General features: G+C 54.3%; 43 protein-coding genes, 8 pseudogenes and 1 CRISPR repeat array (1 of these 52 running past the window's edge). Of the genes and pseudogenes, 15 read left to right on the top strand and 36 right to left on the bottom strand.

Going from position 1 to position 57,671, the window contains the following annotated elements:
- Both IEY12_RS15625 and tnpA (IEY12_RS15620) read right to left on the bottom strand, forming a co-directional pair.
- Positions 1–330: the beginning of a COG1361 S-layer family protein gene (locus IEY12_RS15625; protein ID WP_229871476.1), read on the bottom strand. It extends 1,053 nt beyond the left edge of the window; the window shows 330 of its 1,383 coding nt (coding positions 1–330); its start codon is at positions 328–330; its stop codon lies beyond the left edge, outside the window.
- A 419-nt stretch (positions 331–749) separates the two neighbouring features.
- Positions 750–1,021: pseudogene (tnpA, locus tag IEY12_RS15620) on the bottom strand (IS200/IS605 family transposase); the annotation flags it as partial.
- Here tnpA (IEY12_RS15620) and IEY12_RS16050 point away from each other — a divergent pair.
- Positions 1,011–1,301 (top strand): hypothetical protein, encoded by a 291-nt coding sequence (locus tag IEY12_RS16050; protein WP_425433175.1) that lies wholly within the window; start codon positions 1,011–1,013, stop codon positions 1,299–1,301. The pseudogene tnpA (IEY12_RS15620) and the gene IEY12_RS16050 sit on opposite strands and share 11 nt — an antisense overlap.
- Here IEY12_RS16050 and IEY12_RS15610 read toward each other — a convergent pair.
- Together IEY12_RS15610 and IEY12_RS16105 are read right to left on the bottom strand one after the other, a co-directional pair.
- Positions 1,219–1,482 (bottom strand): hypothetical protein, encoded by a 264-nt coding sequence (locus IEY12_RS15610; RefSeq protein ID WP_188884571.1) that lies wholly within the window; start codon positions 1,480–1,482, stop codon positions 1,219–1,221. The genes IEY12_RS16050 and IEY12_RS15610 overlap by 83 nt on opposite strands.
- An 800-nt stretch (positions 1,483–2,282) precedes the next feature.
- Positions 2,283–2,495 (bottom strand): DUF8139 family protein, encoded by a 213-nt coding sequence (locus IEY12_RS16105; protein ID WP_483867018.1) that lies wholly within the window; start codon positions 2,493–2,495, stop codon positions 2,283–2,285.
- 1,744 nt (positions 2,496–4,239) lie between these two features.
- Between IEY12_RS16105 and IEY12_RS15605 the strand changes: the two genes are divergently transcribed.
- From IEY12_RS15605 to IEY12_RS15585, 5 genes are all read left to right on the top strand, one after another.
- Entirely contained in the window at positions 4,240–4,614 is a 375-nt protein-coding gene (locus IEY12_RS15605) for a hypothetical protein (RefSeq protein ID WP_188884570.1), read from the top strand.
- Entirely contained in the window at positions 4,611–5,273 is a 663-nt protein-coding gene (locus IEY12_RS15600) for an ABC transporter ATP-binding protein (protein ID WP_188884569.1), read from the top strand. Before IEY12_RS15605 ends, IEY12_RS15600 begins: the two co-directional genes overlap by 4 nt.
- 29 nt (positions 5,274–5,302) lie before the next feature.
- The gene (locus IEY12_RS15595; protein WP_425433176.1) at positions 5,303–6,412 is read left to right on the top strand and encodes an ABC transporter permease; all 1,110 of its coding nucleotides are present in this window, start codon (positions 5,303–5,305) and stop codon (positions 6,410–6,412) included.
- Between the two features lie 125 nt (positions 6,413–6,537).
- Entirely contained in the window at positions 6,538–6,723 is a 186-nt protein-coding gene (locus tag IEY12_RS15590) for a hypothetical protein (RefSeq protein ID WP_188884568.1), read from the top strand.
- Between the two features lie 270 nt (positions 6,724–6,993).
- Positions 6,994–7,458, top strand: a complete 465-nt coding sequence (locus tag IEY12_RS15585; RefSeq protein WP_188884567.1) for a hypothetical protein — start codon at positions 6,994–6,996, stop codon at positions 7,456–7,458.
- Positions 7,459–8,465: 1,007 nt separating this feature from the next.
- Here IEY12_RS15585 and IEY12_RS15580 read toward each other — a convergent pair.
- A complete protein-coding gene (locus IEY12_RS15580) occupies positions 8,466–8,741 on the bottom strand; it encodes a helix-turn-helix transcriptional regulator (protein ID WP_188884566.1) in 276 nt (91 codons plus the stop codon).
- A 138-nt stretch (positions 8,742–8,879) separates the two neighbouring features.
- Positions 8,880–9,824: an ArdC-like ssDNA-binding domain-containing protein gene (locus IEY12_RS15575; protein ID WP_188884565.1), complete on the bottom strand. Its 945-nt coding sequence runs from the start codon at positions 9,822–9,824 to the stop codon at positions 8,880–8,882.
- 204 nt (positions 9,825–10,028) lie between these two features.
- On the opposite strand from IEY12_RS15575, the gene IEY12_RS15570 reads away from it, so the two are divergent.
- Positions 10,029–10,280 carry a hypothetical protein gene (locus tag IEY12_RS15570; protein ID WP_188884564.1) on the top strand — a complete coding sequence of 84 codons (252 nt, stop codon included), beginning with the start codon at positions 10,029–10,031 and terminating at the stop codon, positions 10,278–10,280.
- 67 nt (positions 10,281–10,347) lie between these two features.
- Here IEY12_RS15570 and IEY12_RS15565 read toward each other — a convergent pair whose 3' ends face one another.
- Entirely contained in the window at positions 10,348–10,650 is a 303-nt protein-coding gene (locus IEY12_RS15565; protein WP_188884563.1) for a hypothetical protein, read from the bottom strand.
- A 180-nt stretch (positions 10,651–10,830) separates the two neighbouring features.
- On the opposite strand from IEY12_RS15565, the gene IEY12_RS15560 reads away from it, so the two are divergent.
- The gene (locus IEY12_RS15560) at positions 10,831–11,334 is read left to right on the top strand and encodes a DUF7342 family protein (RefSeq protein WP_188884562.1); all 504 of its coding nucleotides are present in this window, start codon (positions 10,831–10,833) and stop codon (positions 11,332–11,334) included.
- 345 nt (positions 11,335–11,679) lie between these two features.
- On the opposite strand, the gene IEY12_RS15555 is transcribed toward IEY12_RS15560, so the two are convergent.
- From IEY12_RS15555 to IEY12_RS15535, 5 genes are all read right to left on the bottom strand, one after another.
- Positions 11,680–12,918: an RNA-guided endonuclease InsQ/TnpB family protein gene (locus IEY12_RS15555; RefSeq protein WP_188884561.1), complete on the bottom strand. Its 1,239-nt coding sequence runs from the start codon at positions 12,916–12,918 to the stop codon at positions 11,680–11,682.
- Positions 12,915–13,304 (bottom strand): IS200/IS605 family transposase, encoded by a 390-nt coding sequence (tnpA, locus tag IEY12_RS15550; RefSeq protein WP_188884560.1) that lies wholly within the window; start codon positions 13,302–13,304, stop codon positions 12,915–12,917. The genes IEY12_RS15555 and tnpA (IEY12_RS15550) overlap by 4 nt, the downstream gene beginning before the upstream one ends.
- A gap of 144 nt (positions 13,305–13,448) precedes the next feature.
- Entirely contained in the window at positions 13,449–13,661 is a 213-nt protein-coding gene (locus IEY12_RS15545) for a DUF8129 domain-containing protein (protein ID WP_188884559.1), read from the bottom strand.
- A 66-nt stretch (positions 13,662–13,727) separates the two neighbouring features.
- Positions 13,728–13,991, bottom strand: coding sequence for a DUF7389 domain-containing protein (locus IEY12_RS15540; RefSeq protein WP_188884558.1), 264 nt, complete (start codon positions 13,989–13,991; stop codon positions 13,728–13,730).
- A gap of 19 nt (positions 13,992–14,010) precedes the next feature.
- A complete protein-coding gene (locus IEY12_RS15535) occupies positions 14,011–14,394 on the bottom strand; it encodes a DUF6166 domain-containing protein (RefSeq protein ID WP_188884579.1) in 384 nt (127 codons plus the stop codon).
- Positions 14,395–14,975: 581 nt separating this feature from the next.
- Here IEY12_RS15535 and IEY12_RS15530 point away from each other — a divergent pair.
- Positions 14,976–16,574 carry a sensor histidine kinase gene (locus IEY12_RS15530; RefSeq protein WP_188884557.1) on the top strand — a complete coding sequence of 533 codons (1,599 nt, stop codon included), beginning with the start codon at positions 14,976–14,978 and terminating at the stop codon, positions 16,572–16,574.
- Positions 16,575–16,594: 20 nt separating this feature from the next.
- On the opposite strand, the gene IEY12_RS15525 is transcribed toward IEY12_RS15530, so the two are convergent.
- The 4 genes from IEY12_RS15525 to IEY12_RS15510 form a co-directional block, all read right to left on the bottom strand.
- The gene (locus IEY12_RS15525; RefSeq protein ID WP_188884556.1) at positions 16,595–18,088 is read right to left on the bottom strand and encodes a PAS domain-containing response regulator; all 1,494 of its coding nucleotides are present in this window, start codon (positions 18,086–18,088) and stop codon (positions 16,595–16,597) included.
- Positions 18,089–18,818: 730 nt separating this feature from the next.
- A complete protein-coding gene (locus tag IEY12_RS15520; RefSeq protein ID WP_188884555.1) occupies positions 18,819–19,310 on the bottom strand; it encodes a DUF7995 family protein in 492 nt (163 codons plus the stop codon).
- A 559-nt stretch (positions 19,311–19,869) separates the two neighbouring features.
- Positions 19,870–21,084, bottom strand: a complete 1,215-nt coding sequence (locus tag IEY12_RS15515; protein WP_188884554.1) for an RNA-guided endonuclease InsQ/TnpB family protein — start codon at positions 21,082–21,084, stop codon at positions 19,870–19,872.
- Positions 21,085–21,807: 723 nt separating this feature from the next.
- Positions 21,808–22,737: a mechanosensitive ion channel family protein gene (locus IEY12_RS15510; RefSeq protein ID WP_229871471.1), complete on the bottom strand. Its 930-nt coding sequence runs from the start codon at positions 22,735–22,737 to the stop codon at positions 21,808–21,810.
- Positions 22,738–22,929: 192 nt separating this feature from the next.
- Between IEY12_RS15510 and IEY12_RS15505 the strand changes: the two genes are divergently transcribed.
- Complete coding sequence (locus IEY12_RS15505; protein WP_188884553.1) at positions 22,930–23,352, top strand: hypothetical protein; 423 nt, start codon at positions 22,930–22,932, stop codon at positions 23,350–23,352.
- Between the two features lie 185 nt (positions 23,353–23,537).
- On the opposite strand, the pseudogene IEY12_RS15500 reads toward IEY12_RS15505, so the two are convergent.
- From IEY12_RS15500 to IEY12_RS15490, 3 genes and pseudogenes are all read right to left on the bottom strand, one after another.
- Positions 23,538–23,911 (bottom strand): annotated as a pseudogene (locus IEY12_RS15500) (DUF6610 family protein); the annotation flags it as partial.
- Positions 23,912–24,236: 325 nt separating this feature from the next.
- Positions 24,237–26,711, bottom strand: coding sequence for an efflux RND transporter permease subunit (locus tag IEY12_RS15495; RefSeq protein WP_188884552.1), 2,475 nt, complete (start codon positions 26,709–26,711; stop codon positions 24,237–24,239).
- A complete protein-coding gene (locus tag IEY12_RS15490; protein WP_188884578.1) occupies positions 26,711–28,099 on the bottom strand; it encodes a COG1361 S-layer family protein in 1,389 nt (462 codons plus the stop codon). Before IEY12_RS15490 ends, IEY12_RS15495 begins: the two co-directional genes overlap by 1 nt.
- Positions 28,100–28,649: 550 nt before the next feature.
- Here IEY12_RS15490 and IEY12_RS15485 point away from each other — a divergent pair.
- Complete coding sequence (locus IEY12_RS15485) at positions 28,650–29,261, top strand: TetR/AcrR family transcriptional regulator (protein WP_188884551.1); 612 nt, start codon at positions 28,650–28,652, stop codon at positions 29,259–29,261.
- A 568-nt stretch (positions 29,262–29,829) separates the two neighbouring features.
- Here IEY12_RS15485 and IEY12_RS15480 read toward each other — a convergent pair.
- The 3 genes from IEY12_RS15480 to IEY12_RS15470 form a co-directional block, all read right to left on the bottom strand.
- Positions 29,830–30,150, bottom strand: coding sequence for a DUF7995 family protein (locus IEY12_RS15480; protein ID WP_188884550.1), 321 nt, complete (start codon positions 30,148–30,150; stop codon positions 29,830–29,832).
- 355 nt (positions 30,151–30,505) lie between these two features.
- Positions 30,506–30,787: a DUF3006 domain-containing protein gene (locus tag IEY12_RS15475; protein WP_188884549.1), complete on the bottom strand. Its 282-nt coding sequence runs from the start codon at positions 30,785–30,787 to the stop codon at positions 30,506–30,508.
- Positions 30,784–31,527, bottom strand: coding sequence for a lamin tail domain-containing protein (locus IEY12_RS15470; protein WP_188884581.1), 744 nt, complete (start codon positions 31,525–31,527; stop codon positions 30,784–30,786). The genes IEY12_RS15475 and IEY12_RS15470 overlap by 4 nt, the downstream gene beginning before the upstream one ends.
- A gap of 54 nt (positions 31,528–31,581) precedes the next feature.
- Here IEY12_RS15470 and IEY12_RS15465 point away from each other — a divergent pair.
- A pseudogene (locus tag IEY12_RS15465) lies at positions 31,582–31,689 on the top strand (IS1595 family transposase); the annotation flags it as partial.
- A gap of 72 nt (positions 31,690–31,761) precedes the next feature.
- On the opposite strand, the gene IEY12_RS15460 reads toward IEY12_RS15465, so the two are convergent.
- Entirely contained in the window at positions 31,762–32,085 is a 324-nt protein-coding gene (locus tag IEY12_RS15460) for a hypothetical protein (RefSeq protein WP_188884548.1), read from the bottom strand.
- 219 nt (positions 32,086–32,304) lie between these two features.
- On the opposite strand from IEY12_RS15460, the pseudogene IEY12_RS15455 reads away from it, so the two are divergent.
- Positions 32,305–32,892 (top strand): annotated as a pseudogene (locus IEY12_RS15455) (IS6 family transposase).
- Between the two features lie 78 nt (positions 32,893–32,970).
- Here IEY12_RS15455 and IEY12_RS15450 read toward each other — a convergent pair.
- The 9 genes and pseudogenes from IEY12_RS15450 to IEY12_RS15415 all read right to left on the bottom strand — a co-directional run bounded on the left by IEY12_RS15450 (position 32,971) and on the right by IEY12_RS15415 (position 47,517).
- Positions 32,971–33,855 carry a DUF8054 domain-containing protein gene (locus IEY12_RS15450; RefSeq protein ID WP_188884547.1) on the bottom strand — a complete coding sequence of 295 codons (885 nt, stop codon included), beginning with the start codon at positions 33,853–33,855 and terminating at the stop codon, positions 32,971–32,973.
- Positions 33,856–34,646: 791 nt separating this feature from the next.
- Positions 34,647–34,932, bottom strand: a pseudogene (locus IEY12_RS15805) (transposase domain-containing protein); the annotation flags it as partial.
- Between the two features lie 549 nt (positions 34,933–35,481).
- Positions 35,482–35,976, bottom strand: a pseudogene (locus tag IEY12_RS15445) (integrase core domain-containing protein); the annotation flags it as partial.
- Between the two features lie 113 nt (positions 35,977–36,089).
- Positions 36,090–37,034 (bottom strand): hypothetical protein, encoded by a 945-nt coding sequence (locus IEY12_RS15440; RefSeq protein ID WP_188884546.1) that lies wholly within the window; start codon positions 37,032–37,034, stop codon positions 36,090–36,092.
- Positions 37,035–39,026: 1,992 nt separating this feature from the next.
- Positions 39,027–40,358 carry an orc1/cdc6 family replication initiation protein gene (locus IEY12_RS15435; protein ID WP_188884545.1) on the bottom strand — a complete coding sequence of 444 codons (1,332 nt, stop codon included), beginning with the start codon at positions 40,356–40,358 and terminating at the stop codon, positions 39,027–39,029.
- A 642-nt stretch (positions 40,359–41,000) separates the two neighbouring features.
- Complete coding sequence (locus IEY12_RS15430) at positions 41,001–41,642, bottom strand: DUF6735 family protein (protein WP_188884544.1); 642 nt, start codon at positions 41,640–41,642, stop codon at positions 41,001–41,003.
- A gap of 333 nt (positions 41,643–41,975) precedes the next feature.
- Positions 41,976–46,121: an Eco57I restriction-modification methylase domain-containing protein gene (locus tag IEY12_RS15425; protein WP_188884543.1), complete on the bottom strand. Its 4,146-nt coding sequence runs from the start codon at positions 46,119–46,121 to the stop codon at positions 41,976–41,978.
- Between the two features lie 3 nt (positions 46,122–46,124).
- Positions 46,125–46,316, bottom strand: a complete 192-nt coding sequence (locus IEY12_RS15420; RefSeq protein ID WP_188884542.1) for a hypothetical protein — start codon at positions 46,314–46,316, stop codon at positions 46,125–46,127.
- Positions 46,317–46,737: 421 nt separating this feature from the next.
- Complete coding sequence (locus tag IEY12_RS15415; RefSeq protein ID WP_188884541.1) at positions 46,738–47,517, bottom strand: DUF8008 family protein; 780 nt, start codon at positions 47,515–47,517, stop codon at positions 46,738–46,740.
- Positions 47,518–48,543: 1,026 nt separating this feature from the next.
- On the opposite strand from IEY12_RS15415, the gene IEY12_RS15410 reads away from it, so the two are divergent.
- Entirely contained in the window at positions 48,544–49,098 is a 555-nt protein-coding gene (locus IEY12_RS15410) for a hypothetical protein (protein ID WP_188884540.1), read from the top strand.
- A gap of 217 nt (positions 49,099–49,315) precedes the next feature.
- A CRISPR array of direct repeats spans positions 49,316–51,423; the repeat unit is 30 nt; unit sequence GTTACAGCCGAACCCTAGTCGGGTTGAAGC.
- Between the two features lie 1,217 nt (positions 51,424–52,640).
- On the opposite strand, the gene IEY12_RS16045 is transcribed toward IEY12_RS15410, so the two are convergent.
- Positions 52,641–52,895 carry a DUF7123 family protein gene (locus tag IEY12_RS16045; RefSeq protein WP_425433174.1) on the bottom strand — a complete coding sequence of 85 codons (255 nt, stop codon included), beginning with the start codon at positions 52,893–52,895 and terminating at the stop codon, positions 52,641–52,643.
- Positions 52,896–53,446: 551 nt separating this feature from the next.
- Here IEY12_RS16045 and IEY12_RS15405 point away from each other — a divergent pair.
- Positions 53,447–54,229, top strand: a pseudogene (locus tag IEY12_RS15405) (IS5 family transposase).
- A gap of 23 nt (positions 54,230–54,252) precedes the next feature.
- Here the strand turns inward: IEY12_RS15405 and IEY12_RS15400 are convergent.
- From IEY12_RS15400 to IEY12_RS15390, 3 genes and pseudogenes are all read right to left on the bottom strand, one after another.
- A complete protein-coding gene (locus tag IEY12_RS15400; protein ID WP_188884539.1) occupies positions 54,253–54,648 on the bottom strand; it encodes a hypothetical protein in 396 nt (131 codons plus the stop codon).
- Positions 54,649–54,704: 56 nt separating this feature from the next.
- The gene (locus IEY12_RS15395; RefSeq protein ID WP_188884577.1) at positions 54,705–55,340 is read right to left on the bottom strand and encodes an IS6 family transposase; all 636 of its coding nucleotides are present in this window, start codon (positions 55,338–55,340) and stop codon (positions 54,705–54,707) included.
- A gap of 1,695 nt (positions 55,341–57,035) precedes the next feature.
- Positions 57,036–57,218: pseudogene (locus IEY12_RS15390) on the bottom strand (IS6 family transposase); the annotation flags it as partial.
- Between the last annotated feature and the right edge of the window lie 453 nt (positions 57,219–57,671).

Here is a 57,671-nt window from a genome sequence, read left to right as displayed (position 1 = left end):
GGAGAGATTACCAGTATCGCCCGCGAAAACGTCATTTTCCCCCTCTGAGGTGAGCTTGAACTGTGGTCGGTCTTCAATCTTGATAGTGACGTATTTTTGTTCGTCTGTCGTTCTCCAGACGTATTCTGGCTGTTGAGTGTCATCATACGTAACCATTCGGGCATACTTATATTCAACTTTGACTGGGATGCGATATGTTCCCGGTTCCATGTCCCCGAATTCGACATTAAAATCAAATTGAGACGTGCCGGTGTTGGGAAGCGATCCTGCAGTAACAGTTGATGTCTTCACATCAATTGGTGCAGATATTTGATCCTCAAGTATCGTCATTCGGATGTTCTGTGCAGTCTGGACCTTTTCTTCATATTGTGCTGGTCCACCCTGTTGAACCTCCCCACTATTTGTTGCTGAGATCGAGATTGTGGCAGACTCACTCGATTTAAATGTATTATCTGATACTGAGAGTGAAATGTCAGGGCTGCCATAGACTGAGTTCTCCGCTGCTGTTATCTGTACTGGTGCTACTAGCAGTAACCCTACCACAAGTAGTATAATTGCTCGACGCATCGGACAGTGATAACTCTGGATTCAAGATAAAGACGTGGGAACGGTATCCAAATTTACTAGTGTTTACTAGTCGCCGAAACGTGTTCCTTGGAGACTTGATATCTGGAGAGTGAGTAGTTCTAAACGATTTTCGAGGGCGAGTTCCCCGCGTTACCGGACAGGGGTGAAGCCCGACACTCAACTCAGTGTTCTGTCTCCTCGATATACCGTTCAACTACTTCTTCCGACACCGCGCCCGTTGTTCCCACGTAGTACCCAACCTTCCAGAACCCACCACCCCAGAAATACGATCCTCGAATTTCGGGATACCGCTCCAGCAAGTGCTTCCCCGAATACGACTTGAACTGTCGAACGATGTCTGCTGGACTATGTTTCGGATCGCATTGAACGAATGTACGCGGTCGTCTGCAATCTCCAACGCCAAAATCTCGTGACCGAAGTGATTGGCAGTCTCACAGAGATGTGAGGAGGAAGCCCACGGCTTTAGACGTGGGAGGAATCCGACCTTCTGCGAAAACCTCAGTGCACGCGTTACCGACAGTCTCTGTGACGAGGAGATTCATTTCCCGCCCTACGACGCAAAACAACTCCGGAAGATTCTCAGCCAGCGTGCCGACGACGCCTTCCACGATGACGTCCTCCAAGACGTCGTCATCCCGCTCTGTGCCGCGCCAGACCGCATAGAAATACGGGAGTGCGCGCCAAGCACTGAAGCGCCTCTACAAGGCCGGTGATTTTGCCCGCGACGACGGCGTCGATACAGTAACTGAAGAACACATCTAGCGCGCCGACGATTCTGTTGAGCGCGACAAAGTTCAGAATGAACTCTCCAAACTCCCTACCCAAGCGAAACTTGCCCTCTACGGACTTTTTGCCCTCCACGACGACGAGCAGACGCCTGCGAAGCGCTCCCACATCTAAGAGCGCTATGCGTCGTCGCAAAGAAACCCAGTACCGATGTCGTCTCCGACCGCACTATCCACGACAATCTCAGCCAGCTTACCTCAAAGGCTTCCTTGACGTCAACGAACAAAACGAAGGGCCGAAGTGGCAGCTACTACGAATACGAATTCAGCATCCGTTCCGGCCTTGCCCGCGATGTCCTCAAAGCCGACAACCGTACCGGCGACCTATGGGACTAATGTTTGATAGTTAATCAGGATTTTTGTGACGGCTATCCTGTATTCATACAGGCACAGCTTAGCTGTGTTGTGAACGACACCCGTTGAATTAGACAGTTGGGTGTCGTTTGCCAGTAGCGGTGCAAGGGATGACAAACACTCACAGTGGCAGGTGGGACAGCGTGTTGATAGTGGCCGGACACCCTCCCACAACTGAAGTCATGGGGTCCACGGTCACAGACCGTGCCCCGATTTCGGGAAGTCCTCAACTCAACGCACTATACGGTTGAGTTCTGGGCCGGGCCAGTACGGCTCCCGACCGAGATAGCGGGATTCATTACCTCCATAATGGAGCACGTATCCTTTCCTCGGACTCGGTATTCAACTCAACAAACTACGACAACATAGTTATGTTGAATACTATCGGATTAATTCTACGACTAATGTCGTGGGATTTCTCCTTGATATTCTATATTTCCTACAGAGGGTAAGTTAGTGTATTCCGAATCGGTTCTGAGTCACAATACGAAGGCGGTCACGTTGTATTGTCGCTCACACTATACTCCTTCAGGAGTGGATTCTAATTCCTACGTGTCATTTACTCGTTGTCTGGAGATTTCGCCATGGAGAGTCTTGGACCTCCCCTGAGTCAAGTTTGACCCGATAGAGGACCGAATTGTTCCCCTCTTCTGTCACGGAGATGATTATCCCGCATGCTCCATGGTATATCTCGAAGTCAGGATCGATCTCATCAGGAATGTCTATCTGGACTCGGGTACCCTCTTCAAACACACTCAGAAATACCATTTATATCTGATACGTGATATCGTATGGGTGGTATCTCTTCATCCAACTCGCTGATTTGTCACCCTCTCTCCGATGGGATTCCTCCGATAGGATTGTTGGCTATACTGTCCTCACGGAGGCAACTTTTCGTCTCGTAAGTACTCTGATTTGTGCGCTCCTCGTTGAGCTATCCTTTTTTAGAAAGTCTGATAGCTCCGACCAAATGTTCGTCCCACGCGAGGTTTACGTGCCATCAACCTGACTGTATGTTCGCCAGTCTGCCGTTCAAGGGACGTCTGCGAGGCTTTGAGGTGCGTAGCCTTCGTAGCCACACAGATAGCGGAATACATCGCTGTTCCACTCTGTATTCTCCCGCTCGCCACATGCTGCGCACTCTGTGGTTGTGATATTTTCAATATATTTCAATATAGATGGCATACTCCTCGATAGGTGTGGCAGACTGGTTGATGAACGAGCAGAATACCCAGAATTGATGGGTATTTTCGTTCATCTGTGTCGACCAATATTCGGAGAGTATGTCGGTGAGGTCGCCCACGTACATTATCGTCATTCCTTCGTCGTGAAGTCACTCAGGTCTCGAACGAGAACGTCTTGAGCGTGGTCGAGACAGTGTGTCTGATTAGTGGTATGGTGTCGAATCTACAGGCGGGGCAGGCCGAGTGCCTCGAGGCTTGACCCCGAGGTAGTTCACTGAATTTGTACCTTATCTGGGCCCGAGTAATGTGTCTTTTTGGAAATGAGATTTAAGTATAGAGATCTAATCCGGGAGTGTGAAGACGAGACCTCCATCTCTAACAGTCGTATCACCTCATCAGCGAGCAACCTCCACGTCACTAGTTGCGGCATATCATCGTTCGGCTGAGGGGACTAAATGAACCGTTCTCAACTGTCCTCTGGAATTGTCGTTGCCTTCATCGTCGTTGCATCGTTAGCGATGGGCGTTACAGCTGTTTCAGCTGATATGTCTGATACCTCGGTTACTGCAGATGTGTCGGATACGACGAGAGAGAATGTGACTAATTCTCAATCATTCGTCGTTATTGACGATGTTCAAGTCTCCCCAGAAGATCCGTCTACTGAATCAAACGTTGTTCTCACCACGTCAATTACTAATTCTGAATCAGCTAATGCGGGTGCAGAAATCACGGAGGTTAGTATAACTGGTCCCTCAACGTTCGTTACTGCTGATGATATCGGAACTATTGGGCCGGGAGATTCTGTTGAAATTCCACTATCAACTTCATTTGAATCCCCGGATCAAAAGCGGCTGACGGTTACTGTCCGAGGATACGATGCTGATGGGCATCTTTTCGTCAATCGGAAGCCAGTCTATGTTACTATTGATTCCGCAAGCCATTCTCCAGACCTTTCAGTCACAACAAATATGTCTGATTCGACGAAAGTTTCGCTGAGCAATTATGGAAATATGAACTTCACTAATGTTAAAGTTTCTGCCATTGACGGGTCTGAGACACTTGATCAACGTCACCTTCCGAATATTGAGGCGGGATCAAGCGCATCGACTACCTTTGATACCGAGGACTACAATACGGAAAATATTACATTCGAGGCCTCCTATACCGCTAGTGGGGACTCTTATCAGACGACACGCACTGTCACACTCAAACAAGAAATCGAAGGTGAAGTTCAGCTGGCTAGTGTCTCATCAACACAGACTGGGTCAACAGTCACACTTGAAGGAGACGCTGCAAACATTGGTGGGACGGATGTCGACTCCGTGCTCGTGAGCGTCGAGGACGCCGACGGCGTGACGCCCACGAGCGGCTCCGGCGAGTACTTCGTCGGCTCCGTGGACGCCAGCGAGTTCGCGACGTTCGAGCTCGGCGCGACCGTCGACTCGGGCGTCTCCTCGATTCCCGTCGAAATCACGTACATCGTCGACGGCGAGCGCGTCACCACCACGCAGCAGGTCCCCCTCGACTCGGCGGGCGGCGCGGCGGCCGCGAGCGGAAGCCAGCAGGCCGACGCGTCCAGCGGCGCGCCCAGCGGCGCGCCCGGCCAGTCCGGCTCCGGGCTCCCGGTCGTCCCGATCGCGATCGGCGTGGTTGTACTTGTCGCCGCAGGGGGTGGCCTCTACTACCTCTGGAACCGCGAATGAGCATCATCGAACTCGACTCCGTCGTCAAGCGCTACGAGAGCGGCGCGGAGACCGTCGTCGCGCTCAAGGATGTCGACTTCCACGCCGAGCGCGGCGAGATGGTCGTCGTCACCGGTCCCTCGGGGAGCGGCAAGAGCACGATGCTGAACATGATCGGCCTGCTCGACTCGCCGACCGAGGGCGTCGTCCGGCTCGAGGGCCGCGACGTCACGGAGGCGAGCGAGGACGAACGCACCGAGGAGCGGCGCTCGGAGCTCGGGTTCGTCTTCCAGGACTTCCACCTGCTCCCGATGTTGAACGCCGTCGAGAACGTCGAACTCCCCTCGATGTGGGACACGACCGTCGACCGCCGCGAGCGCGCCGTCGACCTCCTCCGTCGCGTCGGCCTCGGCGAGCGCCTCACCCACACTCCCGACGAACTCTCCGGCGGCCAACAGCAGCGCGTCGCCATCGCCCGCGCGCTCATCAACGAGCCGGACGTCCTCCTCGCGGACGAGCCCACCGGGAACCTCGACCAGGAGACCGGCCGGACCATCCTCGAGGAGATGACGCGCCTGAAGGAGACGGAGAACATCGCTATCGTCGCCATCACGCACGACGAACAGCTCGTGCAGTACGCCGACCGCGTCGTCCGCATCGTTGATGGGGTGATACAGTGAGCCTCCTCCATCGCTTCCCGAGCGTCCTGATGGCGTGGCGGAACCTCGGGCGCAACCGGATGCGCACCGCGCTCGCCGCGCTCGGCATCATCATCGGCGTGATAGCCATCGCCTCGCTCGGCATGGCGACCGTCGCGCTCCAGCAGCAGGCGTCCTCGCAGCTCGGCAGCCTGACGAATCAGGTGTCCGCCTCTGCTGGTGACGACCTTGATACAGATGGGCTCACTGACGACCAAATATCGTCGATGGAGAGTATTGCGACGGATGCAACGGTTGTCCCGCAGAAGTCGAACAGTACGGAGCTCACGTCGCGTAGCGGGGAATCGGCATGGGTGAGCGTCACGGGGGTGACGAACGCCTCGGCGCTCTACGACGTCGCCGAAGGCGAGTCCCCGACCCGGCTCACGACAGGCGCGCTCATCACCAACAGCACTGCCCAGACGCTCGGCCTTGAACTCGGCGACCCCATCGAGTATGACGGTCAGCTCTATCGGATTCGCGGCCTCATCGAGTCCGAGAGCGGCTTCGGGCTGGGCGGCGGCCGGGGCGAACTCGTCCTGCCGATGTCGGCACTCTCCGACCAGAACTACTACGATTCGGTGACGATTATCGCCGCGGACGGTGACGCCGCGAGCGAGCTCGCAGACGAGTTGGACGCGTACTTTAATACTGATGACGAGACGGACGTACAGATTCAAAGCTACGCAAACATTCAGGAGAACATCGGCGGCTTCATGGACACGCTCCAGACGGCGCTGCTCGGTATCGGGGGCATCTCGCTCGTCGTCGCGAGCGTCGCCATCCTGAACGTCATGCTGATGAGCGTCATCGAGCGCCGGGGCGAAATCGGCGTGCTGCGCGCCGTCGGCATCCGTCGCGGCGAAGTGCTGCGCATGATACTGGCCGAAGCGGCGTTCCTCGGCGTGCTGGGCGGGCTCGTCGGCGCGCTCGGCTCGCTCGCCGTCGGGCTGATACTGTTTCAGGTGCTGGCCGGCGACGCAACACTCGCGTTCCAGTGGGCGAGCGTAAAATATCTTGTCTACGGGATCGCGTTCGCCGTCATTGCGAGCGTCTTGAGCGGCTTCTACCCCGCGTGGAAAGCTGCCAACGAGTCCCCCGTAGAAGCACTCCGCGGATGAGTGACACGTCTTGCCTATGAGAGCACATCCGCCGGCTCCCCTGGCGGATCGCTGACAACGAGAACCGTCGACGCATTGTTGATGGACTCAGTGAGCGCCCACGGAACCGGTATTAACTCGTAGATATGGTCGGTATCAACTACCCGACAGTCGAGCACTACCTACGGCGGCTTGACGAGCGCGGCGCAGTGACGACGAAGGGGGAGTACAGGAAGATGTATTTCCTGTCAGAATGCGTGGCGTTGCACGTCGAGCGTCTCGGTGTGGACGTCGATACGGGAATGGATGGGACGGATGAGGTAGATGAGTGAGCACACCAGGTGTCGACTCTGCACCGTTACTGCTGTAGTCTCAGCGGCTGTCGTCATCGTTGTACCGACGCTTCTCTTCCCGCACTATCGCCATGTGTCTTCGGTCTCCTTGTTGCCGTGAAACTCTTCTTCTCGACAGCAACACTGGTGCCGCTGTGTGCACTATTTGGGCTGGATTCTGTCTATCGCACGTGAAGAGGGATCTACTTCTTGGTGGTGTTCGGAAGATGTCTAGGTTATTTATTCGTCTACATTTTGTATCGGTATACGATGGGGAAATATCGTAAAACAATCGCACTATACGTAGTAACATACAGTAGTCTCGGAATCGCAATTGGAGTTCTTCAGTACCTACTCATTAATTGGGCGCGAACAACATATATTTCTGCAGCACAAGGACAGAATATTGCGGTGTTTGGTCCGATTTTTGTCGGGCTAGTATTCTTTCAGCTTGTCGGAATAGTATTCATTTTTGGGACAGTGCTCGCAGCTATTTTCAGTATTGTCTTTGGGTTCGTTCTTGACTCGACATTTGATCGAATGGTTGTTGGAGCAATTGGGAGTGGCGCTGGCACATTCATAATGAGTATTTTAGCAGCTGCAATACCTCTAATTGGTGGTGGGACTGGTCAATCATTCTCGATACCCTCTGCTATTGTCCCGCTATTCATTTCTTGCATAATCGCCGCAGTTGTTGGTGGGGCTACTGCAGTGATACGGGACAGATATACCTGAGTCGTTTATCTTGCTCGCCTCCGCCAAGTCACGACATGAACGTCACACCTGGCAGACAGTCGCATCACTCACACAGCTAGCTGACGCGCTCGTGAACGACATCTGGTTCTGGTAGTACTAATTGACACACTCAGGGGTGAGGCAAGAGAACGAGAGCGAAACAGGGATGGCTCTCGTTATCGACGCATAATCGGAATGTTGGCAGCGTGGCGATGTCCAGTGATGGGAGCCGCGCTGCCAACATCCTATCCGACCACCTCTAGACGCATAAAACTAGCTCTCAACTATCACAAATCGCTATTAGGTAGTTGTGCGAACTTCTTGGTGAAGTGGGGGTCACCGCTTCCAAACTCTTGGTAGCATGACTTAGGTGTTCGGGAGGCTTAGAAGGGAATTCGGTAGTACGCGATTTTGTCTGAGCTACACTCAGGGTATTCTTCAGTGCCTGCAGAGATGTTTGTCCCGAAATATCGACACTCAACTACTACCTCCACTGCTTCGGTGAACCGCCTTGGGATCAACCCCCAAGGCACTCGGCCTGCTCCGCCGGTAGAGAATAGCCGAGCGAGACCTGCGCGGACATTCATTATATTTCAGGTGAAATAGTATGAAAAGTATGGCCGTTGAACAGTACGTGTCGACCACTATCGATTATGATGAGACTGATAGAGATTCCAACTAGAGATGAGAATCACGAGCAACCATGCAATAGAGGCAACCATACCGACTCTTTCCCCTTTACCAATAATTACTCGATAAGCCTGTATTGCCCCTGCAATATATGCTGAGATAACAAGGACCCACCACCGACGTTGAGAGAAATTACCCGTCATCAATTAAACATACATAATCTAATAGGAAATATGTGTATCTATATTCTGACGATAGATGCACCTACTGTATTGAACAGCTGATTCATCCGGCTCTGATTAAAGCAAACAGGGTGTCTCCTCCGATGCAGTACCGACGTCTTCCTAACTGCTTCCCGGTCAGACGTTGAAGTCATCCTATAGCTCGACGTACTGGTTCTCCCACTCACGGCGGGCTTCGAGTTCGCGCCGACCACGCCGGGTGAGTGCGTAGAAATTAGTGCGCTTGTCGATCTCGCCTTTCTCGACTAGGCCTTTGTCGACGAGGGTATCGAGGTTTGGATAGAGGCGTCCGTGGTGGATCTCTGTCTCGTAGTACCCCTCAAGCTCGTCCTTGACCTCGAGCCCGTTCGGCTCGTTAAGGCCACCGATAACGTACAAGAGGTCCCGCTGAAAGCCAGTTAAATCGTGCATGGTGTTTCCTTGGATATGTCGACGTATGAGTGTATCGGATATCGTTTTCTCGACGTTGCTCTTCTCATATCGAGCCACACCCGCTACTTTATATTCAGAATATTGAAAAGATTTACTGAGTTAACGATCCTCAATCGATCAGTCTTCGCTCTCGATCGGTCTACCGATGGCTTCGATGAGCTGCTGTGCCGTCTGACTAATCCGACCAAGCCGGTCGCGAATTGCCTCGGGGTCGTCGCCGGCCCAGGCGGCGAGGTAGAACGAGGAGTTGCGCGTATCGAGGCCACAGTGCCGGCCGACGATGTACGCGACGGCCTCAGCCTCAAACTCTTGCTCTGAGCGCGCTAGGGGGTCGCTGATAGCGCCGTGGAGGAGGGCGTGTGCGAGTTCGTGGACGAGCGTCACCGCGAGGTCCGCCTCGTTCGCCCGGTCACGAACCTCGACGAGCGGCCGTTCGTCCGCGCTACGTGGCTTGCAGATGCCCTCGGCCTTCCCATGAGGCCACTCGTCGGCGTCGACGATACGCACCGCGACGTCGAGGGTTGCAGCTGCGTTTTCGAGGACGTCGACGAGGTCGCCAGCATCGCCTGTCGCCGCAGTATCGAGTTCCGGGAGTGGCTCGCCGTCGGTCTGGGAGACGTCGAAGACCGACGCCGGCCGGAACCCCACCAGCCTTTGCTCCCACTCTTCGGGCGGGGTCTCGTCGTACCCACACTCGCGTTGCTCGTGGTAGCTCGGCGCGTTCCCGCACTCCGGACATTGCTTCGCGATGATGGGTGCCCAGATCCAGATCGCACTCTCGCCGGCTTGGACGTGCCGGTCGAACTCTTCCTGCCACGTCCGATACCCCGCAACCTTCGTCGCCTCTGGACACTGCAGATTGATGAGAAGCGTATTTCGGTAGGAGTAGTCGTGGAACTGGCTCTGCACGTCCAGCCACTCTTGGAACGCCTCGCTCCCGCGTGCGTCTTCTACGTGTTCGATGAGGTCCTCAATCCACGCCTCGATCGTCTCCGCCATCGCATCATCTCGTGAGTCCGATTCGTCGAACGTGACTGCTGACTCTGTCTCTGCGTCACTCATAGATTAGTCGCGACAACGCGCCTCTCGGGCGCGCGCCGCACCCCTCCCGGGGGCTGACAAACCGATTCGTGAGAGCGGGCGTCTTTCGATTGTCTTGATGCTTGGTTCGGACCCCTCTCCTGAAGGAGTGTGCGTCCGCTCGATACGTGCCAGCTGCTCTCATAGAGTAGAATCAAATCGCTCGGTATCGATGGTCCAGATAGTATGCCGGCCTACGTTGATTCGCAAGTCGAGAAGATTCGTGGGAGTGAGTGCGAGACGACAGTATCCCTTCTTCTCGGTGTTTCCGGCGATCAAGAGGCGGTCATCGAACGAGTTGAGCAGGAGAGTGCGACTGTCGATTCGACACTTGGACGTGCGACGCTTCGAGTGACAGCACCTGAATCCGTGGTCAATGCTCTCTGCTCAATTGGGGGTATCTCGTCGATCGAGATTGAGCGAGATGACGTATATTGAGCGGACGCGATGGCTTTCGTGATGGCGAGACGCCGGCGGATTTCGAACTACTCAGCTCGAAGGTGGTTCACTTCTCGAAGAGACAGCGTGTTGCCGCGCTCTCGCCAGTCAGCGTCTGCTGGTCGTCGTCGGTATCGGGGAAGAGGGCGGCCTGCTCGTCGTCCTCGACTGCGTCCTGTACTTCGGGACAGTCGTCGACGCCGAACTCACTCGCCTCCGGCTGGTCCCGACGCGGTTCGCGCTCGCGATGGTCAACGTCGGCGCCGAAGTCCTCGAGGGACGTCTCGACGCTCGATTCCTGCACTTCGAGCTCGCCGTCGTCATCGAACGCTGCTTGATGATGAACATCCAGGTCTGGTGTGTCGCTCATTGCTGAGAGCCTCCATCCTCTCCGGAGGCTCGACAAACTGAACCAGATGGATAGCACACCTTTTCATCCGCACACTCATTTCCAATTAGTACTGAACCTGTTCTTATTCCTGCAATCCCTATACTCGATATTATTCTGACGACCTCAACTTATTTCTACCCTGAGGTGGTAGAGTGGTATATGAGTGAAGAATCGGAGCGCGACTGGGCTACTAAATTGTCGGCAGCCGAGCGTGTCGAGGCCGTCGCTCTCTCCGTCAGTGAGCCACGAACAGCCAATTGGATTGCGGGGGAAGCTGATGTTGCCCACGAGACGGCGACAAAGTATCTCACACGACTCGTTGACGATGGCAAGCTGAGTGCTGATACACGCGGACAGCAAACAACATATGCACCAGATCCCGTCGGGCAATACCTCATTGAGATGCGCGAGCTCTACGAAAATCACTCGCCTGACGAGCTCGCCACGAGTCTTGAGGAGATGAACGACCAGATTCGGTCGTGGAAGACGGAATACGACGTCGAAACTCCCAACGAGCTGCGTGCAAGCCTGAGTAGTGCACCAGACCGTGAGGACGAGCGCGCTCGCCGCGAAGCCGCACGCGAGTGGGAACACCTCCAGACGCGCCGTCGTCTCGTTGAAGATGCGCTTCGGCTCTACGATCGGTTCCCTGGAGAACAGTAGACGGCACCAGCATGAACCCGGACGCAGAAAACCCGGCTCTCTATCGAACACTTCGAGATGTCCTCGAGCGGCAGGCAGAAGTCGTCTCCGTTTGGTTCGAACCTGACGCAATACAGAAACGATACTTGGCCACTGAGGTAGACCCAAACCGCGTCACCCCACCAACTGGCCCTGAGCCACCACGGTTGGAGGTACACTGGAAATTAACACCGCCACATGACGAGTTCAGAATTGACTACGCAGATCCAAACACGGAATTCCACTGTGGGTGGCTTGACCTCCTCCCGCGCCTGAAGACGCGGGAATCCCGCCACGGGATTTCAGGCCGGGCGTGGCCCTATGGTTTCAAGACGCATTCGTGCCACGCGTCTTTTGCTGGGTGTCAGCATCGGCGTGGCTGTCTTGTGGCGCGGTCAAACGCGCCCCATCCGCAGCCGAGTCATCGTCGTTCTCGTGTTTTCTGGAACGACTCTCTCCACTGCGGTAGCGGTCTGCAATATTTATCGCCCCGTTCACGTCGGCTTGGTACTCGCCCATCCAGCAGTCGTCGTTCGTGCATTTGAACGTCGCCTGCTTTGGGCGATACCCAACTTCACCACACGAATGGCACTCTTTCGAGGTGTTTCGCGGGTTCACTGTTGCGACGGGAATTCCCTTTTCGACGGCCTTGTATCGGATCTGGGTGTGGAGTTTGGCGAACCCCCATCCGTGGAGACGGCGGTTCATGTATTCGCCGTAGTCCATCGACTCTCGAATATACGTCAGGTCTTCGAGAACCAGCACGGGATTCTCGACGGATTCGGCGTACTCCACGACTTCACGGGTGACGGTGTGGAACACGTCGTCGATCTGGTTCCACACGTCGTCGCCGTAGGATTCGGCAATGCGGTCACTTCCGCGTTCTTGGAGTCGCCGTGTGGCGGTGAAGTAGGTCTTGCGCAGCCGACGGACGGTCTTGCCTTCGTCGGCCCATAATTCGGGGTGGGTCGGAGAACCGTGGTCGTCGCGGTGACACACCGTGACGAGCGACGCTTCCCCGATGTCCACTCCGATGAGTGTCCGTTCTTCAGCGGACACTTCGGAACGCTCCTCCACGTCGCGGGTTGCGGTCACGTGGAGATACCACGTTCCGTCCCGCTGGAATAGCCGACTCTCACCCATCGTGGCGTCCCCCGCGTTCAACGCTTCTAGCCAATCCCGTTGGTTGGGGTTCGGTTGGGCGGGCATCCAGAGGTGGTAGTCCTCGTGGTGCGGGATTTTGACGTACCACTCGATAGTGTTCTCGGGGTTGTGGTCGAGGCGTAGTCCCTCGTTGGTGAATCTGACGGGGTGGTCCTCGTGTAGGTCGCCTGCGTTGTAGGTCGTCGTCAACTGTGGGACGTACTTCTTGAGGGCGTTTTTCGCGTACCCCGACAGGTCGTAGGTGACTACCACGTCGTTCGCTTCGGTCTGCGTCGTACAACCAGCATTGAAGGCCTCTTGGAGGGCCTGCTGGTAGGCGTCGCGCGTCTCGCGGAGTTTCTGCCGCTTGTGGGTATTCGGGTCGACGAGTTTCAGTTCCAGCGTTTTGGTGAGTTCCGTCATGTGTCGGCTTCCTCGTGACGCTGGATGTAGTCCTGGACTGTTTCGCTGGAAACGTGGCCTGCCGTCCCTGCGTAGTAGCCGCGGGCCCACTTGATTTTCTCGCCGTCGTGGTCGGCATAGCGGTGGTTGTATTTCCGCGAGCTGATGCCCTTGAACCAATTAGTGAGAAGCGAGGGGGCGTGTTTCGGCGGGCTACTAACGAATAGATGGATGTGGTCGGGTTGGACGGTCAGGTCGATAATCTCCAATCCTTTTTCGTCGGCGATTTCGTGGAGGATGTCTCGTACACGGTCGGCGACCTCACCGTTGAGTACCGGGTTGCGGTACTTCGGCAGCCACACGAGGTGGTAGTTGAGGGTGTAGGTCGCGTGCCGTGTGGTCTTCATCCGTACTGCACACTATGGTTCGTTGGCGTCTTAATACCTTGGTAAAGCGTAGGAAATCCGGTAATGAAGGGAATTGTGGATTGACGCACTATGCTTACCGCTTGACCTCCGCCTGAAGACGGAGGTATGCGATATCGGTCTGTATCACTTCTCGTCTCGAAGTTCTGCTGCTTGCTGTGCGAGCCAGCGAAGTACCGGCTCCCGATTCTGGTGTGCGTTCTCGTAGGCGACGCATTCCCGGACAGTCTCGACGTTGGGAATGGTTACGATACCGGCACGGAGGAGGTCGAGGTTTTCTGGGGTGAGTCGCTGTTCGGGCGTGAGCGGGGTCTCGTCGGTCGTTGTCTGCTCGGACATTGGTTGTCGCCTCGCCCTTCTCGGCGACGATAAACCGACCTGAAGACGTACTGTGCGCCTCTCGTTCTACTCGGTCTCGACTTCCGGTTGGATTTGGCGTGCGTCCTCGGCGAGCGTGTGGAGGTACGATCGAAGCACCTCCATGTCCTCCTTGGCGTCCTCAAGTGTCTGAGCTTTCACTTTGCCCTTGATTTTGTCCTCGTCGCGAGTTCCGGAGCCACGCTTGAGTTGGACGGTGATCGAGACGCCGACGTCGGTGCGCTCGACGTGCTTGGTTTCGGTGGGCTGTTCGGCGGCCGCGTCGCTCGAAGCGTCAGTAGTGTCGGACATTGTCGGTGAGTGAGGTTGGTTACGCGGGTAGTGCGACGTCGTCGGGGAGAGCCTGCTCGATGTCGGCGTCGGTGATCGTCCAGGTTCCATCGGCGCCGTACTCGAGTTGGCTGATGACCTCGTCTGTGAACGTCTGGTAATGGTCACGGGCGAGGGAGGCGTTGTCGGTGTAGTCCAGGAGGATGGCGAGTGCGAGCTGCGCCGGCCCACTCCCACGATATCCGACGGCGAACCCACCAGGACTGTGACGGGCAATGGTGAGGCTACGCTCGGGGGTGAGTCGCTCGCCCTCTGGGTGCTTCGTCACTAGCACCTGTCCGTATTCGCGAGACCCGACGTACCGAATCTCGCCCTCGGCGTGTGTTGTCTGTGCGATTGCGCCGTCGTCGAATATTCCACTCATAGTCGGTTTCGAGAGCGCCATCTAGGCACTCCCGCACCCCTCTCGGGGTCGACAAACCACACTGCGGTTCGCGGCACATCTTGTTTAACTAACACAGTCGCGCTTTCTTCGTACCCTGTTGGTTAAGGAAGATGAACTCAGATTCCGGTTTACAGCTCTAAGGCTGTGAACCGCCTGTAGAACAGATATCTACATTTTGCACACGGGGTGTGTCTATTGACCAGATCTCGATGCGTCTTCGCGAGAGCAACCGAAACATTTGACGCAACTCAGGTCGTTTTCTGTCTATGAATCGGAACCGTTGGAAACGGGTATTGAGCGGGGGTGCAATCTTACTACTTGGCCTCGTTTTTCTCACACTCACTCTCTACGATATCCCCGCAGACGTTTTCCACCAAGGCGTCCCCCTATATTTGACTCTCTTTGAGAATTCTCTCCCGATTCTCCTCAACCTCTTGCTTGTCGGATCAGGGATTCTCCTCCTTGCTTATCGGCCGATTTCACCGCAGACCGCGTACCTCATCGCGGGATGGAGTATTCTGAGTGCGGTTACGGTCTGTCTGCTCCTCGGCTGGGTATATATGATTCAGCTCATTGAAGGTGTCTTTAAGCCATATCTTCTTTTCACGCATACAATTACTGTCGCTACCCTGACTGGGCTCGGTGTTGGAGTCTATGATAGTCGGCGTCGCCGCCACCGACGGCAGCTTCAGGACGAGAATACCAAAATCACTGCACTGCTCGAGAACAGTTCTGACTGCATCGCTGAAATCGAGTTCATCCACCAGGATCCAATGATTCAGGCTGTTAACCCAGCGTTTGAGCGGACGTTCGGGTTTGAGGAAGAAGACATTCAAGGGAGGTCAATTGACGAGCTGATTGTGCCACCATCCCTGCAAGACAGTGCGTCCGGCATCAGTCAGCGTGCACACGCTTATGAGCAGTTTGAGGAGTCGGAGATCTGTCGCCAGACTGCCTCTGGTGAACTGCGAATGTTTCGTCTTCAAGCGATCCCCCTTCGGACGAATACCACCGAAACGGATGGCTACGCTGTCTACACCGATATCACAGATGAATATCGATATAATGAGCAGCTCACTGCCCTCCACGAAACAACACGCAATCTGCTCATGGCTGACTCGACGACCACGGTTGTTGAGGACGCCGTTAATGCGACAACCGATCTCTTTCAGTTTGATTTTGCGGGAATCTACCAATATGATTCCGAGACTGATCACCTTGTTCCGGAAGCGTATACGACCGCTGACGGATCGCTCTCCGATCCACCAAGTTTCCCTCGTGGTGAGGCGATTGCATGGACCGTCTTCGAAACGGGAGAGTCGCAACTCATTCAGAACGTGGCGGAGCATCCGGATGCATATAACCCGACGTCGCTGATCGCGAGTGAGTTGATTCTCCCTCTCGGTGACTGGGGCGTCATGATGATTGGCTCAACGACTCGTGATGCGTTTGCCGAGACTGATTATTCGCTAGCGAGGATTCTCGCGGCGAATATTAATACCGCGTTAGAGCGTGCGGAACGGGAGGCACAGCTGATGGAGCAGAATGAGCGGCTGGAGCGTTTTGCGAGTGTGATTTCACATGATCTGCAGAATCCGCTTACGGTCGCTCAGGGGTATCTTGACCTTGGCCGTGCCGGTGATGATGAGGCATTTGGTCGTGTTGAGAGCGCACTTGAGCGAATGGATCAACTCGTGGATGAGCTGTCAACACTTGCGCGGCAAGGAGAGGAGATCAACTCCCTTACAAAGGTCAATCTTGCGACGGCTGCGAGAGTTGCGTGGGAGCACGTTGCGACTGCTGACGCTGATCTGCAGGTGAAGAGCTCCTGTGAGTTTCAGGCAGACCAGAATCGACTCCAGCAACTCTTGGAGAACCTCTTTACGAATGCGATCACACACGGTGGGGACGATATCACGGCTTTCGTTGAATCGACGGAAGATGGATTCGCGGTTGAGGACACTGGGCCCGGTATTGAGCCAGCGGACCGAGACCAAATCTTTGAGTCGGGATATACATCTGCGGCAGATGGATCCGGGCTCGGACTCACAATCGTCAAAGAGATTGCAGATGCGCATAACTGGTCGATTTCTATTACGGAGGGAAGAGACGGCGGTGCACGATTCGAAGTTGCGGTCGATGACCGTATGCACGACTAACGCAGGCTATTCTTTCTCAGCTATATTTCGCGTGCCGAGGCAATGAGCGAGAGGACGTTTCCAGCGTCGTCCGTTACTGGCCGAATCACTCCAGAGACAGCAATCGGTGCTCCAGTTGATTGCGTATGTGTAGCTTCGTACTCAACGTACTCACCGGTAGCGGCTCGCCTAACCCATTGCTTGAGCGCTGATTTCTGATCTGATGTCCACCATGGTGTCTCCCAAAAGACCTCACCACGGATGGACTCACGATCGGCGTCAATATAGCTTACTGCAGTTGTATTCACATCTTGAACGACCCCTTCGCGGTCAAGCAGTGCAACAAGTAGATTAGGGTCGTGAAATAGTGATTTGAAGCGCCGTTCGTTCCGCTGCAAGGCTTCCTCTTGTTGCTTATGTGCCGTAATATCGTCAATCACACCCTCAAGCACGTCAGGACGGCCGTCAGCGGTCGCAATACATTGTCCTCGCTCCCAGACCCATTTAACCGACTCATCTGCAGTAACAATCCGATACGAGACCTCAAATGAGTCTGCTGTTGCAAGTGTGTCGTTAATCGTGTTCCAGACTTCCTCCCGGTCTTCTGGATGGATAACATCGTCACCCCAAGAGAGAGTATTCGTCTTGAAGTCTGCTGCAGTGTAGCCCGTAACTGTCTCGACGTCTCCGCGAACATCTATCATTGGCCACTGAGGCGTATGCCGGCAGCGATAGACGATCCCGGGGAGGTTCCGAACAAGCGTGTCAAATCGTCGCTTGCGCTCTTTTTGCTCGGTGATTTCGCGCGTGATCCCCGTTTGGATCGGCTCTTCTCTCTCCTCCTGCAGTGTTCGGCCAGACATTTCACCCCAGCAAAGAGCGTTGTCTTTGTGGAAGCGGAACTGGACTGTATATGTGTCTCCTGACTGCGCTGCTGTACGGATTTCCTGCTCTGTGGCCTTGCGATCTGCGGGATGGACTTCATCAAGAAACTCCTGGAGGGAGGTGATACGAACCTCGAATACGGGACAGATAGTTGGATAAATATCCATCGTATCTGTTGTAATGTTGCGTGTCCAGACCGCTGCAGTTGTAGCGTTTAACGCGAATTCCATCCGGGAGCGTTCGCGTTCCAGCTCAGACTGAGAGTGATATCGATCAACTGCATTTCGGATTCGATTTGCAAGCAGCGTGTATTGGTCTGTCCCAGACTGTTTTTGTAGATAGTCGGTCGCGCCCGCAGAAATGGCGTCGCTGGCGACTTCTTCACTCCCCTTGCCGGTGTAGAGAATAAAGGGAAGCTCTGGATAGGTATCGCGAACCTGCTTGAGAAAGTCTAATCCATCCTGCTCGGGCATTTCGTAGTCGCTTACGATACAGTCCGGCCGCTCGTGGTTGAGGACTTTGAGGCCGTCTGTGACGCTTGTTTCCGTGGTCACAGTGAACTCCTCGTTCTCGCGTTCGAGGAAGGTGGCCACTAGCTCTCCAAAGCTGAGGTCGTCGTCGACATGGAGAACATCAATGGCCCGAGACATACTTGCCAGTTAACCCCGTTAATCATTAAACCCCCGTATCAGCGATATATAAACCAGTCTCTCAGATAGAGGAGACTGGAATACGGTGGATTACGGATAGCTGGTGATCCGCAGTATCCAGCACGAATATTAGCAGTGCCATGGGAACTGAATCATTGCTCTAGATTTGTGGATATACGCTGTCTGTTGGTCTGAGAATCCGGTCCAGCAACAGAATAGCTGACTTGTTCGGAGGAAATCATAGTCGGTTCGTTGAACGGTAGTCACTGAATTCTCTGGATTTGATGTCATGTCTAGGCCAGAAGGTCATTATGTCTCAGAAAGCTATAGAGAACTGCCCACAGCTGGAGGCGTTGACCACTGGACCTCCCCCTCGTGGGGAGAATACCCAGTGTCGCAAATCCGGCCACGGCGGTCAACTCTGGGGGGAGTTGACAACCCATCGGAATCCACCGGCCGCAGGCCGGTGAACCGGAGTCCGTCCCCGGTTCACCGGCAGTGCCGTGGAGATACAGCAAATCACGCCTAGCCGGTTTTATAGTAGCAATCCGCACAGCGTTGGTCGCCGTGTGCGGCGTAGACCGGATCTGCCGGGACCTCCTTGCAACTCGTACAGTAACCGAAGGCGGTTTTCGGGATTGGCTTCTCCCACGGCGGCTGTCGATGGCCAATCATCTCCACGACCTCCACGCCGGGTTGCGACGTCGACGACGAGTCGGCTCTGGCATCGTCAGTAGTGGACGTCCGCCGGGACGATCCAGCACTCTCGAGTGTCGTCGAGAATCAGGTTGAGACGCTCCCGGTCGCGAATTCCGTGTCCATGTTCGTCGTAGAGGACGACTGATGGGCCACGGTACGCGCCGAGTTTGTGGCAGGCGTGCCGCACGAGGCCCTCATCACGCATCACTGCCTCATCACTAAGCTTGGGTAGTGCCTCGCGAACGTCGGCGAGGGTCTGCTCGAACTCCTCGACAGTCGCTTCCCACCCTGCTTCGAGGAGTGCGTCGCCGGCGTCGGATTCAACCGGTGCGGCAGCCGGCCGCTCACCCCAGCGGGCGTGCCCAGCGCACGTGACGTCTGCCTCGTCGAACGTCACGTAGTAGTCAAAGACGCCGTCGGCGTGGGGGGAGATGCCGACCAATCGGTCGAACACCGATTTCCCCGCTGCGAGTGCTTCGTCTTCGCTCGATGCCTCCACCAGCGCGTAGATGAGCATATGCATCGCTGTGTCTGACGCACGCACTCTGTGCGGCGCGCGCCGCCGCTCTCCGCGCGACAAACCGAACTGCTGTCGAGAGCCGCTATCTACCCCAGTCTCCCGGCTTTGAGGATGTACTCTGGGAGCCAAAAGGACGTTAGGTATCCAGTGCCTGAGAACTAGCCGCCCTCGGCTGGAGGCGTCGACCATCGGGCTTTCCGCATGGGGCGACCCGGTGCTCGGAAATCCGGCCACGGCAGGCAACTCCGTGGGGGAGTTGCCGACCCATCGGAACTGCTGGCCGCGGCCAGTGAACCGGAGCTCTACTCTCCGGTTCGATGAGGCGTATTTGGTTGGCACAGTAAAGTGTACCTATCACAAGCATCCGTAATCGGGATCGTTTCGACGGATTTCTAGCTCACAGCGACCTGTTATTAGCTAGCTAATGTCGAAATCCATAGTTGCCGACAGATCTAGTCGATCAAGCATAGGAGGTTCCGTGTTGTTCATCGCCTCCCGTACGACGGTAAAGCAGTAAATCGCCTCGGGGTCAAGCCCCGAGGCTTTCGCGTGGACTCCCGTTCTATGCCTCGGTAGAGGCAGGGGGGACGTACTCCCCGCTCACGTTCAGCGTCCCGCGATTCAAGCGCACATCTACGGGTGCGCCTCCATCGCCTGCGTTTTGCCGACGACGGAGATACTGCAAACCGATATTCTTCGAGGCGTTGTAGTCCGCGTGGTTCTCATACCCACACTTCTGACACTCGAACGACTCTTGGTGGCGATTGTCGTCGTGGGTAAACCCACACGTCGAGCAACGCTTCGACGTGTTGCGCGGGTCAACCTGGACGACCTCGATACCGTGTTCTTCGGCCTTGTATTCGACGTACTCGTAGAGGCGTCGGAACGCCCACACGTGTTGCCACGTCGCCTCGGGAATGTTCTCCCGAATGTGGGTCAAATCCTCGAACACGATGTGCGAACAGTCGTTCTCGACGGCTTCCTCAAGAAGTTCGTTCGCCACCGTGTGTAGGTATATCTTGAACCGCCCGGTCTCTTTCTGTCCGACTGATTCGATGTTCTCGTGGGCGTGTCGAGACCCACACTGCTGAAGCGACCCACGGCGTTTCTCGTACTCTCGACGCCAGTGGTTGAACTCGTCTGCTGACCAGAATTGCCCCGTCGAAGCGACGGCGAGGTTGTTCACGCCTACATCCACACCAAGGACTGTTCTGTGCTTGGACTCGGATTTGGGTTCGTCGTCTGCTTCGACTTTCCGCATCGAGGCGTGGAGATACCAGTCACCGTCGCAGTACTGCAAGTGTGCCATCCGAAACTCGAAGTCCTCGTCGGAGACGTACTTTGTCGGCGGTGTCTCCGAGTCGTCGGGAAGGATGTAATCGCACTCGACGCGCCCGTCTACGGTGGACAGCGATACGTGGTCGCGGTGGAACGTTGCGCTCCGCTTGTCGTACACCGCGCTATCAGCAGAAAAGTGCGGTTGCGATGTGTTCTCACCACGTTTGAGACGTGAGACTCCGCTTTTGACGGCTTCGACTGCCCTGCGAATTCCTTTCTGGACGAGGTTTGCGGTCAGGTCGGTTTCGTCGCGGAGTCGGTCGTAGAGGGCGCGTTCGGCTTTGGCTTTTGAGGTGACGTGGTAGCCGTCGTCGCCGTGCCAGCACCATTCACTCGCGGTGTTGGCGCAGTGTTTGAACTGCTCGACAGTCTCTCGAAGGGAGTCGTCAGCTCCTTCGGGCGTGTCGAGTTTGATGACGGCAGTACGACGGTATTCCACTGTGCTTTCACATATACAGTCGGTGTTACTTATAGGGTCGGGAGTCGGCCTGCCATCGTAACGTGGTTTGTGTCATCGGTTGTCGGCTTCCTCCCCGACCTCAAGGGTCGGGGCATCCGCCTCGTACCGCCTGTGAACGCAAACCACGCGAACAGGACGAACACGAGAGCACCCACGAACCGTATGAGGACCCACAGGACGATCGACAGAAACCATCGGGCCAAGTCGCCGAACGGGCCTGTGACAGCTACTTGAAATAGCGGCTGGAGAGTTACCACAACCAACACGACCATGACTAAACCAACTCCGACGGAGACGGCACGCTGACCGGCGTTTTCTTGGGTCATGTGCGAGGGTCAGACGCCACCCTTATCGAAAGCATCGCACTCCGGAGTCATTGATAGACCAATCTCGAAATACACGAATACGACAAGCAGATTGGAGTTCTAAGGATCTGTTAGAACCTTATTAGTTCGACACCACTCTCGATGGGAAAAATGTTAGGGGGGGTATGCTTATCTAGACAGTACCAAGGGGTCAATTGCGTGAACGATCAGGTGACCCAGTCTGGCTGGATCCCTCACTGGCTCCGTGGATACCTTGTGTGATTTGAAACTCGTTAGTTTCGCTCCGTCCAGTGAGTTCCCGCTGTGGGAATGGTATTTTTATACTTTCTTCACGAAATGCGGACTTTACGTTATTGATAACGCTCTTGATAGCATGTCATTTTCGCTGTGGCGTTGGAGAATCTATCCAGAAACGAAGCTCAAAAACAACTGCCGAGTCATCAAATCGAACTGGAAGTACCTGTGGTTCAGGTTGATTCATAACGTCATCAAGTTCTGAAATCGAATCCTGTGCAACAGTCTCAGCGTGATCTAGGTCAACATCGTAATCGATCCCGACCTCAATCCGCAACCTAAGCTTTCCCTCCCGACTTCGGTTGATGATCGTTCGGTTCTGCACGGCTTCGTTTGGTAGTACGATATGCTCTCCATCTAGATTTCGTAATCGGACGTTGTTGATCGTTATCTCTGTAATAAATCCTTCATGCTCACCAATTTGCACCCAATCACCCACAGAAAAAGGGCGCGAAAGCATCAGGATAAACCCAGCGAGAATTGAGCCGAGCGTCTCCTTGGCTGCAAACCCCAGTACGATACCGAGGACACCAGCACCTAATAGCAAATCAGCAAGTTGGACGCCCCACAAAGAGAGAATCCCAAATACAGAGAAAATATAGACCGCAACTTGGCTAACGTAGTAACTGACCCGACGCTGATACGCCGAAGTGACCCTGCTATAACCGTTACCACCTAACAAGAGACGCTTCAGAATCCGAGAGAAAGCATACACAGCGACAACAAAGAGTATCGTTAGTAGGATTCGGACACTAACTCCAATCCCGAATTCAAGCAATCCAACAACAGACAGCGCTGTTCCAGTAGCACCCCATTGAACGATAAGTATACCAGTAACTATTGATGTCAAAATTAAGACTAGAGATGCACGAATTACCTCAGCGTTAGCTGATTGAATACGTGATTTTAGGTTTTTTCCAAGAACCCAAATTACTACACCGAGGGTAACGGCACTAACAACAACGATGAGGGTCTTTGTAGGATCTACCGTAGACTGAAGAAGAAGGCCCATCGTCTGAAAATCACATGGTACTGTGTTAAGTATGTGGTGAGAGCGTGGCGGTGTTCAGATGAGAATAAAGGACGAGGTGGCGCGTTTTCTGAGTTCTCTATATCCGAAAAACGACCGCCTCAACGGTTTTAGACTATATTGGCTCTGTTGAAACCCTCAGAGAGTTACACGTCCGTCCGATAGTTTGACCAGATGCAAGCCCTCCCGAAGTCGCAGTTACTCCGGTTCATTGAGCGGGAGAACCACTTATCTGTCAGCACAATAAATACTATGAATACAATGACCACAAGGAGGCTGTCTTTCGTGCGTGGTGTCTCTGCGGTTATTGGCACCGCGTTTCTCGGCGTGTTAGGGTGGTATCTGTTCCAACCCGGGTACAGCTGGACGCGACTCGCGTTGTTCGTGGGTCTTGGTGCGCTCGCTGTTATCGGGACAGCCGGGGTTTGGTATCAGCGAACGCGAGTGGTCGCCGTCGGTGCCACGGGCCTGTTCCTGTTAGGTGTCTCGCTGGCCGTCACCCTCTGGATGTTCATCCTCCCCGTCGTCGCCGTCCTCGTGGCCGCGACTGTCATCCTCCGGATAGACAACCAGCCAAATACTCCATCCCCCGGCTAATCCGCCGGCTCACCACCATCTACCTCCCGCCTTGACGCCGGAATCGGTTGACTTGGCTTCAACATCTAACGAATAGCCCCCTCCATTTTGTCGGTGGGTGAGGATTTCAATAGAGCCGATTCCAATAGAGCTGAGTCATCGGTCTGGGAAGACGACGCTTTGCTCGCCGGCGAGTTCTTCGAGGTGGTTTCGCTGACGGTGACGTGGTCGGCGTCGCGACCACTGTCATCCCAGCCGTCTGTCGTCCAGAACTCGCCGAATTGTGCGCCGCGATGTGCGCCGTTCCAGTCAAGGCCGACGATGTCCGCAGGTGGGTCGCCCATGAAGGTTGGGCGGGTGAGCTGGGCGACGATGTCGCGTTGCTTCGGTGGACTGCCACCGAGAGGATGTGGACGCGACGGCCACGCCAGTCTCGCGGATCGGAGAATTCGTGCGTGAGTCGGTCGGCGTAGCCACGCGAGTACCCAAGGACGATATCGTCGGGAATCGCCTCAATCGCTGCACGTCACTTCGGAACGATCACCAGCTCGGCATCCGGATAGCTCGGCTCGATCTCACGGACTATCGTGCGACGTTGCGCGCCGCCACCTCGAGTCGCTGTATGGGGTGGGGACGGTCAAGCAACGGGAGACGAGCGGGTTGTATTCTTGCGGCGTCCGCGTAGCGGAGTAACGTGTCTTTCCCCCAACTAATATACGGGAGATGATATCTACTGACTATTTCAATTTTAAAAGACGGTGAGACAGCTATCGGGCCCTCGCCTACTTTGACAGAAACTCACGGTAGCGGGGTGGTGGAACGGATGCATACAGTTTATCAGTAGTCCAGTAATCTGGTCGTCAATCTCTTTTATTGTCGGTTAGGTGATGTATAGATGGTTCAATTTAGTCGGCTGCAGGACGGAGACGTGCTAGCGATTTCGGGCCCCACTGTCGGATGCGCTCCCATAGTAATACAGCTGGTGGCAGCGCGATGATCGACATGAGGAACGAATACGTCACGCTGAGCGCAATGAGGACGCCGAAGTTCTTGAGCAGTGGCGTAATTGCGAGAGCAAGCGCACCAGTCCCGAGTGTCGTGGTGAGCATACTCCCGAACAGTGCACCACCAGTTCCCGTCAACGTCACCATCATCGCCTCATGTGCGCCAGTTGCTCGGTCGTACTCGTCAATAAACCGATGAGTGGTGTGCACTGAGTAGGCAATCCCAACCCCGACTGAGATTGAGAGAATTGTTGAGGTCAATGCATTTAGCGACATTCCCAGATACCGCATTGTACCCAAGAGTAACGCAAGCGATACCAAGATTGGGAAGACGTTCACCACTCCCAGCAGTGGCTTCCGTTCAAGCAGGCCATACACCAGCACGAGGAATGCCGCTGTCAATACGACCGCAATTGCTAACCCTTGAATCGCCGACTGGAAGATCAAATCCATGACCGCTGCAAGCACAACGGTATTCCCTGTTGCAGTCGCTTTCATCGGGAATCGGTCTGCTAAGCTTGCTGCAGCAGTGGAAACTTCTGACTGGGTTGCGTCTGCGTCAACCGTATACACGACTTGTGCAGTTCGGCGGTCTTCCGTGAGGTATTGCTTGGCTTGCCCACTTGCTGAAGAGGCAAACAACACGTCGTAGACGCGTTCCAGATTCTGGTCGGGAATCCCGTTGTCATTTTGGTCGTTGCGAGCGACTAGAGCCGCGAACTCCGGGTTCTGGTTCGCGTGGGATTTGAGGACTGTGATGATGCTCTGGGTCTCAGCCTGCCCGCCCGAGCCGACGGCAAGTGGATCTGGCGGATTATCGTCTGCAGCAGCCATGGCTTCGAGTGCGTGGTCTTCTTGGAAGTTCCCTTCAAGATATATTTTCACCGAATCACCTTGCCCAAACTTGTCGTTCAGGAGGTTCATCGTCTCCGTAATCGTGTACTCACCGGGACTGAGCTGCGCAGGCAGCATCTCAACATAGTCTGGGAGGTCCTCAGGCGGCAGGAAATCCTCGTTCTCGAAGGACGTCCCTACTCCAGAACCGTACGCACCCATGACGGCGCCGGACAACAGTAGCCCGGCGACGATCACTGTGGGTGCGTATTGGCTTACTTGTGCGGGGAACGCCAACGCTCGTCCCAGCGCTGATTCGTCGGACGCAATCGGTTTCGAGTTAAACTCCGGCACGCCAACCCGAGCTCGGAGATCATCTGTCACCAGCTTCGCAGCGGGCAAAAACAGCCCAAAGATGAGGTACGTGAAGATGATCCCCATCGCGGAAGCGATACCCAAGTTCTTGATTGGGGGGAGGCTCGAAATGATGTTTGCGCCGAACCCGAATACGGCGGTCACGGTGACGATGATGAACGCGACCATGAGTTGGCCGTTCGCTGCCCGCATTGCCTCGATTCCCTCAAATCCACGCTCGGTTTCTTCGCGGTAGCGGTTGATGATGTGGATGCCGAAGTCAACGCCGACAGCGAGCAGTAACACGGGGACGGAGATCATCTGCTGGCTGAACGGAATCCCGGCATAGCCGATAAATCCAAATGTCCAAATGATCGTCATTACCAGCGCAATCAGGCCGAGGACGACGTCAATGGGGTCACGGTAGGCGACAACGAGGAAAAACAGCAGCAGGAGGATGACGATCGGCATCACAAGTGAGAGAGAGTCCGTCATGGACTGTCTGATCTCGGACTCGGTCGTTCCAGACCCAAACGCGCGCATATCGAGCGGCGCTTGTTTGACTATTGATTGGATTTCCGTCTGGACCGTTGTTAATTCGTCGCTCCCGTAGCTTTTCGGGAGCGTATGAGAGACAGTCGTGATCGATGCGGAAGCCGAAACGCTCGTCGGGTTGAAATCATTAGCAAGCGATCCTGTAAACCGTGGGTTATCCTTGAGTTCGCGAACGGTCTGGCGGATTTCAGTCGGGCTAGCTCGTTCGAGCGTCTGCCGATATTCTGTTGGCGTCGATGCTGACGGATTCAACTGCTTCGCGATGAGTGTCGAGGGACCACTGGCTGTATCCATCCACAGATCGCTCCGTGAATTGATTTCCTCAAGAACACGTACTTCGCGAATCAGTGATTCTTTCGTCAGGACGTTATCATCCGTTCGGATGAGCTGGGTCGTTTCAGTATCCGGTTCGAATGGTTGCTGGAAATTCTGATTGACCTCATCTAAGGCATTCTGCGCGGGGAGCCCCTCAGTAAAGGCATCGAGGCCGCCCTGGCCCATGCCGACAGAAGTCAGCCCGCCAGCGAGGACGACGGTCAACAGGACAAAGAGGATGATTATTGCGCGTGGTCGGTCTACAATAACACTGTTAAGACGTTTTATCGCCCGTTCCACCGACGCCGCGATGTCCATCAGTTATACCTCCGATAGACGACCGCTGCACCTCCGAGGACGACGATAATTACCCCACCAATTAACGCAAGCGGCGGGCCGCTACCGCCGGTAGACTGGACCGCGTTGAGCGGATACCGGAACGTGTCCGAGAGATGGGTGTTTCCACGGCGGTCTGTGTACCGGAAGTCGAACGAAACCGGATACGTGTTCTCCGCAGTCGCTGCAGACGACGCAGACACATCGAATTTTACTGTTGTCGATTCACCGGGTTCTAGTGACTTGATGTAACTCGTATCCGTCTTACCGGTGTTAAGCGGATCATCTGCGAACATCCGCGCATCAATATCGGTGACAGTCTGGTTGAGGTTGTTCGTCACTTCAACCGAAAGCGTTCGCGAGCTTCCAACAGTGATAGTTTTGTCGGAAAACGCGAGTTTGAATGCGTCACGACTAGGCCCAACAGCGGCTGAGATATCTCGTTTATCGAATATTTTCCGATCACCGTCCCCGTCTCGGTATTGGACATTAAGTCCGATTAATTTCTCTCCAGGCTCCCCCTCACTGGTGACCTCTATCGGGAGACGGAACGCCCTAGACTCACTGGGAGCAAGTGAGCCGACGACAACAGATTCTTCACTGGGAACGATTGACGAGAGATTTTCGGCCGGGTGGACCGAGACGCTTTTGACGGGATTTGGACCAGTATTCTTGATGGCTCCCGTGATTTGGCCGTTTTCTCCGACGCGAAGCGACGACGAGATGTCCTTGAAGGCGAATGATTGCTCAGGGGTCGACTGGACGACAGTCGGTAATGGTTCGGATGTGTGACTGATCCCGTCAATATCGTTGTAACCGACGGCCAAATCGACCGTGTATCCACGGATAATAGCATCGGATTCTAGTTTGACATTATAGGTGACGTTCCGTACCTCACCGGGCTGCCAGTCGCCGACGTAGGTAGTCGAGGACGTATCTCCGGATTCAAACGTCAATGAGCTGCTTTTGGATTCTGCAGTCACGCTTGACCCCTTTGCGACTTCCGAGCCAGTATTTCGAATCGCCATCGAGATATCGCTATCGTCACCAATCTGTGCCGTCGCATTTGTCTCGACAACTTCGAATCTAGCGTCCTCCTTAACACGGATCGTTATCGAACCCGTTTCCGTCCGCGTTGAGTCAGCTCCTTCATCTTGTCCACTGGCGTCGTAGCTGATATGTCGTGTATGAGAATACGTGTATTTAATCGGTATTTGATATTTCCCTGGTTCGGTATCACTTGGGACAGTGACGGAGACTGTCTGTTGTGTACTTCCGGTCTGGAAATTGCCGACTGATACCTGCCCAGCATGGATGTCAATCGGTATATTGTCATCCTGAGGTTCGAATGTCAGCCCTCTCGCGGTCATAACTGAATCTTCATACTGCGATGGCCCATGCTGAATGATCATACCACGATTGACGACCGAAATTTCCATCTCACTAGTGGTACCAGCTGAAACCGCTCCAGATCCTGTCGCGAACGAGATGTCCGGACGTCCGATGACGTCTCCAGACTCTGCACTTTGAGCTACTGCGAGAGCGGGGAGACTACCAACTACAAGACCCATAACGAGGATAACGGTAAGAACGAGGCGTGATGAGTGATGACAATGATGGTTATCTTGTTTCATATGTGGATTGCGTTAGCGTTGGTGAATTGAATGAGGTTGTAGAGCCGATCGTTATATTGTATTGCGCGCTCATCTTTTGAACTGAGTGTTTACTCAGTCTTATCGGATAGTATATTAATCTACTGATTTGGATAAGATGACCCAAAATCATGCTATTCTTGTGTGCTGATAAGAAGCTTGCTCTAAACCACGCAGAAATGGGGACCCAGTAATACATTAGGCCAAATTAGCGGAGGCAGTTCCCCTGAAGGGATACATCTATTGGTGAACACGAGAAATAACTAGTATGGCGAATGAGCCGCTTTTCCCAAAGAATCCCGACGAAACCCAGACATCAATCATGGAGGCGACATTTGATGCGCTAGCCGAATATGGATATAGTGATCTTACGATTAACCGAGTCAGCCAACACTTCGACAAATCAGAGGGTATTATTTTCTATCATTATGATGGGAAAGACGAGCTCCTACTTGATCTCCTTAATTACCTGCTTGAACGCGTTGAGAACGGTGCAATTCAACTCTCTAATGAGGCCTCTCCAAAAACTCATCTTCGAACACTCCTTGACAAGACCCTACCTTCCGCTGATGAAACACAGGAACGAGATTATGAGAAGGTGCTAATCGAATTACGAACACAGGCAATTCATGATGAAGACTACCGAGAGTGTTTCAATCGATCACACCAAGGCTTCCGAGAAACCGTCCGAGAGATAATTGAGGCTGGTATTGAAACAGGCGACTTTAACGAGGTCGATCCAGAGCTAGTCGCAGATTTCGTAATGACACTTGTCAGTGGCGAGATCTTCGACCGACTCACAATGAATTCGAACCGGATGGTCCGCTCCGAGCTCGACAGCTATATTGAAACCCGTCTTTTGGCTGACCAGCCGAACTAACTGTCGATGAATCAAATTGATAGTCCTGTACTGTGGATATCTGGGAACTTCAAATATCTTGACCGTTCATAAGCTGGCCCTGTCCGGATGAGCGGATTTCAGTGAACGGGTATCCCAGCACCGAACTACCCATCCGAAGTTGGACGAAGCTCGTAACTGAACTGTTGATGACCTCTCTCTGCCGTTCATCTGGAAATCAACAAGATCGACTTCTCCGAATTCACCTCCACTTCTTAATTAGACGAAACCAACCGATACGGTTCAATTAGGCAGTGTCGGCTCTGTTTAAATCCTATTAATTCAATATTTCCACCGCTGAGATAGTTGATAGTTAGAACGGCTATTCCTCCGATGATACTAGACCGGAGTAATACAGAGGAATTAGTCGATAATGATGTGTTGTCAAATATCATAAAAGGAGGAGATGTAGACGGTTTCTCTACCCGTATCCTCTCACTATAGCTCTGTGTCGGACTTTCTACAGCTCGATTCTTGGGTTGCAAGCGTTCTTAGACCTACTAAGCGTGACCGAACGATACGTCTAGCTAATGGATTTGCGATAGAGTGCTTATGCTGGAGCAAGTCCGTAGCGTGGCATTTCACAAACCTTGCACTCCCAAATTGGCTGTCCTGCCCACTGCTCGATGGACGCCTGCTGGAGGAGTCGTTCGCCAGCGTCGCTTTCGAGCTGGGCGACACCGGGCAGGTCGCCCCACTGCTCGGTGAGCGTTCGCGACGGCGACCCATCATTATCCGCGACGAGCTCGGTCTCGGTAATCGCGGTGTCGCCCTTCTTAGCAAGGAGTGAGTGCGCAGCCGTCCCTTTCGCGAGCGCCGCCATCTCCGTGCGTGCCGTCACGACCGCGAAGACGAGATGGAGGAACTCCATCTCTGTCTCCTCTGTGTCCTGAGTCGGTGCCTTCGACGCCGCGTGTTCAGGGCGATACGACGCACACCGCTCACTTGCTGGTGGCACAGACCGACCGCAGTCGAGACACAGTGACGACGCCTCTTCTGACTCCGGATAGTCGGTACTCGCCAACTGGTCGTGGGACTCTTCGTCCTGTTCGAGTACGTGGTCCGGCTCTCTGGTTGCTTCGCCCCGGGGACGAAACGCGTCCTTGTCGCGACGGCGATCAGAGTCTCGCGTCACACCCCCCGTATCCTCGCCTTCCTACTTCAACCACTGGAGCTGAGACGACTAGCCACCGGGCTACCTAGATGACGGCGTCTTCCCAGAGCAGTCACTCATCGCGGTTCGGAGGACGCTTCGAGAGGCGGTCGAAGCGGTTCTGTGCGGACTCACGACGGGACTCGGTTTCAGCTGGGTTGTATGTGATGTCGACGAGGTCGCCGTCTTCGATGACGACCTCAAAGACTGCGTCTTGTTGTCGACCCGCCTTGGGAAGCTGCTCACGCGGGACTGGATAGTCGGCGACGTCGGCGCCGTCCTGCTCAAGGACGAGGACGGCTTGCTCGCCTTCGAAGCGATCTAGGACTGCTGTGTAGGTGCCATCGTCAATCATTCGTAGGTTGTGCGAACGGCTTCGGTTCCGGTGTCGGTTGTCACGATGATCGTGTCCCCGCCGTTGTTCCAGATGGCCGACCCGCGGTTCCAGTAGAGGTCGGTGTCTGTGTTCGTCCCGCTGCCCGTATGGAGTGTGAGCGTCTCCCCGGCGTCGAGTGTGACACCGTCGGGAATCGTGTAGGTGTGGTCGGCGCTATCGGAGACGGTCCAGCCACTCAGGTCGAGTGTGGCGTTTCCGGTGTTCTTGAAGACGACGTATTCGTCAGTCGATGACTGATTCGCGGGTGGCTCAGCCTGGATGTCGACGACGTTGAGCGCCGTCGGGTCAACGCCACCATCAGCGACGGTCGTCGTGCTGGTCGGACTCGTCGTCGTGGTTGGTGCCTGCCAATCGCCGCTTCCACGGAGGACTGTCCGCACCTCAACAGGTGAGGATGTTCCGGGCTCGACTGGTTCGCCCTCACGAAGCTCCATGGGGGCAGTCGGGGCGGCCTGCTGGGTCTTGACGGCGACCTGTGTGCCGTTGCTCGTCAAGACGATATCGCCGTGTGTCGCCGTCCAATACGTCGGGAGGTTCCGCGCTGCGAGTCGCTCAAGCGTCTCGTTAGCGGGATGCCCATACTGGTTGTTCCAGCTGCTCGAGACAATGACGGCCTTCGGGGAAGCTGCATCAAGCAACGCGGTTCCGGTGCTGGACGCACTGCCGTGGTGGCCGGCCTTGAGTACGGTTACGTTCAACCGATCGCCGTAGGTATCGACGAGATACTCTTCTTCGGCTTGCTCGGCGTCGCCACCAAAGATCGACTCACACCGTATCTCTGAGCGCTTCAGCTCCGCCGTGAGGTCTTCAGAAAACCAGGTAAAGAAGCGCTGAAAACTATCCTCAAAACTGTGCTGTGATCTACCAACAATCTACGCCACAAGAGCGTCCGACTAATCCTCGACGTAGATACCGCAGTAGCAATTAGTCCATCACTCAACTTGACTTAACGCTTGCCCACCACGAATAAGGCCGACGATAGCAAGGAGAACATATAGAATAGTTAGTGTGGTAAAGCCCTGGTTCAGATAACCAACAGCGGCAAATATAAGAGCTAAAATTCCCGAGACCAATAGGACAACTGAGTATGCTTTTTGCTTCTGGAGTAACAATAACACCCCAGCAATAGCAACTAATAGGAGGAGTCCACTCGCGAGATACGCTCCTAATTGAAGCGACGTAAGAACCGCTCCAACTACACCAGCTACAATTAGGCCAAGACTTGCAATATTCCATCTTAAGTCCTGTGTAGTCATACATGGTGTATAATAGCCAATATAAAAATAGATTGTGGTACGGAACTATTCATAGAAATAATATATTTATAGTTATATATTGAAACCTCAGTCCAGTAGCTGATCCCAGAGCTCCGACAGAGTATTATTTTGTATATTTATTCTACAAGTCCTATTTGTAGGCACTGTCTAGTTGAGTCAGTTTGAGAAGTGAGCAGGTCGTTGAGTTGGTCGACCAAGATGCTCGCAGACCTGCTCAGCGAGAGCTACGACCCGAATTTAGAAGAAGCTTGGGAGAACGAGCGGGCGGCGACGCCCATTAGGCGTTCGCCGTCCGCCTCCACCAGACCGGTTGTTCGCTCAGGGAGACAACAACGATCTTGGAGGACTTAGGCGCTGAACGCTCGCATGGAGCGGGCTTGAATTGGATGCATCGGCTGGCTGATAGCGGCTGCGACCCGCCTGAGGCACAGCCGAAGCTGGTCGCTGTTGACGAAACCGCTGTCAAGATTAACGGTGAATGGTCGTGGCTGTAGGCTGCAATAGACATCGAGACAAAGCTGATTCTTGACGTCGCGTTGTTTGGATCACATGGTACATCCGGCAGCTGCGTTTCTGCACCGATTCACCGAGAAACACGATCTCCCCGGGGCTGAGTTGCTCGTCGATCAACTCGGTTCTCGAACTACCCTCTTTCGATTAGGATTGAGCGGTCATCTCGACTATACTGACCGGGGCCACGTCGAAAAATGGTTCCATACCCTCCAAATGTGGATCGGCCGCTTTTACCACTCGTGGGTGGGCAGTTCGATGGCTGCGTTACTCTAAGTTCAGTAGTATCGGATATTGTCCGCGAGAGAAGTGGGTTACGTCGTTAGTGCAACATCGTCTGAATTGATTCGAATATCATATCTCGCTCAACCGCTGTTCGAAGAGCCGTTCTCCTGTATCATCACAGGAAACTGTGATTACCTCATGAGAGGAACAGCACGATTCTACCGTCTCTTGACTCATACTCACTGAACCCTTGCTCCCTGGACAGTGCTCTAAGAACAGCCGAAGCCCATTAAGAATCTCTCCCTTCTGTGCCGGTCCAATATCATTCCATTCATCTGACCACTCATCCAACACGTGTGCTGCTCCAACGTCAGCTAAGAGCGCTCCCTGAGATGGCCACTTCCCAATTGTCTGCGAACCGGCTACTAATGTACGTGCTTCACCATACTGTTCTATCTCAAATCCATCTCCCTCAACCTGAACTCCAAGGATGGAAACAGCTTCACTTGCATCCAGTTCCTTTTCAGATAGGGTAGATATCTCAGCATCCCATTGGTTACTAAAATCCTTAGTAAGACAGAGATCATCTCGAGCTTCACATGGTTCAATAATCCCTTCAGTGAGAAGGAAATCATGAGGGTCAATTTCTTCGACTGGCTTATTTGATTCAGAAATCGTAGATTTTGGAGACTGATTGTTTGCACTCACCGTTTCGTCTGGTACGCTGCCAAGGCCATCTCGAGCTTCTAGTTCCGGTTGCTTACCGAACCAACGAAGGACTGCCCGTGGGAGATACTGCTTCGTTAGCGTTGGGGTACCAGGAACTAGATATCCACGGAGGTAGATTAGACCAGCTGAGACACCGAAAGCCGCAGTACCCCCCAACTTTGATTTCCGAGCAATAGCTGATCCGACGACTCCTGCAATAACCAAGTTTAGTGCTGTACACGGCTCACACCGATTTTCACCAGTATATTCTGGCTGGCGGATAGCCTCGATAATGGTATCTTTCATATTCCTAATTATACACGTGGTGGTAATGTTTCTTTGGGTAACCATTCGGTTTCCCGCTCTCAGTCTTCTCTATCGTTTCGTTTTTATCTCAATGACGAGGAACCAGGTTACGTACACCGCGGCACCGGTATACGTCAGCGAGATCCATATCTTGTAGCTAACGCCAGCGCCCCTGGGTGGAATCTTGACGACAGCCTGAGCAGTGATAGTTGATGTCCTTGCCGCTGTTTTCGAGGAAATCGAGGACCGCCAGCACCTTCTAGACAGACTAGAAACACGACGTCGCCTGTGTTTGTCACCCTCCAAGGGTTGAGGGGGGTCGGTGGGATGGCATGTTCCACCGAGGTCCTCCCCCTTCTGAGGAAACCCTCGAAATCGCGTCCACGGATGTCGGGAAGCGGCAACTGAGAAATGTACACGCGTGTCCCCATCGACGCCGCGATGGCCAATCCGAAGAAGAAGTTGAAGAACTGGAACTCTGCCTCGTTATCCTGTAGCTTGTAGAACGAGAGTGTCTGAACACCGAACTGGACGTCTGGATCGAAGTTCTGGCTCAGCTGTTCAATCAGCTGTCAGCGGTCTTTTCGATGTACGCGCGGATAGCCTCGACGAGGACATCCGTCCAGTCTTTATCGAAGAGCTCGGCAATCACGTCGAGCCGGTCGACGAGATACTCGGGCGACTGAAAGTGCACCCGCCGGCGATTGTCACTTGCGCCCTATCCTATGTGCATGTTCTTCACATAGACAAAGAATCAGCTTTGTCTCGGTGTCTATTGCAGCATACAGTCACGACCATTCACCGTTAATCTTGACAGCGGTTTCGTCAACAGCGACCCGCGACGGCGATGCCGTCGGCGGATTATACCTGATGTTATCTAGCGATGAATCAATCCCAGAAGGCTCCATACGAGCATTCAACGCCTAAATCCGCCAAGAGCGTTGTTGGCTCCCTGAGTGAACAACCGGTCTGATGGAGGAGGACGGCGAACGCCCTAACGGGCGTCGCCGTCCGCTCGTTCTCCCAAGGTGCTTCTAAATTCGGTTCGTAGCTCTCGCTGAGCAGGTCTACGAGCATTTTGGACAAGAAACTCACCGACCTGCTCACTTCTCAAACTGACTCAACTAGACTATGCCTCATACCTCATTTTCAAGCTCATCTGGACACTATGTTTTCTTATGTCGAATATAGAGATAGAAACCACCAGCAGGAATTGTGACTAATTGAACTAGTGAAGATATAAATGTGAATAAATGTAGTAGACCGATTACTGCCCAAACTGTCTTATTTGGTTTCCAGTATTCACTTGTCTGCAGAGATCGAACATCTAAATATAGGCAAAGTGAATAAACAGGAGCTAATAAGCTAGTCATGAGTACAAGGATTGCACTTATTACAGCAGAGAACAAGAAAATTCCACTAAATTCTGGAGAAGTTGGGACTAGAGCAGCTGAAGAAGAATGTGTCTCACTCACAGACTGTAGTATTCCATATGATATCCAAGTCAGGGGAAGTGCCGTTACAAAGAATGCGATCCCGTACCACCAATATGACTTGTCGGTCTGATGTTGGTCAGGGTCACTCATACTGTACGGTAATTGAGCACATGATAATAAATGGTACTGTCTAGTTCAGCCCCTCCTCAACCGATGTCTTTCCATTAAGAGCTTGGTACGGTCTCTGGTGGTTGTAGTAATGCATAAATTGTTCAAGATGTTTGCGAACGCTTGACCGACTGCCCACCCACGAATTATGGAAGCGGTCGACGCGCATTTTGAGGGTCTGAAATCACTTTTCAATGAGCTTTCGCTCGGTATAGTTAATCCGACCGCTCAATTCTAATCGAGAGAGGGCAGTCCGATAGTCAAATTGATCGACGAGCAACTCAGCCCCGGGGAGATCGTGTTTCTCGGTGAATCGGTGCAGAAACGCAGCTGCCGGATCGGTACCATGCGACCCAAACAATGCGACATCAAGAATGAGTATGGAGTCTAGGTCAATTGCAGCATATAATCAAGATTGCTCGCTGTCAGCCACCCGGTGCACCCAATTCTAGACTGCTCCATGTGAGTGTTCAACGCCTAATTCCGCCAAGATCGTTGTTGGCTCCCTGAGTAAACAAAAATCCGTACCACAGTTTCGTTGAGCAGGTCTGCGAGCATCTTGAACAAACTCCCAATGACCTGCTTATTCCTGAAGTTGGCTCAACGAGACAGTGCCGATGGTTCTTTCTTTTATGCTGGCACTCCTGTTGGGGGTGCGGCAATTAGCAGCGCAATCACAACTGCGACAGCAGCTACAAGAACACCATTGTTGCGACTATATCCTAATTTTTCAACAATATCACCTGATACTTCACCCAGCTGATCAACTAAATCTGCTGGAGCAGCAGTGAAATCCTGTATTTTTATCGGATACCGAGTACATTCCCCGGATATCTCTTCTCCAACCCATACTGCACTTCCATCTGTTTCAAGTCCGATCCAAGGGGAGACACTAGCAACTACATCTCCAGCGCCAAAACTCTCTTTTTCTGTTATCTTTACATCAACTGAGACAACAGGGGCGCTTTCGCCGTCTCGACAGTCTCGTGGCTGTCCGAAGTTATCGATAATTTTTCCGGTTTGTATACAGATTTGATTCCCATTCGGCATAGGGGTACAAAGATCAATTGGGAGGCTACTTGGAATGGGGAACGGAACTGACAGCATAGTGCTAAACTCCCCATCACTCTGACTCACATCTTTATCAACGATAGTTGGATCTTCCAGATTATTATCTGCAGAAACATTTGCTACCTTTCGTTTATAATCCTGGGTGTACTCAATTTCACTCTCTCCTCTCCACTGGGGAGCAAAGACGCCAATTTCCGAGCTGTTGGTGAGGGGAATTACTTCTTTAGGACTCTTCTGTGGTGAGGGGGCTCCTGATACCAAGTAGAATTCAATTCCGTTGCCAAAGGCCCCAGTACTAATTGCAAATTGGTCAGTATTAGGCCGCCTTTGGTATATTGCTGACATTTCTTCTACTGTCGCCTCTTTATACGGCCCAAGATTCTTTAGAGGAGTACCAACTTCAGTTTTTGACGCTCCCAGAGCCTGTCTTGGTAATAGACTGAGTGCTCCGGCAGCTCCGATACTCCTGAGAACCTTTCTCCGAGTCGGGGATTGCTCTGTCATAGAGCAATTAGTTGACTGTCACACATAAGTATAAGAACTTGTGTAGTTGTCGCTATTGCCACAACCAACAAACTAACACATCATCATCTTAATAATGATTTAGTATAACAAATGATAAAGTACTGAGATATATGGCTCTGTTGAAATCCAATTAGGTCGGCACTACACCTGCTGGAACAACTGTTAGGAAGGTCTGCCTACCAATTAAGTAGATCGCGATCACTCCCACCAAGCCCAGTAAACTATTCCCACTCCGGTATTTGCTCGCCACACTGTCTATGGAGATACCTATAGCAAGATTTACACAGGGTTATCTGGTTAGAGGGGACGTTTTGGTCTCCACCCGCACGCTCGATGAGATACATGCAGATGCTGTCGCTGAGCTCTCGACGACTCTGGTTCTGAGGGCGTTGTATCTGTCCACCCTCTCCAATCCAATACTCACCTATAGGTGAGGAGTGGTCGAATCCTGACGAACAACTCTGCCTTTTGCACTGATAGCCATCACGCTTCCGTATTTTTCTTTATGCCGTCTTCTAAGCTCAGAAGGTTTGGTTTCTCGTGGTCCCGCCCCATTGAGGTGCTGAATGAGATCCACCCATGACGTTGCTTTAGGTTTAGAAATGGGAAGTTCCCACGGATCATCGGATAGATCGTCCCAGCCTAGTCCCATACCATATTATCAGATACCATCTTCTTCAGTTTTCTCTCCACATAGAATGCTCTCCACCGGTTCGTCCACAACCTGAACCTACCACTATTGTATCCCGGCTAAGTATCTTGGTATATGCCGTCCTGCCCCGATTGTGAGGTAGAGATGAGCGAGACGGAACACAAAACGTCATACAAGGGTGATGGTATCCGTATCGATTCAGGGGGTGGTCTCTTAGGTGCCCTCGATCTCAAAGGCGACTATCTGACCTGCTACGTCTGTCCAGAGTGTGGCCTTGCTCGATTCTATGCTGCGACCTAAGCCACCTAGACTAATTATTTCTTGATAGGACGTGACAACTGTACGATGGCACGCTCGCACAAAACCAGAGTGCGGTACCATCGGCTTAACCAACAGACTGTGCAACCTGACCTAGCCTGTTGGTTAACTAATCGGGGGAGAGAGGGGTTGTTTGGAGTGTTCGCGTGGATGCGAATCAGACGGATCCACCGACACCACCCATTTTGAGTGTTCAGTGATGGCTAGCCAGCGAGAGAATCCGTTTTGGATCCACTACTGCAACTGGCACTAGTGAAATAACTGGAAACGACAGTAGTCATTGCTTCCTTCTCGAACCCCGGTCGGATTGCCGGTGGTCCCGTACTGGTACGGAGTCCTGTGCGGCGTGACGTGTGCCCAGGAAGCTCGAAGCCAATCGTGGATCGGGAGACCGGTGAGGGAGACACACCAGGTGTCGAGTGTAAACCTCCGCAAATTGGCTGTTAGACCACACGAGGTGGCTATTCAATAGTTGGCTAACAGAGAGTAGAGAGTTACCCGTCTTCTTGGAGGATTTCGCCGATGATGTCTTCACGGTCGCCGAGCTGATACTGGTAGTACGCCCCACGACCACGGCCGTCGTTCCGCTCTTCGTCGTCAAGGATACCTTTCAAGCGTAGGTCGCTCAGGCGGTCGGGATCGAACGGATAGCAAGGGCGTCCGCGTTGATGACGCTCGTGTGACGTTCTATGCGTTTCCTGCGTCGTTCGGGCGCGTGGTGTCGTCAGATCTTAACCAACAATTTGAGTCAGATTGCACAGTCTGTTGGTTAACTGACCCGGAGAGGGGTCGTTTGGAATGTTCGTGTGGACAGAAACGTGGGGAATAGTGATGGAGGTCAGTATGGCTCTCAATATTGCGTGCCCGTTGATTGAGGGGGGGAGGTCGTTTCAAGTGCTCTGTTTGTAGGTGCTGGCGGTTTCATCTCGTAGTAGTAGAGAATGTTGAGACATCAGAGCGCCAAGTTATGTAGGGAACTCGTCGCTGCACGTTGTGAGCGATTATGAGGTGGTGTTAGTTCCAGTTGTGAAGGTGTCGCCGTCTCCTCCCCCATGGAAGGTGACGTGCTGAGTTACGGAATCATGGACGCCGACGGCTTCGAGGACCTCGGTGAGCCCACGAAGCACATCGTCGACGTCGTGGACGATTTCGTGTTCGTTGTAATTGCCGTTTGTCCCGCCGCTCTGCTGTTGTTGCTGTACGATGTTCATTGACTCAAGTTCAGCGAGGAAGTCGCGGATTCGCCGGTTGCTTACTGGTTCGCGTCCGGCAGCATTCGCAAGCTGTGTATATCGCTCATATACTCGGCGTGTTCGGGCGGGTGTGGCTGATTGGGCGGTGAGAGTTGCGAGAGCGTAGAGAGTTAGCTGCTCGTTCTCGGAGAGATTCTCGCCAATTCCCTCGACGACTTCTTCGGTTTCGACGGTTTCGCGCGCTCGCTCGACGTGGTCTTCGGTTACTTGATCCGCGTTTTCGTTTCTGGCAAGGTCGCCAGATTCGCGTAGGAGTGTGATAGCTTTTCGCGCGTCACCGCTATCTTTTGCACCGAAGGCCGCACAGAGTTGGAGGACGCCAGGTGCGAGTGCGCCGTCTTGGAACGCGAGATTGGCGCGTCGTTGGAGGACATCTCGGAGTTCGTTTGCGTCGTAGGGTGGGAAGAAGACGGTCTTCTCACCGAGGGACGAGCGGACTTCGGCGTTCAGTCGATCCCGATAGGTGAGGTCGTTGCTAATCCCGATGACGCCGAGCTTGCACTCTGTGATGTTGTTCTCACTTCGGGCGCGACTTAACTGGTAGAGCAGTTCGTCGTCTCGAATATTGTCGATCTCGTCGAGGACGATGAGGATCGTTCCACCGAGTGCGTCGAGTTCCTCCCAGAGGGCGTCGTAGACCTTCCACTCGGCGTGGCCGGCTTGACTCAGCTGTTCGTCGGATGACCGACGTTCGTTGACGAGACGTATCGCTGTCTGGTACGATGTATTTGCCCCCTTACAGCTGATTGTGAGAATCGAGAGGTCGATATCGTAGTGGGAGGCTGATTGTGAGAGTTCGTTCGTGAGATATTCGGTGACTGCAGTTTTCCCGACACCAGTTTTCCCGTAGACGAAGATGTTGTCCGGTTCTTCACCGTTTATGACGGGTTGTAGCGACTGCATGTAGTCTTCAATTTCATCGTCTCGACCGACGATTTTGTCCGGTGAATATGAGTCTTTGACAGCGTCCCGGTTCTTGTAGACGTTCGTGTCTGGCGTGAAGAGCGGTGCGCTGTCGGGAGTACCGGAGTTTGGGTGTGGGTTTCCGTCTGAGTCACCGCCTGAATTTTCTTGAGGCATAACGCGCTATCCTTCGGACTTACTGTGGTTCTCTGCGGTAGCACCATAACGCTTCGGGAGTGGAGTTTCCAGTGCTACCACCCCGGGTAGTGTTTCCGGTGGTGAGTAGTATTTCCGGTGCAAGATGCCGTTGTTCTCGTCGTAGTGCCCGCTCATCGTCGGGTAGTGTTTCCAGTGGTGAGTGGTATTTCCAGTGCATAGCTGGTCCTACACCGACGTCGAGATCAGTTGAATGAGGAGGCATTGACAGAATAGCCGACGAAATCCGATGGAGAGGGAGAGAGTGGTATTTCCAGTGCAGGCGATCAGGCGTCGCGTCACCATCCACAATTAGTGAAGTATAATGGAGAAAAGACTAAGATAGTACGACAAAAATAGCACCCGTACTGCAATTTCAATTACGAGTCTTGTGGTAGGATTTGGCTTCATACAGTTCCCCCGCTCGTGTTTTCTTGCCCCACCGGAAACGGTACTCTCTCCCTCTCGTGTACTCTGCTCAGAATGGGCGGTCCATCGCTAACTCCGGAAACAGTGGAGGGGTGGACTCGCACGCTTCGATACACTACACTGTGACAGAGTCCCACATTATGCGGACACGGTGGGGTATGTATCGGTGACTTCTCGTGAAATGTGGGGGGTCCCCTACTGTGACTCCCGTAGTGTGACGTGGCTGTCGGCGTCGGCACTCCACTCACGGAACAGTCGTTCGAGATACGCGAGTGCCTCGCCGTCGCTCGCGAAGACGCCGCAATCGAGAAGATCGCCGACGACGGCTTTGAGCGCGTCGAACTCCCCACGCACATACTCGTCATTGACTGGGTCGCCGTCGCGCCACGCAACCGTGCGTAACGCACCATGGCCGACGGTCGGCGTACGGCGCGCCGTCGTCGCGACGTCCGCCAAGCCAAACCAGAACACGCGATACGCCGTCACCCGCAGCTGCCAGTCGTCACAGCCCACGACGTAGAACGCTTCATGCGCGAGGTAGTCAAGATACGCTCGCCGAATCTCTTCGAGCGTCACGCTGACGGCGCAGGGCTCAACCCAGACGCGCGTCGGCGTCCGTGACTCCCCACGCCCAGGCGTCGGAATCGACGTGTCTGAGGCCGTCTGCAGGCATTCGTAGACGCGTTTCGTCCATTCGTTTTCGCTTGTGTCCTCTCCAAATGGCGTTCCGAGCGTGAGTACCTGCTTCAACTGGAGATGCTTCGCCCCACGATGCGAGTAGTGGAGGTTGTACTGTCCGTCCGGCCGTTCGTACGCAACAAGAGCACGATGACCCATACGACTCCGCGCGACGCCTCTCAAGACGCCCCGCACCCCTCTCGGGGGCGACAAAAACGCAACCGATAGACAGCGTGGAGATTGTTTTTTCGAGGACATACCCGGAACATAACGTTGGGGTATGCAGTTGCTGCGACTATTGCTTGACGAGGTACTGGATCGATACGCGATTCACACAACCTGTTAATCTGGGTAAAAAGAGGGTATTTGGATTGTTGCGACTGGCTACCCCTCTCTACTGTGGGGAGTAGAAAGCTGACGACAGTAGCTCTCGCGATAGTCTTCGCAACCCATCCTGCTTGTCGACGATCTTGACGTGTCCTCCCCCCGTAATTAGTCGTCCTGCACAGCCTCTTCGACGATCTCGATCTCCTCGTCGGTCAGCCCGTAGAGGTCGTAGACGATTTCGTCGATGAGCTCGTCGGTCTTCTTGATCTTCTCGTCGAGCTCGTCGGCGCGTTCTTTGACCTCGATGTAGCGTTCGAGGTCGTCCGCGACGTCGTCGGGGTCGGGTAGCGTGATGGCCTTCAGGCGGTCGATCGGGGAATTCGTCTTCGTCGCGTTGTCGCGGAAGCCCGCGAATCCATCGGCTTCCTCAACGGCGACCGGGACGAACTCCTCAACGAGAGATGCCTCTTCCTTAGATAGGTCTGTAAGCGTGAACGCCTCGTAGAAGTCCGTCTCCCTGTATCCCCACTGATCCGTCTCAAACTCGTCCTCGTCTTCAGGTTTGTACCGTGCCCTCGCGAAGATAGTGACGCTATGTCTGTCGCGCTTTGTCTTCACGTCCCCAACACGTAACTTCTCGTATTCCTCAGTGGTGGCGTCAAGGATATTCGAGGAGGCGGGTTTGAAAAGGCCGATATCTGGGAGTTCCGACCCCTCCATGTAGTTCCCAAGATAGTCAAGAAGATCCAAGTTGAGTGATGTATGTCTCCGGTTATACTCCATCATGGACTCGGCAAGGAATCCAAGTACTTGGTAGAAGACGTGAGATGAGCTATGATCGCTGACAAGAGATACCGTCTGCTCTAAGCCCTGTTTACCTTGAAGGTACTGTTCGTAGCTGAGGAAGGTCTCTTCGCTCTCAATACTATCTCCCTCGAAGTTGACGTCATAAACCGGAAGTTGCTGAATGTGTCCTGGGACGACACTAAGGTCATCAGATAAGTTGATTTGATAGTACCAATGGAGAAGGTTCGAATTCACCAAGGCGAGAACGAAATATGGGTCGTCGTACTGGTGTGCTCTCTTCGTGGCTGACTGAATCCCCTGTCTTTCGACATCCTGGATATCGGTCAGGTTTACGCACGGAATGAGTGTGGAGAAGCAGTAGTATCCATCCTCATCGACAACGGCCATCAGACCCTCCCCACTTATTTTCCGGAAGACAATTTTTGGATTCTCAAAGAGCTCCGGAAACATCGGGTTGTATAGCTCCTCTGGCTGATAAATTATATACTCAGATGGTTGTTCAAGGACGTATCGGCCTGCGATATCTTGCCCACGAATCATTGGATGGGCATCCTCGGTGTCTGTTTTCTCCTCAACTACGAACTTCTCTGTTTTCTCCGCGGTCCCTGTCCGAAGACCCCAGTTCGAATAGTATATCTCATCGAACCGAATCGACTGCTCCTCAATCTTTTGTGATATCTGAACATCGATGGGTCGGCGTTCAAGTCGGAAGGAGGAATCGTCGTCAGAAACTACAGCAGTGGTAGGGACAGTTCCAACAGCCTGAATATTCCCGGATATCCACTCGTGGATCTCGAACTCAGTAGAGTGCTTGTTTGACTTCTCTAGGGTAGGGATAACGTTCGATACGCTCGCCGACTCAAAGACTCGGATATTACGAAGGTCGCCGATAGATCGGATATCTGTCTCATTGAGAATTTTCTCACGCAGTGGCTCACCATAAGGTGTCATTAGGAATTTGTCCGGTACAATCTCAGAAACAAGTCCTCCTGACCGTACGAGGTTGATGGATTCAGCGAGGAATAGAACATATAAATCAAACTTCATGTGGGCGACTTCTTCGTACTTCTGTCGCCAATACTCTACTGTCTGCTCTGGGATCCGGTCACCATATATCCGAACATAAGGTGGATTCCCGATGACGACGTCGAAGCCGGCATCATCCAATCGCTTACCGTCATCTCCGTAGAACGCGACGGGATACTCAAGTTCCCAATGGAAGAAACTCTCGTCGTCGGCCATCGCCTGCGCGTTCTTGAACCAATCCTGGTTCTCAATTTCGTCCCATGACCCACTACGGAGGGATTCCGCCATCCGCTCCTCAGCGTCGTCAGGGACGTCAAGGCCGAACTCGGCAGCTGTCTGTACGTTCGCCATCGCGAGCAAGTGCTGATAGAGGTCATCTTCTCGAACCTCTTCGTAGACTTCCTCCATCTCCTTGATGTCCGAGAGGGTCTCGTTGTCGATGGCGAGGAGGTCGGTGAAGCGCTCCATGACGTGCTCGAGGGCCTGCTGGCGCGTGTGGTCGAAGGACTGCTGGAGAGTGAGCTGTCCGCCCTCCGACGTCGCGTCTTCGCCCTGTGCGAGGACGTCCTTGATGTCGCTGCCAACAAGTGAATTCCCAGCTTTCAGGTGGTGGTCGAGGAACGCGAGCGGTTGTTCGGCAGCGAGCGTTCGCAGCCATAGCGAGACCTTGGCCAGTTCGACGGCGAGCGGGTTCAGGTCGACACCGTAGATACAGCGCTGGGCAACCTTCCGTCGCGCCCAATTGATGTCATGATCTTCGTCAATCGTCTCGACACCCTGCTGAGCAGCCTGCTTCTCCTGAGCGTCGATGATCTCGCGAGCGAGGTAGTCGACCGCGCTCGTGAGGAAATGCCCTGACCCCATTGCTGGGTCGAGGACTTTGAGCTCAAAGACGCGCTCAGCGAACTCCTCCGCGAACCCCTGGTCACCGCGCGCACTCTGCGCGACTAGGTCCTCGCGGATGTCGTCGACGAGCGGGCCGAGCGTCTCCTCGACGATGTACTCAACGACGTATTCGGGCGTATAGTAGGACCCTGTGGCCTTACGCTCACCACCGTCCGTCGTGAGATAGACCTTGCCCTCCTCGACCGCGACGTCCTCACCCTCGTCAGCGGGAACGTACTCACCGTCCTCAAGCGCGAGCGGCTCGTCCGCGACGTGGAGTTGATACTCGAGCAGTCCCTCGTAGACGGACCCGAGGTGGCGGACGCCGAGCGAAGAGTAGTCAACGAACGTCTTCCCGCCCTCCTCGGTCTGACTCCGTGCAAGGAGGTCGATCACGCGAGCGAGATACGCGTCGCCGACCTCATGGTTTGCGAGGAAAACGGCCTCTTCACTCCCGTCCTCGTCTGGATTCGTTCGGAAGAGTCCGCCGTTGTACGCAGGGACGTAGAGGTCGTCTTTGGGGATGCCACGAGACTCGCTCCCTTGGTCGATGAGTTTGAAAAGTTCGTCCAGCCGCGACCAGAGGGTGTCCTGCCACGCACGATAGGACGGGTTCGAGCTGTCGAGTTCCTCGGCGACGTCCTCCTTCAGTGTATTGAGGCTGTAGGACTGCTCGTAGATCTCGTTGCTCGTGTCCAAGAGGTCACGTCCCTCACTCTCCGCGTAGAGGACGAAGATGAGCCGGTAGAGATAGATGAGCGAGCTGTCGTGGATGCGGTCAAGGTCGTCCTCATCGAGGTTGTTCTCGGGATACTCGAGAAATCCCTCGGAGAGAACCTTAATCGCCTCATAGATGTTGTCTTGGAGATCCTCGCCGAGCTCCTGTGCGAATCTGTTCGATTGGTCGTAGACGTCGTCGAGGAAGGAGTCGCCACTCGTGTCCGGGCGGAACGCCTCTTGGCGGAAGAAGAGGTAGAAGTACTTGAAGTCCTCCAGGTCACCGTTTTCGAGAACGGTCGGGAGGTCGATCTCGTAGTAGGAGTCGAGACGGTGGCTGGTTGGCGCGTAGTAGAGCCGCCACTTCTTCCCGTTGGTGAGGACGGCCCACTCGGCTGGCGTCTCTTGGAGATAGACGTGGATCTGGTAGGAGGGGTTCTCGAAGTCCCGTTCGTGTTCGCCACTCCCACGAGTGTCAAGGGCGCGCCCCCAGCGTTTCGCGTCCGCGACGGCAACAGCGTTCTCGTAGAAGTCTCCGCCTTCCTCACGCCGTTCAAACGCATCACGTGCTGCTTCCTCAGTCTCGAAGAACCCGTAGTCCGGTCGGCGCTGCGTCCTACTAGTGCTTTCTTCGACTTCGAACGGAATACCCAGTTTCCGGAACATTGGCCGGATGAATTTCTCCTCGAGCTGGGACTCATTCCGTTTAGGAGCGGTGCTCTTCTCGCGCTCCCAGAGTGCCATAATGTCGTCGTAGGCCTCTTGGATCTCGTCGTCGCTAACCTCGTCCCATTCTTCGGTCTCGCGGAGGTGCTCGTCGAGGTAGTGGTTGGAGAACAGGTCGCGATTCGTCCGGTAGGTGAGTGCCGTTTGCATGCGCTAGGCGGGGGTAACGATAAGGAATTCCTCGGAATCTTTGCTGTCGATAATGGCGTGTGCGACTTCCTTCGCGTCGACGACGTCGATATCTACTTCGTCGCCGATTTCCACGCCGAGTTCTTCCAACTCAGACCCGGAGACGTTAATCCGGCCGGAGTTCCCTGTGTTTCGACCAACTTGTTTCCGGGTCATTGGTAATACCGGAGATTGTTCAGCCCAATAATATAGTCTTTACCTAGACTAACCAAGCAGGGCTTGAGTAGAATCCAAATCCGTAGCGTCGAATAAGCAGTCACTGGCCAGCCCGACAGCATAGCTAACCGTGGCGAGATCGTGGACGACGAAACCGTCTACTGTCCTAATAGTGCCACAGTAGACTGTCTAGACTATACAAACTTAGCAGGTTACCTAGGGCCCGGTGACAGCCGTCGTCCACAGAGAACCACAAGTCAGGAGTCGTTGGTCTACCACCGTCGACACCGTTCGAGAAGAGAGACCCACGACTACGCAACCCACACGAACACCGCAGTCCGATTCTGTGCCGTCCTGTCGTCCTATCGTGGCTGTGGGTTCTGTGTCGCTGTAGCCCCCTGGGGACGGCTTCGTCTGTGGACTACTGTTGTCTCTGGGTGGTTTCGCCGGGAACCTCGACGTCACTTCTCAAGACGATGCGGCGTTCCTTGTACTGGAGGCCGTCTTTCCGACGTCGGCGTTTCATGACGGTGAGCCGATGATGAGTGTATTCTTGGAGGGCGTCGATGGTGCGGGAGACGAGTTTTTTCGCGTAGGCCTCAGAGATACCGGACTCTTCGCGGCGGATCCAATGCCGGAGGTCACTCGCGTCGATGTATTCGCGGACGTCACCACTGCCGTGCTGCCAGAGGCCGGTATCCTCGTGGCGTTCGGCCCAAGCCTTAGCAGCGAGGCGACTGGGGAGGTTGTCGACAGTCCCACGGAGCATATCGTCGTCAAGGCGGGCGAGTTGCTGGATGGGGAGGAGGTCCTGCTCAGCGAGCTGGGTAGCTCCACCACGGTTGAGGGTGTCGTCGGCGTCGGGAATCCGCATGAAGGTGCCGTGGTCTTTCTCGAAGGTCTCGAGGCGGCCGGTCGCGACGTCGAGGTCGTCCGTCCAGGGGTAGACGTGTTCTTTCCGGAGGTGTGCGCCCTTCTCGAGTTCACGCGCTTGCAGTTCGTTGAGCCGGGCTTCGGTCTTGTCCGTCGTCGTGTGCAGCCCATCAACGCGCGAGCGGAGGATCTGGTTCTCTGTCTCGAGGTCGGCGACGCGCTCCTCGAGTTCTTCGCGGGCGTCGCGTTCGGCCTCTAACTCGGCCTCGAGTTGGCTGATGCGGTCGGCGAGCGATTCAAGCGTCGGCGTATCGTGGGTCGTACTCATCGGAAGACGGTGATCGGGGAATTCAGTCTCGACGACCGCGACACTCCGCGTGTGGGACTCCGGGTAGCGTCCCGAAGCACCACCAGTGAAGCGAGGAGTGGCGGCCATCGCACACACTAGTGGATCAGGACGTGGCGTTATGCGGCGTCGCGTCGCCACCCAGACTGCGTAAGGCGAGCAATCACGACGGCGCAACGCCCCCGCGTGGGAAGCGGACCAGCCCGGTGTCCACCCTCGGCAGCGTTCGAAGATGGTGAGTGGTAGACTCGAATCCGGTCAGCGTCGACTCCGTCAGGATCGCCGCGCCGTGTCCCGTGTGTCTCCGATGTGGCGGAAGTTCTTTTTGCGTGTAAGTTGTCTTCGTACATGTCGTTCCTCGAAGCGACACCGTGAGGCGTCGAACGGCCCCTATCCGTTCGGCGCTGTTCTCACAGACACTGCTTCGCCTCGTAGCGTCGCTTATCTGGTGCCAAGTGATAGAAAGCATAAATAGGTTGTGCTAATAGACGAAAGTATGCGCTTAGAAGCGCGTTTATTCGCCAATAAAACAACAGCGTCAATTCCGGTGAAAATAACACCGTGACTGGTGAAGACGGATGTATGCCACCACGGGATCGCGAGAACGAAGTACTAGATTTCCTCGCATCCCATGGGATTGCTCTCCCACCGAAGGCTATCTTCCGTGGACTGAAAGTCGAACGGAGTATCACCTTCGGATACCGGACCGTTCAGAACATTTTGAAGCGGCTCTTGGAGGCAGGTCTTGTAATGCGGTGTAATAAGGACGCGCTTGATCAAGGCGAAATTCAACCACTTCCTGAAGACGCGAGTAGCAGGCGATCCTACTACTACATCACCGATGAGGGACGAGACCGAGTCAATTAATTTTCGTCTATAGACGAAATTACTAAGTGGACCTAGCGTCTACCGTAGAGTAGACGGAGCACTGGCTCATCGGGCATTTTCGCGGTAGAATGCCCCGGTGCTGGCACACCGGAGCTGGTCTTCGTCTGGTGACTACGACCAATGGCTACTACGCGACCAGAGTCAGAAAACGGTATCGACAGCGTGGAGTGTGTGGAGTCGTTTGATCTGCCGGGGAATTGGGCTGCGCACGGCGGCCGTGAAGACGGACACGGCATAGACTACTATGCGGTTCGGGTGCGGTTTGCGCCGACGTCGATTCGGTCGGGGCCGATTCGGCACGGGTCTGCGTTTTACTACGCGGGCGAGCTCGCCGTCGAGTACGTCCAACCCAGGACTCGCGACGTCGTGGTTCGAACGTATGAGGCCGTCCAACACCAGGATTCGAGTACGGTGCTGCCGTCGTGTCTCTGGGGTGGCGGCGTCGAAACATTCCCCGTCGTCATCCAACCCCAACCGGCCGCACAGGGAGGCGGAGAGGCAGCCGACCGCCTACTCGCACTCGCCAACCGACTCTACGACGTCGAGACAGCATTGAGTACGACCGAGCAGACTCGGCTTGCAGAATGCACTGTCTGTGGCGTCGTCGGTCTTCCCGAGCGAATCGTCGCACACAACTGCGACGACACCACAGAGCCGCCGCACAAAGCCGACTAACCAACCCAGGCTCTCCCCGGTTCGGAGGTCGTCCAGTTCTTGCTGTTAGAGTTACTGTGCGTGCATCCGATGAGTACCGACTGAAGAGCACGCTATTCAACACACCCCCTCTTGTTTCGTCGTCGACCCCCCGGGGGTTCACCCGGAATTGCCGGTCGACGAAAATACTGATGTGGATCCACAGTGAAGCAGCGCTGTGGCCGCCGAACAGGCCATGGTTACAGCCGAACCCTAGTCGGGTTGAAGCTCGTCCGAGACGGAGAAGTAGACGCGGAGGTCGGCCTGTTACAGCCGAACCCTAGTCGGGTTGAAGCGATGAAGGGAGGTGACGCGGTTTACAGCGTCGTCGCGGGTTACAGCCGAACCCTAGTCGGGTTGAAGCGGGTCGCCGGCAGGAACGTCCTGCTCGTCGATGAACGGTTACAGCCGAACCCTAGTCGGGTTGAAGCTTGAAGGTCGCCCCAGGTCGCCCCGGAGTCGTTGCCGCCGTTGTCGCCGCGTTACAGCCGAACCCTAGTCGGGTTGAAGCGTTCACGTCCTGCGTCCATCCGCACGTCGGACAGTGTTACAGCCGAACCCTAGTCGGGTTGAAGCCGCGACTCGAACGGGGAGAAGCTGGACGGCTCTAGTTACAGCCGAACCCTAGTCGGGTTGAAGCCGCTGCCACCGCTGCGGCCACGAGTGGACCGAGGACCAGTTACAGCCGAACCCTAGTCGGGTTGAAGCTGGTAGAGGTCGGACGGAACGCCTACGGACAGTTAGTGTTACAGCCGAACCCTAGTCGGGTTGAAGCGCCCCGCAGAGCGGCGAGCCGGTGGCCGTCGAGGGTTACAGCCGAACCCTAGTCGGGTTGAAGCCCGCAGCCGCTCCGTATCAACGAGGGCGACGACGCGTTACAGCCGAACCCTAGTCGGGTTGAAGCGTCGGCAGCAGCCGGCTCCTGCGGCTCCGACTGTCGCCGTTACAGCCGAACCCTAGTCGGGTTGAAGCTCGAGGACGGTGCCTCCCCGCACGTCCGCGTGGACGGTTACAGCCGAACCCTAGTCGGGTTGAAGCTGTTATCGGTCCGGTAGTAATATACGACTCCGCTGGTGTTACAGCCGAACCCTAGTCGGGTTGAAGCACGCTCCGCTGGGACGACGAGGGCATCACTCAGCTGGTTACAGCCGAACCCTAGTCGGGTTGAAGCACCGTAGGTCGTGTTGATGGGTCCGTCGAAAGTCATGTTACAGCCGAACCCTAGTCGGGTTGAAGCAGCATCGGCGGCACCGCGAAGGGCGTGATCTACGAGCCGTTACAGCCGAACCCTAGTCGGGTTGAAGCCCGTTGAACTGAACCTGAATATCCTCGATGAGGTGTTACAGCCGAACCCTAGTCGGGTTGAAGCGAGGACGGAGAGAATCACCTCGTCGTCTACTACGAGGGTTACAGCCGAACCCTAGTCGGGTTGAAGCGCGGTCGTAACCGCGTCGTCTCCGAGGTCGCCGGTTGTTACAGCCGAACCCTAGTCGGGTTGAAGCCTTCTACGCGACCCATACCACTCGGAGAACACGGAAGTTACAGCCGAACCCTAGTCGGGTTGAAGCACGAGATCCTGAGCCCCGGAGAGCACGGAGCTCCCCGTTACAGCCGAACCCTAGTCGGGTTGAAGCTTATCGGTCGCTGGCATCAGTCGCCACCTCCGCCGAGTTACAGCCGAACCCTAGTCGGGTTGAAGCACGCTCCAAACTGAATAAAGAAACCGCGCTAGCAACGTTACAGCCGAACCCTAGTCGGGTTGAAGCCGGGTCGTCGAGGCGTTCGACGTAGTGGAGAGAGAGGTTACAGCCGAACCCTAGTCGGGTTGAAGCTCGACGCGCCTCCGCCTCCACGCCTTATCCGTCCGTTCGGTTACAGCCGAACCCTAGTCGGGTTGAAGCTCGTCGTTGAAGTCTACCATGCGGGCGAGCTCTCCGAGGCTGTTACAGCCGAACCCTAGTCGGGTTGAAGCATGCCGGAGAACCACAGGCGTCCGTCCTCGACGCTGGGTTACAGCCGAACCCTAGTCGGGTTGAAGCGAGACGACGGACGCGGACGTGGCGGAGGAGTACTCCCGTTACAGCCGAACCCTAGTCGGGTTGAAGCGGGCCGTGTCCGCCGCCGTCCGTGAATCTGAAGTGTCGTTACAGCCGAACCCTAGTCGGGTTGAAGCGAGAACGGAGACTCGTCCCGCGGGTCACGGTCGGACGTTGTTACAGCCGAACCCTAGTCGGGTTGAAGCCTCGACGCGTGGTATATCCTCGTCGCCATGGTCGCGTTACAGCCGAACCCTAGTCGGGTTGAAGCGCTCTCGGAGCTGCATCGTGGTTCGTCGGGACCGCGCTCGCGCAACTCGTTGGTGGTGTGCCGTGACGCGGCTCCCGCGTCGGCTCGGCGCGCTCGCCTTCGCGCCTTCGCCTCGCGCCCCCGTGGGGCGCGAGCGAGAGCGCTTGACGCATCGGCCCCTGTCCAGCCGCGCGCGGCGAACCGTCGCGTCACACCGATCAGAGAGAGCTCATACGGTTGGGTAACCGCCGATTTCCACAGGGAGGAGAGACCGTTGAGAGTGACTCGTGCCGGTCGCTGTATTGGGGGAAAGGAGTGAAGTGTCCCATGAGTGATGGGGTAGATGTGTGCGAGAAGCGTCCGGTGGAACCGACGGTGACGGACGCGGGTGTTCTCGACGTCGTACGCCGCCATCTGGAGTTGCTGCATGAGGTGGGGACAGTCAAGCGGCGGCAGACAGGCGAGACCGTGTTCTGGTGCCGGGCGGCGAAGTCACGCGTCCTGAGCCAATCGATATGAGAGAGATGAATTCCGTCGAGGCAACCGAATCCATCGGGCAGAAACCATGACTACGGACGAGGACGGGGTTGACCTCCGCGAGGACCTCCTCAACGTCGAGCCGGGTCAGGATTCTCGAGTTCACCGACCTGCTTGACGACAACCCGGCCTCGTCGTATCGAAACTAGCCACCCGCGTCTGTGTCGCCGTACTAATTGCTTATGCGTGCGCGCGATATGGGCCGTCACGACCGAACCCAAGGTTTCAATCGATGTCCTCACTCAGCGTTACTGCATACTCGCTCATAGTCACTGTCCCCGCCACCGAGCTGCTCGAAGAACGTGGCAAGCTCCTCTCGATACGCTTGGCTCCAATCTTGACAATGATGTGGGTTGGTACGTGAACGATAAAGTCCACAAGATGCCGTATGCGAAGATGGTGAAGATCTTCCTGTACAAAGCTCATCTAGATGGGTGGGAATATCTCCCGATGGATGAGTGAGACACGTCAGTGACGTGTTGGCGATATGGTTCACAGAAACGGAGTGTCGAACATCGGGAAACAAGCCGTCGGTATGGACATTCAGAGCCCGCTATCAACTGTGGGGGGCTGTTGTGGCTCAGCGCGAAACACAGGTCGTACTCAAGGGAACTCACGGCGAGATAGGACCTGCGACCCCCCACTAGACGTGAGGCGCGACCCTCAGTAAGGGAAGCCCACGGCTTTAGTCGTGGGAGAAGTCACTCTGAAACCTCAATATACCATGTAACACCATCCGACTTGCCACCCCATCGATGTAGCGAGATACTTTGTTGTCCAAGCGTCACTTGCTCTTCTGCTTCAAGTGCGCATATCGCTTGCCCAACACGCTTGGCCGAGACATCGAGGTAATCCGAAATATGCCTACTCTTCACAAACTTATTGCCAGATTCAGCCTGAGCTATAAGATACCGCTTGATTTGCTGTCTGAGCTCTTCAGGCTTCGGAGTCACCATAGACTATCTAGGGTAGGGCACTCTATCAATCAACCTTTTCGACCGCTTCTAACAACTCTCTCAAGTCCTCCGGACCACATCACGGCTAGACGTGGAGCAGCAGTGACACCACAGCTCGCTCTCTCCGAAAGATCCGTCATGACAGGGGTCACAGATGTAGAGAGCGCAGTCGCGACAAGGATGACAATATCGCCTATTCAATCCATAATCTCACCGTAGCACATAACTCCTGTCCACTCGAAATCTGCCCCGAAATAGCCGACAAAGTGGACAGACTGGAGCTGAAAACCGACAAGCCAACCAACAACAGACCAGATGAGACCGACACATAGATTTCATTCGCTGACTTCTGAGTATTATTACTGGTCTTGATAGTGCACGGTCACAGAGATGTACTCAACCTGTCTGGCAGGTTATCCTCCGTGAAATGGTGTGGAACGGCCTTGTTTAGACGCTTTGAAGGGCAGATAACCCGGTAAACTAACTGACCTCTGAGTCAGAACCAGTTGTAGTCTTCTCGTCTCTCGCACTTCACAGATCGCCTCGTAACACTGGCAAAACGCTCAGTCTCTGACGAGCCTTCACCAGCAGTCAAGAAGGGTGACGGCGGCTACGCCGACTGGGTAATCGTTGCGATCCACGGCCTACGCGAATACCTTGACCTTCCGTATCGACGGCTCCTCGATGTGCTTCACGAAATGCACGGAATCATCAAGAAGATGGATCTCAGGTCGAGCGATCTGCCGGACTTCACAACCGTCTGCGCACGGAAACAGCAGCTCAAGATGTCTGTCTAGAGAGTTCTTCTTCGGCTTTCCGCTGATCTTCACGATACCGGAGAAGTGCAGGCCATCGATGCAACTGGCTTCGACCGTCATTCAGCCAGCCATCACTACGCAAACCGGACAGACTACACCTTCAAATCGGTGAAGACGACAGCGTTGATAGACTGCGAAACCAGTATTGTCTTGGATATTCACTGTTCGACGAGGCAGCCGCACGATACCCACGTCGGGCAGCAGGTACTCACACGAAATCTTAGCCACTTACAGACCGTTACCGCTGACAAAGGGGATGACTGGGACGACCTGCGTCAAGAACTTCGGGAGGCTAACATCCGACCAGTAATTAAACACCGAGAGTTCTCTCCACTTGACGTGGCTCACAATGCTCGGCATAACGATGACATCTATCACCGACTGTCAGTGGTGGAGTCCGTCTTTTTCGCACTTAAGCAGCGGTATGGAGACACACTCCGGGCTCGAACGTGGTTTGGGGAGTTCCGAGAACTCGTTTTGAAAGCGGCGGTCAGAAATGTTGAAGTCGCTATCTAACAGTTCAACCCAGATGTTAGTATTTAGGTTGTAATTGACCGTTGACTCCCTTCTATTGTTGCTCTCTGTATACCATGTATGTATGCTGCGACAACGATGGCGATAAGGCTGAACGTACCAAGAACGCGAGCAACTGGGATTTCGGCTAACGGAGGCACATCTGCTTGAAGAACAATCTCAGCTACCGCTCCAATCACGACGAGGGCGATCACACCAGCCCATAACCACATCGTTGCGTATCCAAGTTTGTTGAGATTGGCAGTTTTTACAGCGTGACCGAGGAGAATAGCACCGGTAATAAGTGGTACAATAAGAAGGAACCGAGCAGGGTTTACCACTAAGATACCAGCACCGAGAGAGATTGCGGTAAAATACACAAAAGTCGTGACGGTCAGACGGATTGAGGGGAGGGTACTCATAGACAATAGTCAGTCGCACAAATAGTTAATAATTTCCTCGGTCGCCACCATCGTGTTTAGTTAGGCGAATTCCACCAGACGGCGAAGGCTTGCAACCACGTTTCTGCGGTCTCTGGATTGACGTGGCTGAAGCTATTGCTAAACGAAGAAGTACGTCGTTTTATTTCTCTAAAGACACGTTCGATTGCATTCCGATTTCCATGGCGAACGGTCTGAAATCGGAGCCCTTCTCGATGCAGCGCAGTCGCTAGATGCTGAGCTGAATCGACGAGAAACACGGCGTCTTTGACGTCGTGTTTCTCACGGAGCTCCCGCAAAAACTTCTGCGTTAATGCTGTCGTCGTTGTCGTAAAGAGCCTCAAATGCAGGAACTCGTTTGTCTCTGGTTCGACAGCAGCGTACAGCCAGAACTGCTCACCATTAATTCGGATCACAGTTTCGTCGAGCGCAACGTGATCCGGGCTCGCGTCAGTGGCTAGCTGTAGATCGGCTTTCTGTACCCAGTCGTGAACTGCTTTTCGTGACCGCTCGACACCGAACTTCTCTAATTCTGAGACGGTATTCGAAAGTGATAGTCCGGACAGATGGAGGCGAATACCGAGCTCCATCAGCTCGCTCGGTGTCCGCTCGCGCTCCACAAAATCTAACTCGATCCAGTCGCTATGACCGCTGAGGCGGGCGATTTTCGCCATGAACCAGCTGAAAATCACTCCCGCCTCACTTTTCAGCCTTAACTAAACACTACCGTCGCCACACCGAACATCAAGTGAGCACATTATATGTCAAACTATTGTCTGAACTAAAAGAGTACGTATCCAGCGTCTAAACAAGGCCGTGTGGAACTGAAGAGATAACCTACAAAATCGCGTAGAACGCTCCAAGACGAACAGTCAGCTAGATTATCCATAAGCTCGCCACCGGAGTGTCTCCCAAAAAGGTATAATGGACCGTTACGTACGCTGACCTATGCGTACAACCGTCAAGTTCGCCCTCGCACTGGCTCTAACTGTCCTCGTCTACAAGTTTGTTTCCGGGGGCGAGTCGGAGACCGCCGAAGACATTGACCAAACCAACTGAGGACCGCTTGTACCGCGTCTATAGTGTGAACGCTTTCCTCATTATGCGGATACAGTGGGGGTAGATCGGTGACTTCTCGTGAAATATGAGAGGACCACTACAATTCCCGTAGTGTAACGTGAATTTCTGTATCGGCACTCCATTCACTGCACGTCTACTTGAGTTACGCAGGTTCTCCACCGTCATCGTGAAGACGGACGATCGAAGAGAATGCTGATGATGAGTTTGAGCGCGTCAAACTCTCTGTATTACTCTGTGCCTGTGACATCGGTGTTCGACACAGGTAGTCGATATAAAATAGCTTTACGAGGATAGTCAAATCAGATAGAAGTATCAAAGGGAAAGATTACTACCACACCGCTATATTTCATCTGACTATACTCGGCATGGGCGAAAATACCGCCAACTACTCTCTCCCGCCCCCATAGTCTCAGGTATCTAATTTTTTGGTCCTGGTATGAGTTTCTACTACACTGCGGCAGCTGCAAGCCGGTCACAGCAACGACTGTCATCACCGCGTTTCAATCCCGATTTGGGTATCTACCGCACTGCGACTACCGTATGCTTCTCACTCTCAACGATTAGTGGTTTGGTTTCAATTCTACTCTAGGTTTCTACTACACGGTCGTAGGGGTATTCTCTCACGGATAGTGCCTACAGCTTTTCCTGTAACAGCGAGAGGTGGATGGTTTTTGTGAACACTACTCTACATAGATTTGAAAAAAGTCCCTAAACCACTGGGTTAAGTGATATTCGACTGATTATCCGGTGGGCCAGCACCGAGGTCAGATGTTGCATTAAGTCAGGCGTCGCAGAGCGAATCGTAGCGGATTCGGTCACTGTCCCTGGTTCGACGCACTCGGTTAACGAAACGTCAAGTTCGAACGCACCGTCATTGTCTTTCGTTCGGTGGATTCCTCTGCGGGCAGCTGAGTTGTGGGGGCTGTACTTCACTATCGATCAGGTGAACATCAAGACAAGAGGACGAGAGCGTAGTGGGGGCAGCTCTCGTTATCGTCAGTGACGAGTGGCACGTCGGTGAGCACGGTGATGTCCAGAAAACCGTACTACCGACATTTGTCGTCTAATCTCCAGTTTTATAAAACTAATTCTATGGTTGGTACGACGTAAAGCGTCTTGCGGCTCCCCCGCTTATTGTCTCCTCATACCCGGCTTCCTGGTCTGGTCGTCAGCCCAGACGTTCTCGTCGTGTGGAAGCACGTTACGCCACCCATCTTTCAGAGATTTAGACGTTATATAGTCACCTCAATCTATCCGGCTGTAGGACGGAGATGCGCTAGTGATTTTGGGATTGCTTGACGCGAGCGTTCCACGCCGAATAGCCGAAGAATCTCTTTTGTCTCTCTGAGTAAACAACCAGTCTCGTGGAGACGAACGGCAAAGGCCCTGACGGGCGTCGCCGTCCACTCGCGCTCCCAACATTCAAGATTCGCTGTCTCCAACGTCTTTCTGAGCAGTTCTTGGTTGAGCATAGACACTGAAATCAACGAACTGCTCGCTTCTCAAACTGGCTTAACTAGACAGTGCCTCATTCTTCTATCCAACACGACAGCGGGAGTGGGTCCAGTATGTGGAAGACCAGAACAACATTATGGTTGGAGAATTCAGATATGAGTGCCCACGGTTGGAGGCGTGATTACTGGGTCTCTCTGAGCAACAGAGGAGAACTCTGTAATTGAGAATCCAACCTCAAAGCCAACTCTGGGGGGAGTTGAGAGGCCATTGGAACCACGGCCGAATGGACGAACTGGGAGCGGGTCCTCGTTCGTCCGCTTTTAGAGAGGAGAATACGACTGCAAGCAGACCGTTTATTCCACTACATAGCGTTCCTATTCCTACTGCGAAAGCGTTCAGATGCATCCGTCTTTAGTTAAGCCTCACACCTCGGTTGTGTAGCGGTAGCGAGTGTCTCTTGTAAGATTGGT

It is taken from the genome of Halarchaeum grantii (assembly GCF_014647455.2).
Taxonomy (GTDB): Archaea; Halobacteriota; Halobacteria; order Halobacteriales; family Halobacteriaceae; genus Halarchaeum; species Halarchaeum grantii.
The sequence above is the reverse complement of the archived record's forward strand: the minus strand, read 5'-3'. Positions and strand labels throughout refer to the sequence as shown.

Excerpts from the sequence above, each read along its gene's own strand:
- IEY12_RS16105 (WP_483867018.1), bottom strand. The coding sequence starts at position 2,495 with ATGGTATTTCTGAGTGTGTTTGAAGAGGGTACCCGAGTCCAGATAGAC.
- IEY12_RS15600 (WP_188884569.1), top strand. The coding sequence starts at position 4,611 with ATGAGCATCATCGAACTCGACTCCGTCGTCAAGCGCTACGAGAGCGGC.
- IEY12_RS15595 (WP_425433176.1), top strand. The coding sequence starts at position 5,303 with ATGGCGTGGCGGAACCTCGGGCGCAACCGGATGCGCACCGCGCTCGCC.
- IEY12_RS15590 (WP_188884568.1), top strand. The coding sequence starts at position 6,538 with ATGGTCGGTATCAACTACCCGACAGTCGAGCACTACCTACGGCGGCTT.
- IEY12_RS15585 (WP_188884567.1), top strand. The coding sequence starts at position 6,994 with ATGGGGAAATATCGTAAAACAATCGCACTATACGTAGTAACATACAGT.
- IEY12_RS15580 (WP_188884566.1), bottom strand. The coding sequence starts at position 8,741 with ATGCACGATTTAACTGGCTTTCAGCGGGACCTCTTGTACGTTATCGGT.
- IEY12_RS15575 (WP_188884565.1), bottom strand. The coding sequence starts at position 9,824 with ATGAGTGACGCAGAGACAGAGTCAGCAGTCACGTTCGACGAATCGGAC.
- IEY12_RS15570 (WP_188884564.1), top strand. The coding sequence starts at position 10,029 with ATGCCGGCCTACGTTGATTCGCAAGTCGAGAAGATTCGTGGGAGTGAG.
- IEY12_RS15565 (WP_188884563.1), bottom strand. The coding sequence starts at position 10,650 with ATGAGCGACACACCAGACCTGGATGTTCATCATCAAGCAGCGTTCGAT.
- IEY12_RS15560 (WP_188884562.1), top strand. The coding sequence starts at position 10,831 with ATGAGTGAAGAATCGGAGCGCGACTGGGCTACTAAATTGTCGGCAGCC.
- IEY12_RS15555 (WP_188884561.1), bottom strand. The coding sequence starts at position 12,918 with ATGACGGAACTCACCAAAACGCTGGAACTGAAACTCGTCGACCCGAAT.
- tnpA (WP_188884560.1), bottom strand. The coding sequence starts at position 13,304 with ATGAAGACCACACGGCACGCGACCTACACCCTCAACTACCACCTCGTG.
- IEY12_RS15545 (WP_188884559.1), bottom strand. The coding sequence starts at position 13,661 with ATGTCCGAGCAGACAACGACCGACGAGACCCCGCTCACGCCCGAACAG.
- IEY12_RS15540 (WP_188884558.1), bottom strand. The coding sequence starts at position 13,991 with ATGTCCGACACTACTGACGCTTCGAGCGACGCGGCCGCCGAACAGCCC.
- IEY12_RS15535 (WP_188884579.1), bottom strand. The coding sequence starts at position 14,394 with ATGAGTGGAATATTCGACGACGGCGCAATCGCACAGACAACACACGCC.
- IEY12_RS15530 (WP_188884557.1), top strand. The coding sequence starts at position 14,976 with ATGATTCAGCTCATTGAAGGTGTCTTTAAGCCATATCTTCTTTTCACG.
- IEY12_RS15525 (WP_188884556.1), bottom strand. The coding sequence starts at position 18,088 with ATGTCTCGGGCCATTGATGTTCTCCATGTCGACGACGACCTCAGCTTT.
- IEY12_RS15520 (WP_188884555.1), bottom strand. The coding sequence starts at position 19,310 with ATGCATATGCTCATCTACGCGCTGGTGGAGGCATCGAGCGAAGACGAA.
- IEY12_RS15510 (WP_229871471.1), bottom strand. The coding sequence starts at position 22,737 with ATGGGCCTTCTTCTTCAGTCTACGGTAGATCCTACAAAGACCCTCATC.
- IEY12_RS15505 (WP_188884553.1), top strand. The coding sequence starts at position 22,930 with ATGCAAGCCCTCCCGAAGTCGCAGTTACTCCGGTTCATTGAGCGGGAG.
- IEY12_RS15495 (WP_188884552.1), bottom strand. The coding sequence starts at position 26,711 with ATGGACATCGCGGCGTCGGTGGAACGGGCGATAAAACGTCTTAACAGT.
- IEY12_RS15490 (WP_188884578.1), bottom strand. The coding sequence starts at position 28,099 with ATGACCGCGAGAGGGCTGACATTCGAACCTCAGGATGACAATATACCG.
- IEY12_RS15485 (WP_188884551.1), top strand. The coding sequence starts at position 28,650 with ATGGCGAATGAGCCGCTTTTCCCAAAGAATCCCGACGAAACCCAGACA.
- IEY12_RS15480 (WP_188884550.1), bottom strand. The coding sequence starts at position 30,150 with ATGGAGTTCCTCCATCTCGTCTTCGCGGTCGTGACGGCACGCACGGAG.
- IEY12_RS15475 (WP_188884549.1), bottom strand. The coding sequence starts at position 30,787 with ATGATTGACGATGGCACCTACACAGCAGTCCTAGATCGCTTCGAAGGC.
- IEY12_RS15460 (WP_188884548.1), bottom strand. The coding sequence starts at position 32,085 with ATGACTACACAGGACTTAAGATGGAATATTGCAAGTCTTGGCCTAATT.
- IEY12_RS15450 (WP_188884547.1), bottom strand. The coding sequence starts at position 33,855 with ATGAAAGATACCATTATCGAGGCTATCCGCCAGCCAGAATATACTGGT.
- IEY12_RS15440 (WP_188884546.1), bottom strand. The coding sequence starts at position 37,034 with ATGACAGAGCAATCCCCGACTCGGAGAAAGGTTCTCAGGAGTATCGGA.
- IEY12_RS15435 (WP_188884545.1), bottom strand. The coding sequence starts at position 40,358 with ATGCCTCAAGAAAATTCAGGCGGTGACTCAGACGGAAACCCACACCCA.
- IEY12_RS15430 (WP_188884544.1), bottom strand. The coding sequence starts at position 41,642 with ATGGGTCATCGTGCTCTTGTTGCGTACGAACGGCCGGACGGACAGTAC.
- IEY12_RS15425 (WP_188884543.1), bottom strand. The coding sequence starts at position 46,121 with ATGCAAACGGCACTCACCTACCGGACGAATCGCGACCTGTTCTCCAAC.
- IEY12_RS15420 (WP_188884542.1), bottom strand. The coding sequence starts at position 46,316 with ATGACCCGGAAACAAGTTGGTCGAAACACAGGGAACTCCGGCCGGATT.
- IEY12_RS15415 (WP_188884541.1), bottom strand. The coding sequence starts at position 47,517 with ATGAGTACGACCCACGATACGCCGACGCTTGAATCGCTCGCCGACCGC.
- IEY12_RS15410 (WP_188884540.1), top strand. The coding sequence starts at position 48,544 with ATGGCTACTACGCGACCAGAGTCAGAAAACGGTATCGACAGCGTGGAG.
- IEY12_RS16045 (WP_425433174.1), bottom strand. The coding sequence starts at position 52,895 with ATGGTGACTCCGAAGCCTGAAGAGCTCAGACAGCAAATCAAGCGGTAT.
- IEY12_RS15400 (WP_188884539.1), bottom strand. The coding sequence starts at position 54,648 with ATGAGTACCCTCCCCTCAATCCGTCTGACCGTCACGACTTTTGTGTAT.
- IEY12_RS15395 (WP_188884577.1), bottom strand. The coding sequence starts at position 55,340 with ATGGCGAAAATCGCCCGCCTCAGCGGTCATAGCGACTGGATCGAGTTA.